The organism is Proteiniphilum sp. X52 (genome assembly GCF_003712195.1).
Taxonomy (GTDB): domain Bacteria; phylum Bacteroidota; class Bacteroidia; order Bacteroidales; family Dysgonomonadaceae; genus Proteiniphilum.
Genome location: NZ_RDSD01000001.1, coordinates 518,458 through 576,128 on the forward strand (window position 1 = coordinate 518,458; position 57,671 = coordinate 576,128).

Genomic DNA, 57,671 nt, shown 5'->3' on the forward strand with positions numbered 1-57,671 from the left:
ATTTCTCCATTTCTCCATTTCTCCATTTCTTCATTTCTTCATTTCTCCATTTCTATTCTTCACTTTTCACTCTTCATTTTTCACTCTTCACTCTTCATTCTTCACTCTTCATTCTTCACTTTTCACTTTTCACTTTTCACTTTTCATTTTTCACTTTACAAAAGGTTGCTCGCCAGTTCGGAAAGTTCGCTCCGTTCACCTTTTACCAGGTTTACATGCCCGAAGAGGTTTTGTCCCCGCATCTTGTCGATCATATAAGCCAACCCGTTAGACTGCGTGTCGAGATATGGCGAGTCGATCTGCTGAAGGTCGCCCGTGAACACCATCTTGGTACTTTCGCCGGCGCGGGTGATGATCGTCTTTACTTCATGCGGAGTGAGATTCTGCGCTTCATCAATGATGCAGAAGGTGCCGGTAAGGCTTCGTCCGCGAATAAATGCCAGCGCCTCTATTTCCAGTTGTCCTGATTTCTGCATTTCATCGAGCAGCCTGAGATCGGAACTGTTCTGTCCGAGGGCCGCTTTGATCACGTTCAGGTTATCAAAAAGCGGCTGCATATAAGGTGCGATCTTCTGCTTCTCGTCGCCCGGCAGGTAGCCGAGGTCTTTGTTCGACAGGGAAACGATCGGGCGGGCCAGTAATATCTGATGATAGATTTTATTCTGCCTCAGGGCGGATGCCAGCGCCAGCAGGGTTTTTCCCGTACCCGCTTTTCCGGTAATTCCTACCAGCTTTATTTCCGGATCGTTCAATATCTCGAAAGCAAATGCCTGTTCCGCATTTCGTGGCTGGATGCCGAAATTGGATTCTTTCTCGATCTTTTTTATTTTTTGCGCGAACGGGTTGTAGCGTGCCAACACGCTGTTTCTTTCGCTTTTCAGGATGAAACATTGATTGGGATCAAGCTGGATCTCGAAATTAAACTCATCGACATCCACGCCGCCTGCCTGAGCATATACCTTATCGATCAGGTCGGGATTGACCCCTTCTATCACCTCTTCGCCTTGGGAGAAAATATCGACATTCGTCACCTTGTCGTTGATATAATCTTCGGCCAGCATGCCGAGCGAGCGCGCCTTCATCCGCAAATTGATATCTTTCGACACCAGGATGGTTCTCATCTCCGGATGTTTTTCAGCCACTTCCGATACCACGGTAAGGATACGGTTGTCCGGTGTTTTTTCGGGGAAAGCGTCGATGATCTTTCTGTTATCTTTTGATCCGTTTACGATATAGAGTTTACCTCTGCCGACTCCCATATCGGCACCATGGGTGAACAGGTCGTCATCGGTGATAAGATCCAGCTCACGCACAAAAGCGCGGGCATTGAAATTGATCTGGTCGCTCCCTTTCTTGAACTTGTCCAGCTCTTCCAGTACCACGAAAGGGATAAAGATGTCGTTCTCCTCAAAATTGTCGAGGCAGTTGAAATCATGCAGGATCACATTCGTGTCGAGGATGAAGTTTTTCTTGGCGCTGGCTGCTGTGGGTCTTGTATTGATCTTACTCTTGTTTTTTGTTTTGGCGGTTTTTGTTTTCTCGCTGGTTTTACTCTCAGTTGTTGCCATATCTTTCTAAGTTTAATATGTGTGATTCAGATCCTATTCTTTGTTTGTCCCTACCCATGTATTAAAAAACACAATTCAGAAAAGAATGTTTTGGGCGGCATGATTTTTTGCTCTGCTGGAACAAAAAAACTATCTTTGCCGGGTTTCTTATTTCCTGCGAATGGAATGAAAGTTGAGGGGTAAGTCAAGCTTGCTTGAACTTTCCCGAGACGCATCTTGCATTCCGTAAGTATAGTGGAAGCCGAGAGATAAGTCTAACTTGTTGAGCTTATCCGAGACGCACCCTTTTATTCTGCAAATGTAACGAATTTTATGAAGAAAGTATTATTAACAATCAGCTGTGTGATGATAATGATGACTACCCCGGCAAAAGAGAACCCTTTTCTTAAACCCTTTGCAACCCCTTATGGAACGGCTCCGTTCGATTTGATCAAAATAGGGCATTATGAACCTGCTTTCGAAAAAGCGATGGGAGAGCATCAGTCGGAGATTGATGCGATTGTCGCTAATCCCCGAACCCCTACTTTTAGCAACACCATCGAAGCGATAGAATATTCCGGGGAGATGTTAACCCGGGTGAGCGGTGTCTTCTTCAACCTGCTGAGCGCCGAGAGTAATGATGAGATGATGGAGATATCGCAACGGTTAACGCCGAAGTTATCACAACATTCCAACAATATCAACCTGAATGAAGAACTCTTTAAACGGGTGAAAGCGGTGTACGACGCGCGCCATACTTCCGGACTTACTCCGGAGCAAATCCGGTTGACCGAGAAATACTACGAGAATTTTGAAAACAGTGGAGCCACGCTGTCTTCCGAAGCAAAAGAGAGATACCGCGAGTTGTCAATGGAACTAAGCAAGGCGAGCCTTGCATTCGGGCAGAACAACCTCCGGGAAACCAATGCTTTTGAGATGGTACTTACCGACAAGGCCGATCTGGCGGGATTGCCGGAGAGCCTGATAGATGCCGCCGCCACAAAGGCAAAGTCGAAAGGAAAAGAAGGGTGGCTGATCGATCTGTCGGCCCCCAGCTATATGGGATTTATGAAATATTCCTCGCGCCGCGATCTTCGTGAGAGACTTTATATGGCTTACAGCACCAAAGGTGTGGCCGGTGGAGAATTCGACAACCAGGAAAATGTGCGGAAGATCGTGAATCTCCGTCTCGAGATCGCCCGTCTGATGGGGTATGACACCTATTCTGAATACGTGTTGAAGAACAGGATGGCCAAGAATGAGGCGGCAGTTTTGGAATTGCTCGACGGGCTGGCAGAGGCATTTACGCCCACAGCCCGACAGGAACTGGAAGATGTGAAGTCGTTTGCCTCAGAGAGGGAAGGAAAACCGTTCGACCTGCAACCTTGGGACTGGAGCTATTATGCCGATAAACTGAAAGACAATCGTTTCGATTTGAACGACGAGATGACACGTCCCTATTTCGAATTGGAAAATGTGAAAAAGGGCATTTTCGGACTGGCAGCCGATCTCTACGGTTTGCGATTTGTGGCAAACAGGGATATTCAGGTCTATCATCCCGAAGTGGAGGCTTATGAGGTGTTTGATGAAAACGGCGATTTCCTTTCGGTTTTATATACTGACTTCCATCCCCGCGAAGGCAAGCGTGCCGGCGCATGGATGACCTCTTTTAAAGAGCAATATATGAGGGAGGGTAAAGACAGCCGTCCCCATGTTTCCATTGTGATGAATTTCACCCGTCCAACCGAGACCAAACCGGCGTTGCTTACTTTCGACGAGGTGAAGACATTCCTGCATGAGTTCGGTCATGCGCTGCATGGGATGTTGTCGAAATGCACTTACGAAACACTTTCAGGTACCAGTGTTTACCGCGATTTCGTGGAACTACCCTCCCATATCATGGAAAACTGGTTGGTGCAGAAGGAATATCTCGACAAGTTCGCTTTCCACCACCAAACAGGTGAAAAGATGCCTGAAGAGCTGTTGCGGAAAATAGTGGATGCGTCCAACTATAACGCCGGTTATGCCACCTTGCGTCAACTCTCATTCGGATACCTCGATATGTCGTGGCATTCTTTGCAAGCACCGTTCGCAGGAGATGTCCGGGCATTTGAACAGGATGCCATGGAGCGTGTGCAACTCCTGCCGGTAGTTCCCGAAACATGTGTGTCTGCTTCATTCGGTCATATATTCTCAGGAGGTTACGCGGCCGGGTATTATAGTTATAAATGGTCGGAAGTGATGGATGCGGATGCTTTCTCCGTTTTCAAGAAGAATGGTATTTTTGACAAGGAAACCGCCCGTTCATTCAGAACCAATATTTTGGAAAAAGGAAACACTGAAGATCCGATGACGCTTTTTATTCGTTTCCGTGGTCAGGAACCCAATGTGGAAGCCCTGCTCAGAAGAAGTGGTATTGATAACTAAAAAAGTGTTTGATAATTATTTTGCAAATTTATTGCCGATTTGTTTTGTTAGAATTATTTTATCCCTATCTTTGTGGCGCATAAGTATTTTTAGCGGGCCGTTATTTAGTTTCTTCACTCATTGTTAAGTTATTTCCTAACTCCTCTTTAATTGAAAGGACTTCTGCGCAATTTATTTATTTTTTATTTTTATTTTTTTTACATGAACATTTTTGTAGCTGGCTTAAGTTATCAGATTACTGATGCCGATTTAAAAGAACTGTTTGAAGAATACGGAGAGGTATCTTCTGCCAAAATTATTACTGATCGTGAAACCCGCCGTTCAAAAGGCTATGGTTTCGTGGAAATGTCAAACGAAGGTGATGGACAACGCGCCATTGAAGAACTCAACGATGCTGAATACGACGGACGTACATTGTCCGTTTCTGAAGCTCGCCCTCGTGCCGAGGGAGACCGTCCGAAGTATAATAACAACCGTGGAGGTGGTTACGGAAACCGCGACAGGAACAGGTATTGATCTTTCATTAGATTTGGAGAAACTGCATCACAACCGATGCAGTTTTTTTATGTCCCTTCGCTTCTGCCGGGAGAAAATTGGTTACCTTTACGCCGTCAAACTATTTTGCCATTATTCCTCTTATGTGTACGCTGCTTACAATTGAAACATCCACTCCCGTATGTTCCTGTGCGCTTTCGCGTGATGGGGAGATCCTGGTGAACAAAGAGAATTATGAAGGCCGGTCGCATGCAAGCCTGGTAGGTCTTTTTGTCCATGAAATAATGGAATATGCCAGAGAACGGGATATCCACCTGGACGCTATCGCTGTGAGCAGCGGCCCCGGCTCTTATACCGGATTGCGTATCGGTGTGTCGGAGGCCAAGGGATTGAGTTACGGCCTGGATATTCCAATGATCGCCATTCCCACGGCCTGTATCATGGCTTCGATGATGAGGGGGAAAGCAGATGAAGATACGCTGCTTTGCCCGATGATTGATGCCCGGCGCATGGAGGTCTATGCCACCTTCTTCGACCGGTCGCTCAATATGATCCGTGAAACATCGGCCGACATAGTGAAAGAGGAGAGTTACAGCGATCTTCTTGAGAAACAGAAGGTCCTCTTTTTCGGAAACGGTGCGGAGAAATGCCGTACTCTCATCACCCATCCCAATGCGCTGTTCTTTGATGATATTCACCCGCTGGCTTCGGCAATGGTGCCTCTGGCTGAAAAAGCCTTTACCGATAAAACATTTGTGGATGTAGCCTATTTCGAACCTTTTTACCTGAAAGAATTTGTGGCTACCACCCCAAAGAATAAGGTGATTGACGTTAAAAGCTAATCATTCCTCTTTTGGTATTCTTGTGGTCAAGCTTTGGTGAGTGAAATATAATTCTTTTATAAAACAGGATTTCAGGGAGCTAATCGTTGCATGTTCCAGCCTTTGTCTCCTTTATAATACGCCATGCGGTCGTGCATTCGGTTGGGACGCCCCTGCCAGAATTCAATCATGGTCGGTCGAATCAGAAAACCGCCCCAATGAGGAGGTCGTGGTATTTCACTGCCGGAGAATTGATTTGCATACCTCTTCTCCAACTCTTCCAGTTCTTCGCGCCCCCTTACCATCCTGCTTTGGGGGGATGCCCATGCCCCTATCTTGGCATCATTGGGCCGTACGTTGAAATAAGCATCCGACTCTTCCTCGTCCACCTTCTCGGCAATACCTTCAATCCTTACCTGCCGTTCGATCTCATGCCAGTCGAAAACGGCTGCAATAAAAGGATTAGCAAGCAATTCCTCTCCTTTCCGGCTCATATAGTTGGTATAAAATACAAATCCCTTCTCATTCAACTCTTTTAAAAGTACCACACGCGCTGAAGGCCTTCCCTCGGGAGTGGCTGAAGCTACGGTCATGGCGTTGGGTTCCGACAAGCCGGAGGCAATGGCTGTCTCCAGCCATACCTTGAATTCATCGAAAGGATTCAATGCCATCTCTGTTTCGTTAAGGCTTCCCCCCAGGTATTCATGCCTCATTCTACTTAATTCGTCCATCCTCTGTGAAAATCTACATTTGCTCCTCACAAAAGTACATGATTTTCTGTTCAAAACCACCCTGATTCTTTTAAATAGTTATGCATTTTTCTTATCTTCGCAAATTGATTATGTTGTGGTAAACGAATCAGATGATAAAAGCAGAGAAAATTCATAAGAGCTTCGGCCCGCTTCAGGTACTGAAAGGGATCGATCTGGAGGTGCGGAAAGGAGAGATAGTTTCTATCGTGGGGCCGAGTGGCGCGGGTAAGACTACCCTGCTGATGATCATGGGGACTTTGGAGAAAGCCGATTCCGGTAGGATTTACATCGATAATCACGAATTAAGCTCGCTGGGTGAAAAAAAATTGTCTGATTTCCGGAACAGGAATATCGGATTTGTTTTTCAGTTTCACCAGTTGTTGCCTGAGTTTACCGCCCTCGAAAATGTGATGATCCCGGCGCTGATAGGACATGCGAAACATGTCGAGGCGGAAGCGAGGGCAAAGGATCTGCTGTGTATGATGGGACTTTCAGAACGCATCACCCATAAGCCGGCGGAATTGTCCGGCGGTGAAAAACAACGTGTCGCTGTAGCCCGCGCATTGATAAACGACCCCCTTGTAGTCTTTGCCGATGAGCCTTCCGGTAGCCTCGACTCCGATAATAAGGAGGAGCTTCACCAGCTTTTTTTCGAACTGCGGGACAAGCTTGACCAGACCTTTATCATTGTGACGCATGATCAACAACTGGCATCGATCACCGACAGAACCATCCACATGATAGACGGACAGATAGTCGACCAATAAAAATCATAAGTGTAACCAAGTATATCGATCCAAACCGTATGAAGAGTAAATCACTATTTATGGCAATTATTATTACCGGGAGCATGCTGGCTTGCAACGAAGCTTCCCTGACGCCGGCTTCCAAGGAGGCGGCTAAAAAAGCGAATAAAGAGCTGACCGAGACGATAGGCAAGGCAAAACTCACTATAAATGAAGGTGTCATGACGCCTGAAATCCTTTACAGTTTTGGCCGGGTAGGGAGTGTGGAGGTCTCGCCCGACAAATCGCATATCCTCTATCAGGTGACTTATGTGAGTGTTCCGCAGAATAAAACCAACTCGGAGTTGTTTATCATGAAAAGCGACGGCTCGGAGAAGAAACAACTCACCATCACCCATACCCAGGAAAATAACCCGCAATGGATCGCAGAGGGTAAAAAGATAGCCTTCCTTAGCAATGAGACCGGTTCTTCGCAGATATGGACCATTAATCCTGATGGGGGAGGGATGAAGCAGATATCCAATGTGGAAGGGGGAATCGATGGATTTAAATATTCTCCTGACGGGAAGAAAGTGCTGTTCATCAAAAGTGTGAAAACGGTGGAGACGGCTGCCGAAAAATATCCCGACCTGCCGGATGCGTCGGGTAGGATAGTAGACGATCTGATGTACAAGCATTGGGACAAGTGGGTGGAAAGCGTGCCCCATCCCTTTGTGGCTGATCTTTCAGGTAATAAGTTGTCAAATATAAAAGATCTTTTGGAGGGAGAGCCCTATGAAGCGCCGATGGCACCCTTGGGAGGCATAGAGCAACTTGCCTGGAGCCCCGACGGCAAAACGATTGCCTACACATCCCGCAAAAAGACAGGAAAAGAGTACGCTCTTTCTACTAATTCCGATATTTATTTTTACGATGTGCAAAGCCGTCAGACTCGAAATATGACTGAGGGGATGATGGGGTACGACGTGAATCCTCGGTTCTCGCCCGATGGGAAATATCTTGCCTGGCAGAGTATGGAACGCGACGGATATGAAGCCGACAAGAACCGGTTGTTCGTCATGGATCTGGCCACAGGCGAAAAGACCTATGTGACGGAACAGTTCGATTACAATACTGATGATTTTGTCTGGAGCAGTGACAACCGTACTATTTATATGGTGTCGTCCGTAAAAGGAACCACTCAGTTGCATGCGGCAGATATCGTCACCAAAGAGATCACTCCCGTTACTCAGGGAAAATACGACTATACCTCTGTTGCCCTGGGAAATGGCAAACTCATCGCGAAACGGCACTCCATGTCACAACCCGCGGAGATCTACAGTGTGGATATTGCCTCGGGCCAGGCTACCGAAATATCGTTTGAAAATAAAGAGATACTCGACCGGCTGCGAATGGGAGAGGTGGAAGAGCGCTGGATCACCACTACCGATGGCAAGGAGATGCTCACATGGGTGGTCTATCCACCCGATTTCGATCCTAAAAAGAGCTATTCGGCTCTCTTGTATTGTCAGGGAGGCCCACAGAATATGGTAAGCCAGTTCTGGTCTTACCGGTGGAATCTCCAGATGATGGCAGCCAATGGTTATATCGTGGTGGCGCCCAACCGCCGCGGCTTGCCCGGATTCGGACAGGAATGGCTCGAACAGATCAGCGGTGATTACGGCGGACAGGATATGCGGGATTATCTCACAGCCATCGATGCTCTTGCCCAGGAACCCTATGTCGATGAAACCCGCTTGGGCTGTACCGGGGCAAGTTATGGCGGTTTTTCCGTTTATTGGCTTGCCGGAAATCACGACGGGCGATTTAAAGCGTTTTTGTCGCATGCGGGGATCTTCAATCTGGAAGCGCAATATCTGGAGACGGAAGAGATGTTCTTTGCCAACTGGGATATGGGGGGCCCATTCTGGGATAAGTCAAATGCCATTGCACAACGCACCTATGCCAATTCTCCCCATAGGTTCATAGACAGATGGGACACACCGATCATGATTACCCATGGTGAATACGACTATCGTATTCTGGCTTCGCAAGGAATGATGGCGTTCAATGCCGCCCAATTGAGAGGTATTCCGTCGCGGATGCTTATCTTCCCCGACGAGAATCATTGGATCACCAAGCCTCAGAACGGAGTCCTTTTTCAGCGCGAGTTCTTCCGCTGGTTTGATGAGTGGTTGAAGTAAACCGCGACCTCCCCGTGGGATTGTTTTGGTATGAAACCGACATGTTTACAATAATCATTACACACCCGAAGGGAATGAATATTTTGAACATCAAAGGTTCCATATACCGAAATAAAATAATCATATGAAATAGATGGTTTTTGTGAAAGAGGGCTCTATTTTGAATGGCGAGTGTGAAAAAGTGAATTTTGGCAGAAAAAATCCCCTCAAAAGTTTTGTAATTCTGAAATTATCCTTACCTTTGCACTCGCTATCGAAAACTGTTCACGGAGGTGAAGGTCTTCCATAGCGACCAAAAACGGTGTGGTAGTTCAGTTGGTTAGAATACCTGCCTGTCACGCAGGGGGTCGCGGGTTCGAGTCCCGTCCATACCGCTAAAAACATAAAAGAGAGTACTATTTTAGTATTCTCTTTTTTTATGTCTATCCCAGAATACTACTGATAATCAATGTGTTATAAAGTGAAAAAGTGCAATCTATCAAACCAGTTGAATACCATTTGGTAAGACTTGTATCCAAGTTTGGTTCACTTTAATGCTACATTTTCTGCTACACTGCTTTTTCTGAAATAAAAAATGTAGCAATGAGTACCGGTTGAACATTATTTGACTACTCATATCTAATTCATAATTAAATTATTATGTCGAACTTTGTGGCAAAATGCTACAGAAAAATTAAATTATGAAAGCGGTATTTAAAATTTCGTACTACTTACAAGGGCAAGTTTCCAAAAGTCAATGTTGAGAGTACGGAAGATGATGATATTGATGATTTACATTTCTGAAAATCGACTAAAAAACTGTACATTTGCAGTATGTTATATTACAGGAGAAAAATAGTATTGGCTTTACTGGAAGTGTTTGACGAACAACTGACGGCAAAGAGTTTGCAGAAGTTTCTGTTTCTGTTTACCCGTGTGCAGTCGGTTAAAGCGTTCGATTTTATACCTTGTCGTTACGGTTGCTTCTCGTTTCAAGCTGATCAGGATTTGTCTACCATGGCGAAATATGGTTATCTTGAAATATCCGAGCATCAGAGTGGTAGATTTATAAAACTTAAACAAAGAGGAAAATATCTGGAAATGTTTGATAAATCCGATCGTCAGGCGTTACTCGATGTAAAAGCCGAATTTGGTTCGATGTCTCAGACCGATTTAATACGCTATACTTATCAAAAATATCCTTATTTTGCCATCAATAGCTCAATTGCCAATGAGTTGCTGACGAAAGATGAATTAGCCCGAGTAGAAGAACAAAAACGCGTGTTCACAGAACCCCAGTTGTTTAGTATCGGTTACGAGGGTATCTCGCTTGAGACATATATAAATAAACTGATAATAAATGATGTGCACGTCTTATGTGATGTGCGCAAAAATGCTTTCAGTCAGAAATTCGGATTCTCAAAAAGCCAGTTGCAAAAAGCCTGTACGGGTGTTGGTATTCGCTATAAGCATATACCGGAATTGGGAATAGAATCAGAAAAGCGCCAGGAATTGTATTCGCAAGCCGATTATGATTGTCTGTTTGAGAACTACGAAAAAACAACGCTGAAAAAAAATAAAGAGGCGCTATTGAAAATAAGAGCGCTGATTGAAACCTATGGCCGGGTGGCTGTTACCTGTTTCGAAAAAAATCCGCATCAATGCCATCGTACGCATGTTGCCAATGCATTGATGCAGTTACCTGATATTGACTATTCGTTTAAACTATTGTAGACATGGCATTGACTAAAGTCCTCATTACCGTCAAAACATATCCAACCTTTCCGAGAAATACGATGAGTTGGTCTGTACTGCCGGTTTTAGGGAAGATGGTTCATGGATTCGTATTTTCCCGGTACCATTCCGTAAACTCGATTATCAGAATCAATTCGAGAAATGGCAATGGATAGAAATCGATTTGGTGAAAAATACGTCCGACTTTCGACCTGAAAGTTATCGTCCAACGGATTTGGATAGAGAAATCCGTATGCTCGATAAGATTGATACCAAAGGTGATTGGGCCAAAAGAAAACTACATATCGGCGATACGATTTGGGATAATATGACTGAGTTGATAGCCGCTGCGAAAGACCCGAATCGCCGAATCCCATATAGAGGAGTTTGCCATAGAATTGCTCGAAAGAACGGGCTATGAATATATCTATGCTCCGAATATTGCTCCCGATGGTGAAACGCCCGAGCGAGAGAGTTACGAACAGGTAGTATTGATTGACCGTCTTCGTCGTGTAGTCAAACGCATTATTCCGACTATCCCTACAGAGCAGCAGGAAGAGGTCATCCGGGAAATTCAGCGTATTGCATCACCCGAATTGATCTCGAATAACGAGACTTTCCATCGCTATTTGACGGACGGTATTCCGGTAAATTACTAACAAGACAGTAGCGAACGTGGTGAGCTGGTCTGGTTGGTTGATTTTCAGGATCCATTGAACAATAAATTCGTGGTTAGTAACCAGTTTACCGTCATTGAGAATCACCACAAGAAGCGTCCTGACGTTTTACTGTTTGTAAATGGTCTGCCTTTGGTCTTGGTTGAGTTGAAAAATGCCACGGATGAAAATGCTACCGTGAATGCTGCCTTTCGACAAATGGAGACTTACAAGTCGCAGATTCCTTCACTATTTACGTACAATGCCTTGCTGATTATCTCGGATGGATTAGAGGCAAAGGCCGGATCTCTTTCGGCAGGATTAAGCCGTTTTCTGGCATGGAAGTCTGCCGATGGTGAGACGGAGGCATCTCATCTGTTCAGCCAACTCGAAACGATGGTTACCGGGATGCTGAATAAAGAAACGCTACTCGATTTGATTCGCCATTTCATCGTTTTAGCGCTTGTCGGTAGCGAGAACCGGATCAAGAAAATAACCAATGATATTGTCAGTCATTTCGAAGTTGTTGTGTTTTCATTCAACTGTCAATCATATTAATAGGTGGAGCGGGTTTGATTTGTATTTGGTTAATATCTGTTATCTAACTCAAAGGTTGACTGAATGATGCCCACCCAAGTGCGAATTGAAACTAGTTTATATTATTTATTCCTTAATAGTGATTGATATTCAGTGTTCTGAGGTTTAAAATAATGAAGCTGTTTAGTGTTTTGTACCTGTCGAAAATTGTTTTCAAAAATACATCATGACGTTTTTTGAGGATATGTTTTCGTTTTTTTTTGTTTTTTTTTAGAAAGAATCATTGTTATTTTGTTTCTGTAATTTAATTTTTGTACATATGAAATTCAATCATTTATTTTTAGCTAATCTGTTGCTGTTCTTGCTTTTTTTCTTGGATGTCAATTTGTATGCTCAAAATCAGGGAATTCATGGAAGAGTGACGGATGAAGGTGGCGAACCTATTATTGGAGCCTCGGTTAAAGTAAAATCTTCGAGTATTTTGGGGACTGTTACCGATATGGATGGTAATTTCGACCTTAGCGCAATCCCATTAAATTCGGTATTGGTCATATCGTTCATAGGATATGAAACGGTTGAGGTTCCGGTCCAGAACCGATCCGACATCCGCGTTGTCCTCAAAGAGACCTCTTCTCAATTAGATGAAGTTGTGGTGATCGGGTATAGTTCGGTCCGACGAAAAGATTTGACAGGCTCTGTGGGGACGGCCAATGTGAACGATATGGCGAAAGCTCCCACAACGTCGTTTGCCGAGGCGTTGGCCGGGCGAATTGCCGGTGTCAATGTGTCGAGTTCGGACGGTCAACCGGGAGCAACTCCGAATATTGTGGTGAGAGGTCCCGGCTCCCTTACCCAAAGCGTATCGCCTTTGTTCGTAATAGACGGATTTCCTATTGAGGACTTTGACCCTACCACGTTAAATTCCGATGATATCGAATCCATTTCGGTATTGAAGGACGCCTCTTCCACGTCGATTTACGGCTCCCGGGCTGCGAATGGGGTCATTCTGGTGCAGACCAAGAGAGGCAGGGTTGGTGCGCCGGTGATTACTTTCGGTTTATCGATGGGCACACAATTGGAGGCCAAAAAGATGGATTTGATGTCTCCTTATGAATTTCTGCTATACCAGCAGGAACGTTTTGGTGACGACGCCATCTCCCAATACGTTTCGGACGATATGACGATAGAGGATTACAGGAATGTGAAAGGATTGGATTTTCAGGATTACGTGTTCAACAAAGGACGGGTGGACAACTATTCGCTTTCGATTCGGGGAGGAACGCAACAGACACGCTACTCCGTATCCGGTTCATTCCTAGATCAGAAAGGTATCATTGTAAATACAGGGTTGAAAAAATATATTGGACAAGTGTCTATAGATCAGGCAATCAGTGAAAAACTGAATGCGGGATTTACGGTCGGTTATACGGGAATGAAATCATGGGGGCAGGTAATCAGCGCCTCCTCTTCCAATAACACATCGAGTAAAGTCATGTTCCGGACCTGGGCTTATCGGCCAATCAACTATTTGGGCTCGGATGTCAGTCTGTTGGATGCCGATGCCGACGAGAGTTCCATCACCGGTTCCGACTACAGGGTCAATCCGTTCATAGACCTTGAAAACCAATACACACCTAATTATACGAATATTTTCAATGGGCAGACGTCTCTCGTTTATCATATCACCGACGATTTGACCTTGAAACTGACCGGCGGTACGAGAAGGAACAACTACCGTAACGAGCGGTTCTACAATTCGAAAACCATTCAAGGCAGTCCGCTCAATCCGAACAATAGGAACGGAATATACGGGTCCATCTCGAATATTTACAGGAATGACCTGATGACCGACAATACGCTCACTTACAGGAAAAAATTTGCAAATGCGCATGATTTGACGGCATTGGTTCTGATGAGCATGCAAGAGAGCGAAACCAAGACGAATGGTTACAGTAGCCGTTTCCTGCCTAACGAGAGCATGGGGATTGCCGGTCTTGACCAAGGCACTCCTTACGATGCGGTGAGCAAAGAAACGAGTAATACCAGGGCTTCCTATGGGGGACGATTGGATTATGGTTATCTGTCGAAATATCTACTAACCTTGACTTTTAGGGCCGACGGCTCCTCAAAATTTCCCAAAAACAACAAATGGGGGTATTTTCCCGGTGTCGCGGCCGCTTGGAACGCCAAGAACGAATCTTTCTTGAAAGAGGTTAAACCGATTTCTAACTTGAAACTAAGAGGCAGTTATGGCGTTGTGGGGAATGATCGTGTTTCCGATTTCGCATCGTTGGCCGAGTTGACTTACGCGCTGAGCGGATACTCTTTCAACAACCAGACACCCGAACCGATGGTTTACCAGAAAACGATGGAGAATATAAACCTCTCATGGGAGCGAACGAAATCGACCGATATCGGACTTGAATTGGGTTTGTTTGACAACCGGATTGAGATAATGACAGACATATACCGGCGTAAAACGAATAATTTGCTGCTGAATGCAACACTCCCTACCAGTTCCGGATTCAGTTCGGCGTACAAAAATATCGGCGAGTTAGAGAACAAGGGCCTTGAGATAACTCTCAACACGGTCAATATCAAAAATAAGGACTTCAAATGGGAAAGCTCGTTTAACATCAGCTTCAATAGAAACAAGATATTGGCATTGAACGACGGTCAGTCTTCTCTGAAAAATGCCATAACGACGGACGCTAACTATACCGACTATCTTTATATTTCGGAGATAGGCAGGCCCTCGGGGATGATGATCGGATATATTTGGGAAGGAAATTACCAGTATGACGATTTTGACAATCCGGCACCAGGTGTCTATATCTTGAAAGACAACGTGCCGACAAACGGCAATTCGCGTACCGCCATACAGCCGGGCGATATCAAATATCGGGACTTGAACGGTGACGGCATCGTCAATGCATCGGACAAGACGATTATCGGGCGCGGACAGCCGATTCATACCGGAGGATTCAGCAACAATTTGAAATATCGGAATTTCACGTTGAATGTGTTTTTCCAATGGTCGTACGGTGCAGATATCTATAACGCGAACAGAATCACTTTTGAGGGTAACTCGAACGGCCGCTCCAATATGAACCAGTTTGCAAGCTATGTGAACAGATGGTCGCCGGAAAATCAGACGAATGAAAATTTCAGAGCGGGCGGACAAGGTCCTATCGGCTATCATTCCTCGAAATATGTGGAGGACGGTTCCTACCTGCGTCTGAAAACCGTTTCACTCGACTATACCGTACCAAGCCGATTATTAACCCGCTTCTACATTAAGGGGCTTTCGCTGAATGTGGCTATGCAGAACCTCTATACATGGACCAATTATTCGGGATTAGATCCGGAAGTATCTACTCAGAGCAGTAGCTTAACGTCCACTTCTGCCCAGAACGGTATCTTAACGCCCAATTATGACTATTCGGCCTATCCGCGGGCGATTACCATTGTAGGGGGGATCAAATTGACATTTTAAATTAAAAAAATGAAACCAATGAAAAAGAATTCTTATATCGTGATATGCCTCTCGGCATTTGTCTCGTTTTTTTCGTGCAGTGATTTTCTCGACCCGAAGCCGACGGATTTCCTGTTCCCGGGCAACTATTACCAGACCGAAGATGAGTTGAATACGGCATTGACCGGCGTGTACGATGCCTTGGGGAATGGCTCCCTATATGGCAATAATGCCTTATACCTGTTCGGTTGGGAAGCGGACGAGGGATATATGAACAGATCCTCCATCTCTACGGGTGCGTTCAGGAGCAACCATTCCTCTGGCGACAGTTATCTTACAAATCTATGGAATATCTTGTTCAGCGGAATCAACAGGGCTAACCTGCTGTTGGCCAGTGTGGACAACAATCCGGATATCGATTTGAAAATCAGAGACAATGTCAGAGGACAAGCCTTATTCCTGAGGGGTTATTTCTATTTCATTCTCGTTCAGAATTTCGGAGGAGTGCCGATAAAGACCACGCCGAGCAATTCGGTAAAAGATGTCCATATTCCGCGTAATACAGTGAAGGAAGTCTATGACCAGATTTTAAGTGATATGACGGCAGCCGAGCCGTTGGTGCAGGATATTTCGGACATCGGGTTTGGGGGCCGTGTGAGCAAATCGGCAGTGCGGGGGATTTTGGCCCGTGTGTGTCTCACCATGGCCGGATATCCCTTGCAGGAAACGGCTCGTTATGCCGATGCCGCAAATTGGGCGAAAAAAGTGATTGACGATGGTACGCACAGTTTGAATCCGAGTTTTCCCAACATATTCATCACTTTGGCGCAGGACAAATACGACATCAAGGAGAGTATTTTCGAGGTGGAGTTTTGGGGAAACGGCACGGACAGTTACAATGAATACGGTCGCAACGGATGGATCAACGGAGTGTACAGCCATTCGAGCAATAATGCGACAGTCGGGCGTTCGGATGCGTATATGAGTTACAGCCATAAGCTTTACAGCGCTTATGAAGTGGGCGACAACCGCAAGTATTGGTGTATTCCGCATTTCAGATATGTGAACAACACCGGAGCTAAAACTCTGATATCCGCTCCTTCTTTCACGGCTTCATATTTGTACCGCTCTCCCGGGAAATTCCGGCGTGAATATGAAACTTTATCGCCGAGGATGGCTACTTACACGCCACAGAATGTGCAATTGCTCCGCTATGCCGACGTGCTGCTGATGTATGCCGAAGCGTTGAACGAGGCAAACGGAGGCCCCACTCCAGAGGCGATTGACGCGGTTAATCAAGTGCGCAGACGGGCTTGGTCAACCGGTATCAGGGAGATCACCGTGACAGACGGGGGAAGCGGATACACCTCTGCCCCGACGGTGACTATATCCGGTGGCGGCGGCTCCGGTGCGAAAGCGGTGGCCACGGTGAGGGATGGTGTCGTCACGCGGATTTCGCTTGTCCGTGACTCGACAGGTGTCCAGTTTTATCAGAACGGCAGTTATACCTCGGAACCAACAGTCACCATCTCAGGAGGGGAGGGTTCAGGCGCCACGGCTACCGCTTCCATATTCACCCCGTCCGATGCCGATGTCACGGCTGAATATACCGCTTCGCGGGAAAAATTCAGGGAGTTTATTCAGAACGAACGGCTTCGGGAGCTTTGTTTCGAAAACCAGCGCAAAGCCGACTTAATCCGTTGGGGCATATATTATGAGGCGATGCAGGCGGAAGCCGCTATCATGCAACTCATCATGCCCGGTTCGGTATATATTTCGTACTATACGAATGTGGAGGTGCCCAAGCATTTGTTATATCCGATACCCGATGTCGAAATGATCAACAATACGGCCATGACCCAAAATCCCGGTTGGTGAAAAGTATCATTATAAATCATAACAACAATGAAAGCAAAATATTTATTGATAGGAATAGGATTCGTGGGAGTATTATTATCCTGTTCCGAAAGGTTGGGCGATGTGGAACAACCTGAGTTCACTGTCTCTGTCGACAAAACCACTTTTGAAGTGGGAGAGGAAGTCGTATTCAAATTTACCGGAGCACCTTCAATCATCAGTTTTTATTCCGGCGAGCCGGGAAATAACTATTTATATAAAGACGAAGGGCGTTTGATACAAGTTGCCGATGCGGGCGCAACCATGAGCTTTTCCACCCAAATGGTCAGCGCTCCGGCTAATTGTCAGACCAATCAGTTGGCGGTGCTCTATTCCACCGATTATAATGGGAACGACAATTATGCGGATATCGTTTCGGCCCATTGGACGGATGTATCTGATCAATTCACATTGGCAACAGGAACCTCTTCCGTTGCGTCGGGAGAGAGGGACATCACTTCTTATTTTTCCGGTAAAGGGCCGGTCTATATCGGCTTCAGATATACGACCAAACCGCAAAATGCGAACAAAGTCGCGAATCCGTGGTATGTTACGAACTTTACCGTCAAAAGTCTGGTTGATCCCGTTGATGGGGCGGATATTGTGATAACCGATTATATTCATGCCGGCTTCAGGATTATTGACCAGTATCCCGAGGAAGCCCCGTCGCGGTCTTATGTCAATTCCACGAGAATCACTTTTTCCGCCAATCTCTACAGATTGCCCACAGATTCGCTTTACGACGAAAATGACCCATGGAACGATCCTGAGACGGTAACATGGGCGATATCGAAACCGATTTACAAGGATACGGTCAGGTTGGCGAAAGATTGGGCTTCGGCGATCAAGGGTATCAATGCGGACGAAATGGAATCATATAGCTATCAATACAACACACCGGGAACATATAAGGCATATTTTGTCGCGGTGAACAGCACAATCGACAATGTCAAATATACGGTTCGTGAAGTGGAAATAACGATTGTGGAGCCCTGATATTTAAGAATCCCCTTCGCCGAGTGCCCACCTTACCTGTCCGGCAGGAGATCATCTGGCGTGGTTCGGGCAAATCAAGATGATCGGGTCCGGCATCGACCGGGATGACATTTGGGTCATCCCGTCTGCCCTCGTTGATGGTACGCTTGCCCGAAGGGGTTGGTTTTGCGTTGGTCGATAAAGAGTTGTTTGTTGTGAATAAACGCTGATATGACCATGTTTATGCAAGAAAAACTTAACTTGAAATGTCGCAAGAAAAGATCTTGATTACAGACGCTCAAGAGCACGCGAAATTCTTAGGTTAACGTGAGTTCGACCTAAGCCGCTGGAATAGGTTATGTCATTCATTCAACGAAAAACGCAATCCCAGCCGAATGTTGAAATTCAGCGGCTTTTCCTTGTAAATCGTTTCCACGTTGTTTTTGTTCTTAAAATAATACGCGACACCCGGTTCGGCATATATCCCGATATTTTTATAGAATTGGTATTGAATGCCCACTGCCGAATTGACAGACCATTGCGGGGGCTTAACAGAAATTTTTTGACTGTTCTGTGTCTTGAGTTTGTTGTCGATCACAACATCTGTTGACAGCGTGCCCGAGACATTTTTTTCTACCAGCCCGCCTGCCGACACATACGTTAATACTTTGTCGTTTCCCCATACGGTATAATTCACGTTTAAGGGAATGCCCGCATAGTGCAGCGTTTGGCGGCTGTTGTAATAATGATTGTCTGCCCCCGAGCGTAACCGGGATGATAGAATGGTATATGTAAGCCCGCTTGTCAGGCTCCATCGCGCGTCGAGATTGTATTTCAGCGAAACACCCAGGGTTATCGGCTGATGGTGTTCGATATCACTGTACACGTGTTCATATTCGTTCAATATAGAGTTACCCTCGGGTAAATCCGATCGAATGGCTGCCGCCACGTACTCTTCCTCTTCCGATGTAAAATCATAAGACTTGAAACTGCCGTATCCTTCGTGTTTTCTTAACGCCGATGAAATGTTTGATGCATAAATGCCTGTTTGCCATTTCGCTGGTTTGCGGTGGCGTATGTGTGCGGGCAATTGGAATACTGACGTAGTGTTTCTCTCCGCCCCAAGCCAATTCCGGTTTTCATTAGCCGGATCTGGGTTTTGTGCCTCGTCCGGGGTGTCGGGTTCCTTTTTTTGTTGTTGCTGCTGTTCTTTTTCCAGAGGCCGATTCTCTACTACTATTATTGCAAGAGTGCTGTCTTTTTCGGGGTGCGATGCTTTCACCCTTTCCCGATTCTTTTTTTCGGTTCTATATGCTAAAAGCTCTTTTTCTGTTTTTTTAGCAGGTCCCTGTTTGAATGGAGACCTGTCGGGAATAGGATATGCATTCTGTCCCTGCTCTGCCATCGGGATCTCTTTGCGGTTTTCCTTTAAATTCAACGTGTGCAGGCCGATAAAAAACAAAACTAAGGCTGCTGCCACTGCCGCTCCGACACGCAGGCTCCACAACGGGAAAACCTTCCGCCTCGCGGGCACAGTCTTGGCGGCGCTCTCGACGCTCATAATCTGCTCGATGCGCTCCCACAAACCCTCTGGAACGGGTTCTTCATGATGCAGCATCCTATCGCGCAGTTTATCTTGCCATGGAGTGTTCATAGCACCATTTTTTTTGTTCGATATAATTCTATTTCTTTTACCAAAATGCTTTTTGCTCTGTGTAATTGCGATGCGGAAGAGTTTTCCGCTATGCCTAATATGGAAGCAATCTCTTTATGACTTTTTTGCTCGAAAACATACAGGTTGAACACGGTGCGGTAACCTGTCGGAAGGGTGCGGATCATTTCCAAAATCACCGAAGTGGGAATTTCCTCGAAATCCGGCTCCTGCTCATCGGCCATATCGGGCAAATCCCGGTCGGGCATATTCGTAACCTTCAGTTTTTGATTTTTCTTGAGGTGCTTCAATGCTTCATTTATCACGATGCGGGTCGTCCACGCCTTTAACGACCCCTCTCCCTTGTATTCAAACTGCTTCACGGCTTTGAAAGCCTTGATGAAACTCTCTTGTAAAACGTCCTTAACATCTTCCCTATTGGATATGTATCGAGAACATACGGTGGTAAGATATCCCGAGTAAGTGTTGTAAAATTCCTTCATGGCAACTGTATTACCGCGTAGAATTTGCTGAAGAATGTCCTGCTCTTCTTTTTCTTTTCTTACCATTTACCAATAGTTATAGTTTCGAGTCATGCCGCAGTGGCGGCAAAATCCACGTTTCAAGTCCGCGCAACTGTCTCGCGGGCGTTTTCCGATACAAGAATACGCGTTTCCAGTACTTACAACAAGGTTGTACCTTATCGTTACAAAAGGTACAACCTCGCATTGTCTTTTCGGTAAAAATAATTTATTTTACGGTTACGCTTACGGTTCCGATGTTTTTCTTGTCTTTATCGGTCACCGTGATCGTTGTTTTACCCGCTTTCAATCCTTTCACTGTTATCTTATTGCCGTCAATTGTTGCGGAAGCAATGGTTGCGTCTTTGGTTTCGGCCGCATAAGGTGCTGTGCCGCCCGTAATGTTCACGACCGTTTCTTTGTTCGCTTCCACTTCAACCGAGGTTTTATCGAAACTCAGCCCTTCTTTCACCGTTACGGTAATTTTACCGCTGTTTTTATCTTTGTCGGTAACAACAACGGTTGCCGTTCCTTTTGCCACGCCCTTGATGGTAATGGTGGACTTGTCAACCGTTGTGGTGGCGATCTTCGTATCGCTCGGTGCGGCGGCGTAGGGAGAGGTTCCGCCGCTCACGGTTACGGTTGCCGTACTTCCCACAACTACTCCCACCTTGTCAGACGGGCTGAACTTCAGGTTTTTTTTATCGTTGTCGTCTTTGTCGCACGAGGCGAGCGTGAAGGTCAATGCTGCCAACAAAAGGCACGCCAAACTCGAGATCCTTGTAAATTTTTTCATTTTTCTTTTTTTTAATTAGGGATTATAAAAAGCGCTCTTTATCGCGAGCGTTACTTATTAAATCCTCTTTCCGGAAAATCTTGCATCCTAAATTAGAAAAAACAGTTGATTTTTGTTATTTTAACATTATTACGCTGGAATGACGATTGAGAGATCGTAGTGCCAAATTTTGACATCACATCGAGAAACAATCACAAAAGTCGACATACGACCCATTTTACATATAGCATTTTCAGCCACGTACGACGACCTGGGGAGCGGAAACTGTTGAAGATAAGGAGAAAATTACCTGTTGTGCTCCAGGGACACTTGTCTTTGGACAATAAAAGTAAAGGCTTGCCTCAAAACGTGGATTTTTATCCCAACCCCTGCCTAAACTCGCTGGGAGAAACGCCCAACACACCGCGCACGTACCTGCTGAAGAACGACTGGCTCGAAAAATGCAGGGCATCGGCAATTTCCGCAAAGCTCAAATTCGGGTTTCGGAGCAAGATGACCATTCGTTGCGTGGTGTAATTCTGTATCCATTCCCCGGCGGTTTTTCCGCTGTTTTTCTTGCAGAGCTCCGTAAGGTATTTCGTTGTGATACAGAGCTTTTCGCTGTAAAAGCCGAGGTCTCTGCGTTCCATGCAATGCGTTTGGGCAAGATTCAGGAAACGCTCGAAAAGGGAAATCCGCTGTCCGTGAAAATTCAACTGCTCTTCTATTTTATGGGCAAAAATATTCCACATATCCATAATGAAAACCCGAACGTGGAGGTTGAGCATCTCCTTCCTGAAACGGTGTTCCGTGTCAACGATGATTGACTTTAACACCTGCAGATTCTGCCGGCATTTCTCCTTGTCTTGCTTCGAGAGCGAAACTACCGGATGTTCTTTGGAGAACAGATACCCCTTGATGCCCCACGCTACGTCGGGATTGTTTTTCGTGGCAATTTCGTAAGACATGAAAAAGAAATCCGCCTGAAAATCAATACTGAAAAGCAAATTCTCCACTTCTGCCGAAGGAAGCAGGATGACAATATCGTCCGGCTTTATTTGATAAATCGCACCGTTCATCCGGAACTGTCCCGTTCCGCTATGGCAAAGAATATGGGTAAAGTAATGGGCAAGATAGTCTTGAGGCAGTTTATCCGCCTCATACCTGTCGAGTATGATAACATCCTCCTTTTCTGTCATTTTCAGGTTGTTTTCCGGCGAAGTTACGAAAAAAACGGCAAAAACCGACTTTTGTGAAAATCTTGCAGTGAAAAATGGCACAATCGGGCGAAAAACCGCCATTATCTTTGCATTATCAAATTCATCATTAAAAAATCAACAGAAATGGACAAGAAAAGCAACAACATCAATCGCCGCGACTTTATCCAAGGGACGGCTATGGCAGTCGCCGGAATGGCATTGGGAGGCTCGGCTGTTACAAAGGCATTTGCTTCTCCTGCGGGGAAATACACAGATGGTGAAAAATTCGATTTTGAAAAACGCAAGCTCGGGAACCTCGAAGTTACCGCACTCGGCTACGGCTGTATGAACATCGCTTGGGCTTACGGTCCCGCAACCGAGCGCAAAAAAGCCATTGAACTCATCCGCACCGCTTACGAGCAGGGCATTCGATTTTTCGACACGGCGGAAATTTACGGACCGTTTTACAGCGAAGAGATGGTTGGGGGGGCACTCAAAGGCGTGCGTGACAACGCCGTGATTGCCACCAAATTTGGCTTTGATATAGATCCCGATACTCGGCAGCTAAACGGCAACAACAGCCGTCCCGAGCATATCAAAAAAGTAGTCGGCAGAATGCTGAAGCGCCTACAGACAGACCGTATCGACCTGCTTTACCAACACCGTATCGACTCCAGTGTTCCGATAGAAGATGTGGCGGGGGCAGTGGGCGACTTGGTACGCGAAGGTAAGGTATTGCACTTTGGGCTGTCGGAAGTGGGGGAAGCCACTATTCGCCGTGCACACAGCGAGTTTCCTGTAACAGCCGTTCAGAACGAATACTCGTTTTGGGTGCGCAACGCCGAGCAGGAAGTATTGCCCGTTTGTGAGGAATTGGGTATCGGTTTTGTGCCTTGGTCTCCGCTCGGAATGGGCTATCTGACAGGCAAAGTAACCCCCGGCTTCCAGTTCAAAGAGGGCGATATCCGTAAAACCTTAGGTTTCCCACGTTTTACGGATGAGGCTATCGAGAAAAACCGCCCCGTGGTGGATATTTTGCAAGAAATGGCACGGAAAAAAGGGGCTACTCCGGCACAAATCGCCTTGGCGTGGCTGCTTGCCCGCAAACCGTTTATTGTTCCCATTCCCGGGACGACCAACTTCGACCACCTCACAGAGAACAACGGCACGAGCAACGTAGTTCTATCGGCAAGCGATATGAACGAGATGGAAGCCGAATACGCCAAAATTACCGTCTTTGGCGACCGTGCTCCTTCAACGCTTAAATCGGCTCACGACATTGGTGTCAATTATGGTTCATCGTCGAAAGGCACACACGGCGGGACACCTTTGAGAAAATAACAACATTGCATGACAATAAAAACTTTTAGAAAAATGAACACCAAATTATTTATTACGGCACTCATGGCAATCGTATTTGCCTCGTGCCAAAACCCCAAAACAGACGTTAGCAACAGTAAAAACACCACAGCAATGCAGGAAATTCAAGACAAAATGGCTCTCAGGGAGCTGGTGGATCATTTCTCGAACCTATCGGACGAGAAAAAGGTAGCGGAACAAATGGAACTTTTTACCGACGATGCCGAGGTTGTATCCATATCGGGCGAGCAAGTTTTTACATCGAAAGGCAAAAAAGAGATTGGCGACGCGTTCAGAAACTTTTTGGCTCTTTTCCACACCGTTTACCATATCAACGGACAGCATACGGCTACTATTAACGGCGACACCGCCACAGGCATTTACTATTGCCAAGTGGTACTTATCGGCAATCAGGACGGCAAAAACATCGGCAATTTCAGCGGCGTTCGTTATAATGATGAGTATGTGAAAACAGACGGAAAATGGTTTATCAAAAAACGCACTTCCCACTTTATGTACACCGACATACGAGAAGTAAAGTAATAAATCCTCCCCTTTCAACCTTAGCGTTCTGAGGGGATTTTTTTTATCACAATGTAAAGCCTGTTGCCTTAATAGCCAATCGGAGTTGTTTGATTTTTATAGGTAATTATTTGTTTTTTATAGGAGGAATTGAAAAAATAAGGATACTTTTGTTTTTTGATGATAAACACCTATAAAATGAACAAAACAGACAGTTTGACAGACTTTTACCAACAAAAATGGGGCTGGTTGCCCGATAATTTACAAAAAGAGTTGGGACATTTCAATGTGTTTTTATTGGATAATTACGTGGGGGAAAACGCCCAAGAGGTGCCTTACAAAAGGCGTGATTTCTTCAAAATCACCTTCTTTAAAGGCTCGGCACAGATACATTATGCCGATAAAGCCATTGATGTGAAACGCCAAGCCTTAGTCTTTTCTAATCCTCAGATTCCCTACAAATGGGAAGGTTTGGAAGGCGTGGAGAGTGGTTATTTTTGTATCTTCAATCACAATTTTTTTCATCAGTTTGGGGCTGTTGCCGAGTATCCGGTATTCAAGGCAGGAGGCAATCATCTGTTTGAATTGACCGATGAACAAGCCAAAAATGTAATCATTTCTTTCCGAAAAATGCAGGCAGAGATGCAATCTGCCTATCTCTACAAATACGACATTTTGCGCACGCAAGTGATGGAATTGATACACTTTGCAATGAAACTGCAACCCTCGTTGGAAATCGAAACGGCACAGGGTAACGCCTCCCACCGTATTTCCACGCTTTTTGTCGAACTCTTAGACCGTCAGTTTCCTATCGAAAGCAAAGGACAGACCATATTACGTTCGCCCTCCGAGTATGCCAAGCAACTCAATGTGCACACGAATCACTTGAACCGAGCCGTAAAGGAAATAACAGGCAAAACCACTTCCGAAATCATCAACGAACGCCTGATACAAGAGGCTAAAATCCTGCTCAAACATACCGACCTGTCCGTGTCCGAAATCGGGTATCTGTTAGGTTTCAACGAAGCAACCTATTTTACCAATTTTTTTAAGAAACAGACCACCCAAAGCCCGATGAGCTTCCGAAAAGGATGATTTGTTTGATTTTTATAATTGACTGTTTGAAAAGTGTAAGTTTGAAGAAGATATAAACAGTAATTTTGCAATGTAGAATTAAATAAACATCAATTATCAACTAAAAAAAGAAGAAAAAATGAAACTAATTATTATAGCGCTTTTATTATCAACAAGTTTATCGGGCTGTGCCCAAAACAGCCTTTCAACCCAAGACACAACAGTTATGGAACAACAGATGACCAACGACGAGGCTCAAATCCTCGCCCTTACCCGAAAGTTTACCCAATTGATGATTGACCGCAACACGGCGGAGCTGGACAAAATGGTGGATAAAGATTTCAGCCTTACCCACATCACAGGCTATGTGCAACCTAAAGCCGAATGGTTCAAAGAGATAGAGCAGGAGAGTATGAAGTACTATTCTGCCGAAGAGGTAAGCCGTAGTATCACGGTCAATGGCGACACCGCCGAATTTGTGCAACGCAACCTGCTCGATGCCCGCATTTGGGGCAGTCGTAACAAGTGGCGACTGCAACAGACTATGACCCTCGAAAAACGCAACGGCACGTGGATAATCCTAAAATCGGTGGCGAGAACTTTTTAATCCATTTGATAACGACATAATTAACAATTAGAAAGATGAAAAAAACTCAAACGCAATCAAGCCGCAGAGATTTTTTAAAAATGTCTGCTTTGGGAGGGGCAGGGCTTGTTTTAGGAGGTTCAATGTTAGCAAATATAGCATCAAATGTTGAAACTTCTTCAATAATGGAAAATAAACATAAAAATAAACCCGGAACACGAAAACTCGGCTCCTTGGAAGTCTCCGAAATAGGTTTCGGATGTATGAATGTGGCTTGGGCTTACAATATGCCCCCATCCGATTTACTCAACAGGCATACAAATCAAAAAATGACAAGAATAATCATCATAGGAGCAACAGGCGGACTTGCTCAAAACGTAATCGAAACCGCCAAAAAAGCTGATAATATTCAACTTACGCTTTTTGCCCGTACTCCGGGCAACCTTTCGGCAAGAATTTCCGGAGGAACAACCGTTGTACAGGGCGATGCAATGAATATTGACGACCTGAAAAGAGCCATCGCAGGACAAGATCTCGTATATGTAAATCTGTCGGGCGACTTGGACAAAATGAGCCAAAACATCATCACAGCGATGAAAGAAACAGGTGTAAGACGCATTGTTGCCATCAGTTCCATAGGCATTTATGAAGAACCTTTGCAGGCTATTTTGAAACCTTACCGCAAGTTGGCAGACAATATCGAAGCGTCGGGATTGGATTACACCGTTATCCGCCCCAATTGGTTTACGTCGGACAATGAGATTGATTACCACATTACCCGCAAACCCGAACCCGAAGTGGGTGGAGCGGTTTCCCGGAAATCCATTGCCGACCTTGTTACCAAAATATTTGCCAACCCGGGACTTCATAAAAACGAAAATATAGGGATAAGCAAGCTGAGGTAAGCGTCAAAATGCCAACCTTTTGCCAATGTTTAAAAAATTATATCATAAAACAAATCAGAAGTGTGGATTTCCAATGCCGGCTACGAAAAGGCAATGCCTTCCATTGCGGAATCGTTGAAAAAACTGCAAACCGATTATATCGACTTGCTGCTCATTCACCAGCCCTTTGGCGACTATTACGGCACTTACCGGGCAATGGAGGAAGCCTACAAAGCGGATAAAGTGCGGGCGATTGGCGTGAGCAATTTCTATGCCGACAGATTTTTGGACTTGGCTCATTTCGTGGAAATTAAGCCGATGGTCAACCAAATGGAGACGCATGTATTCCACCAACAGGGCGACTTGCAGGAACTGATGAAAGAGTACGATTCCAAGTTGATGTCGTGGGGACCTTTCGCCGAGGGGAAAAACGACTATTTCAACAACCCGACCCTCAAAAAAGTGGGCGAACGATACGGGAAATCCGCCGCACAAGTGGCATTACGCTACCTTCTGCAACGTGATATTATTCTTATTCCCAAATCGGTGCGAAAAGAACGGATGGAGCAGAATATGAACATTTTCGACTTTGAACTTACGGCGGACGATATGACAGAAATCGCCCGACTCGACACCAAAGGGACGCTGTTTTTCTCGCACAACGACCCCGGTTTGGTAAAAATGCTCTTGGAAGTTAAAATATAACGAACAAAAATAGGAGATATTGAAAATGAGTCTGCTCCGAAAACCTCAAAAAACGATTTCACGGGCTTGCTACTCATTGAAGATCAATAGTTGTTTTGAGGGAAATTTGGGTAAAAAAGACTTTTCGGAGGGGACTCAAAAATGAAAATCAAGATTTTATTGGTCAGGCTGCCGCCCGAGACTGAAAACAGCCGTTCCCCATATCGACCAATGCCTCGTCATCTGGCTCGGTTCGCCCAACTGGTGGGGCCGTTGCTTTAACGGGTAGAATAAAAAATGAGCCTCACGGACAATTTTTTTACCCGAAACAGCCTTACCTTTGCATCAGGTAACAATAAAGAATGTGTGGGATGAACAAAACAATTTTTGAACGACTCTTGCAGGGCGAAACCATTCCCTTTTCCGACCCCGATTACATGGAAATTCGCAAGGCTTGTGCCGAAAACAAACCGCTTTTGCTTAAAGCCAACCAAAGCGCGGATGCGAAGGAGGTTATCCTTCTCCTCAACCAAATGGCAAACGGAAAAATAGCCGAATCGGCAACCGTTTACACGCCTTTTCACACCAATTACGGCGGAAATATCTCCATTGGCGAGAATGTGTTCGTCAACCACGACTGCTCGTTTTTGGATTTGGGCGGTATCACCATTGACGACGGGGTGATGATTGGCCCCAAGGTGGTCATCTCCTCCGAAGGACACCCCATAGCCCCCGCCCAACGCAACAGCCTTTCGGCGGGCAAAGTCCACATCAAACGCAATGCGTGGATTGGGGCGAATGTTACCATTTTACCCAATGTTATCATTGGCGAAAACTCCGTTGTGGCAGCGGGTGCCGTTGTTTCGCGAGATGTGCCCGATAATGTGATCGCCGGCGGCGTTCCTGCCAAAATCATCAGGCAACTTTAATTGTAAAAACGATGCAAACCATTGAACATTCGGGTATATTTTTATCGCACTTTTCGGACGAAACCACAAGCTGCGTTCCCGCTGCCAAAGAGCATTACCTGACCTTCGTGCATGGCGGCGAATTGGAATTTGAGCTTGACGGCCAACGGATTTTCGCTCACGGGGGGGAGTGCGTTTTTCTAAGGCGAAATCACAAGGTGATATACCACAAAAAACCTTTTGAAAACAAGCCCTACAAAGGTGTTTCCATAGAGTTAAGCCGCGAAGTCTTACGCAAATATTTTTCAAGACTCAACAAAAAAACGCTCCCCAAAACCGTTTCCGCATCGGAGATTGATGTGCTGAAAATTGACGTCCGCCCCGAAATTTCGGCTCTCTTCGAGCGGATAGGACCCTATTACCAATCTACGCCGAACGAAACGTTTTGCAAAGCGATTATACACGATGCCATCGAGTTGTTGTTGCAAGAAAATCCAAACTTTTACCCGACACTCTTCGACTTTTCCGACCCTTGGAAAATCGACCTCATCGACTTTATGGAGAAGAATTTTACCGAAAACCTCTCGATGAACGATTTTGCCCGATACACAGGACGCAGCTTGGCAACCTTCAAGCGCGATTTCGCCAAAGTCAGCTCGCTCACGCCCCAAAAGTGGCTTATCCAAAGGCGACTTAAAGAAGCCTACTACCTCATTTTCAGTCAGAAAAAGCGCGCCAGCCAAGTTTATTTGGAGGTGGGTTTCAAGGATATTTCCCACTTTTACCGCACATTCAAAAAGCAGTACGGCGTGCTGCCGTCGGTTTGATATCGTAAACTTGAGCCTCTCAGACAATTTCATCCTCCGGGATTCACCTTACCTTTGCATGGCAGAATTAATGAGTAATTTAAAAGATAGAGAGTTATGAGGGAAATAGCAATTCTATTAACCGCAATCGCAATGATTGCCTGTACAAACACCCAAAAAAAAGGAGAAGATATGAATAGTACACTAAAACTGACACAGGAGTGGGACAAAATTTTCCCGAAATCCGACAAGGTGGAACACCAAAAGGTGACGTTCAAAAACCGTTACGGCATCACGCTTGCAGGCGACTTGTACACACCGAAAAACATTGACGGAAAAGCTTCCGCCATTGCGGTTTCGGGACCATTTGGGGCGGTAAAGGAGCAATCTTCGGGATTGTACGCACAGACGTTGGCCGAGCGCGGCTTTGTAACCTTGGCGTTCGACCCCTCTTACACGGGCGAAAGCGGCGGGGAGCCTCGCAATATGGCATCGCCGGACATTAATACGGAAGACTTTTCGGCGGCAGTCGATTTCCTTGGCTCGTTGGATAACGTTGACCGTGAGAAAACCGGTATTCTCGGTATCTGCGGATGGGGCGGGTTTGCCCTCAACGCTGCCATTGCCGATACCCGCATCAAAGCGGTGGCAACCAGCACCATGTACGACATGACACGTGTCTCGGCAAAAGGCTATGACGATGCAATGGATGCCGAAGCCCGTTACCAAATGAAGAAGAGCATCAACGAGGCCCGTTGGGAAGCCTCTGCGAACAACTATGCCACCCTGCTCCCGGCCAACAATCTGCGTAAAGAGCAATTTACCGGTGAAACGCCGCAATTTGTGAAAGAGTATTCCGATTTTTACACCACCGACAGGGGATTTCATCCACGCGCCGTAAATTCCAATCCCGACGGCTCGTGGGCAACTACCGCCACATTGAGTTTGATAAATATGCCGATTTTGCAATACGCTTCGGAAAACCGCACGCCGGCATTGCTTATCCACGGCGAAAAGGCTCACTCACGTTATTTCAGCGAGGATGCTTTTAAGGCGTTGGGCAATGAGAACAAGGAGTTGTACATCGTGCCCGATGCTACCCACGTCGATTTGTACGACAACAAGGCAGGCGTGATTCCTTACGACAAACTCGAGTCGTTCTTTAAAGAGAATTTGAAGTAAAGGACAATCCGTAAAATCTCCCTTTCAACCTAAGTGTTGAGGGGGATTTTTTTATCAGGGAGTTATCCTTTTCGAAAAACGTGCTTGTCATGTCTACCCATTGGCTTACTGCAACAAGGGCCAAGATAGGACAAAATGTGGGAAAAAACTTTTAGGCCGCAGTCTTGCGAAGGTTTTGAACCAAAAAGAACAAATGTTTGAGCCAAAAAGAACAGCGCGTCTGTTGGATAAACTCTAATTTCGCGTTGTATTTAAAAAAATGCAATAATATGAAGTCAAAAAAAGGAATGACAAGACTATTGGCAGTATCGGTTTTGGGAATAATAACCACTGCCTGCGGAAATACCGCTAAAAGAAGCGGTGCTGAAGAAACAGCAACCGACAACACGAGTAAGGGAACGGTGCTGTTGGTGGCCTCGAGCGAGAGTTCTTTGAAGTTGACTACCAAAGAAATACCAACAGGTTATTATCTCGACGAACTCGCCGTGCCCGCACAAGCGTTGATAGCCGCCGGATACGATATTGTGGTGGCTACGCCCAAAGGCGATACGCCCGTTATGGACGAAAAATCCAATACGGCGGAATTGTTTCAGAACGACGAAAACAAGCTCAACGAGGCGCTGAATTTTGTGAAAACTTTCCCTCCGATGTTGAACCCCATTTCCTTGTCGGATGCTGTCAAGGGCGGACTTGACCGGTTTGCGGCGGTCTATGTGCCCGGCGGTCACGCTCCTATGATTGATTTGATGCAGGATAAAAACTTGGGTGAAATCCTACACCATTTCCATGGCAAGGGCAAACCTACGGCGCTGTTGTGCCACGGACCTGTTGCCACACTTGCGGCGTTGCCCGAAGCCAACGCATATCGTCAGGCGTTGGCCGAAGGCAACAAGACGGCTATCGAAAACTTCGGAAAGGATTGGATTTACAGCGGATACCGTATGACTATCTATTCCAACGAGGAGGAGTACGATGTGGAGGATTATTTGGGCGGAAAAATAGAATTTTATGTGGCAGACGCGTTGCGTAATGCGGGAGGAAAGGTAGAGAAATCGGCTGCGAAAAATATGCCGTTGGTAGTTCGAGATAGAGAGCTGATCACGGGGCAAAATCCCGCTTCCGACCACGCAATTGCCGATGAGCTAATCAAGGCGTTGGAAGAAATGAAGAAATAAGATGAAAGCAGTAAGAGTGCCGGGGGAACTTGTGCTTCCTCCTTACCTTCACAGGTCGTTGCAGATGGAAGGTTTTTCGGTTGTGGAGAGTTGCACCTACACCCAACGCTCACGAGGCTCGATGTTTCTGGACGAACATCTGTTGCTCCATGTGCTGAAGGGACAAAACACCGTTAGCCTCGGCAAACAGGAATATCCCGTCAAGAGCGGACAGATGTTGCTCATTAGCAAGGCTTCGCTGATAGGATACGACAAGCAGGGCGACGCCGAAGCCGGCGATGCCTACGAAAGCCTGCTGTTTTTCTTCACAGATAGTTTCATTCGCGGATTTTTACAGATGAGCCAAACCCGTGTAGAACCCGTTACGGAAGCTGCCGCGATGGAGGTGAAAACGGCAAACGAGAGAATGCGGACATTCTTTGCCTCTGTAATGCCTTATTTTGCCCACCCCGAAAGGGTAGATAAAGTATTGCTGCAACTGAAAATGCAGGAATTGCTGTTCAACCTTGTGGATACCGACAAAAACCTGTTGCACCAACTCCTGGAACTTCGCAAACCGATACATAAAAACATTGTCGAGGTGATGGAAGAGAACTATGCCAAGCCCGTTAATATCGAGCAATTGGCTTACCTCTCGGGAAGAAGTCTTTCGACTTTCAAGCGGGAATTTGCGGAATTGTATGACACCACACCGGCAGAGTGGATACGCAACAAACGGCTCGAAAAGGCAAAACAGCTGTTGGAAAACAGCAATTACCCCGTTGCGGACATATGCTATACGGTGGGGTTTGAAAACCCGTCGCATTTCTCCCGAATCTTCAAGCGACATTTTGGGCATCAGCCTACGGAGTATCGCAATTAAAGGGGGAAAATGATTTGTAGTACGAAAACATTGCCGAGAATCATTTCTGAGTCCACTTTAAAAACTCCTTTCGAAGAAAATCACATTTTGATTATCAGGAAGTTGAGATATTAAAAACTCCACATTTTGACTTTTTCAAGTGGACTCATTTCTTGAGATTGAAAAATGGCAAATAATAAAAAACCTTGCAACCCTGGAGTTTAGAAAAAGGGTTGTCGAAGACCCATAATCAAAACAACAAAAAGGAGAAGAAAAATGAAAAAAATCAGTATCTTGTTAGCACTTGTTTTGTGCAGTCTGTCTCTCTTTACGACAGCGTGTGAGACTAACCCCAAAGATTTGGAAACCTCCAACACAGAAAACCCCAATACAGAAACCCCCAATTCCGTATCGGGCAAGACACTTATTCTCTACTACTCCAAGAGCGGTAATACGCTTAGTGTAGCCCAAACCATCGAGAGGCTAATCGCCAACACGGAAATGTTGCGAGTAAATCCGGCCAATCCTTATCCCGAAGGTTATAGCGAAACACTTCCTGTGGCAACCGCCGAAATAGAAGCGATTGACAATCAGGGAGTATATCCGCCCATCAATACCACCATCGATAATTTTAACGATTACGAAATGGTGATAATATGCAGTCCCCTTTGGTGGAGCAGATTGGCGACGCCTATGCAGTCTTTCCTGCACGCCAACGGTTCCAAGCTTGCGGGGAAAAAGATTGCAGTGGCGGCCACAAGTGGTGCGACGGGCATCGCTCAATTGGTGGGAGATGTAAGGCGTTTGGCTCCCGATGCCGTATTCACAGGCGAGGGCCTGCGAATCGCAGCCTCGCAGGCATCTTCCTCGCAAACAACCATTGCCACGTGGCTCAGAAGTCTCGGCTATACGATAGGGTGATTTTTTTCTTGCGTCTTATTGAGGCTCATCTGGCGGAACACCGTTGAGAAAATAACAACTTCATCAACCCATTTACTTCATCAACCCATTTATTCGTAATATTCAAAAAGATATTTATTCAGATATATCTTTGTTCCCTTCATTGTCTACAAAAATACATCTTTAATTTTTGTACGTCCACATACTGAAAATAACAAAACAATGTATGGTTCAGTTCAAAACCATAATCCACCCCCTGCTCATACCCGTAAATTGGTTGAAGGAATGACCTCCTTCGGGGCCGGGTAGCATTATAATTCCATTAAGAAATCATATACGATAGAAGAATTGATTGATAATCAAAAAGAGTGAACAATATCGGAAAAACAGTTGTTAATCTTGTAATTGGTATTTGTTTGATTGTAGAGAGAAAGGTAAATGGATTTGATAATTTCAATTGTATGATTATTTTCAAACCCATAAAAGTTATGTCGTTATGAAGAGAATCATTTTAAACGCGTTTTGTATGTTGAGCATTGTATTGTTTGCAGCCGGATGTGGTGGAGGAGGGAGTAGTGGGGAGAGACGACCGGAAGTGATCGTGCCGGACGCGCAAGCAATGAATCGCCCCCAGGTGGCAGTATTGCTTACCGAGGGATTTCAGGATGCCGAGGCTTTTATGCCGATCGGTTATCTGGAAAACAAAGATATGGATGTTACGGTGATAGGCCCTGAAACGGGACGGGTGAAAGCCTATAACAGCGATTTTGAAATAGTGGTGCAAAAAACAGTGGGAGAGGTGACCATCGATGAATTTGACGCGCTGGTACTGCCCGGGGGAAAAGCACCTGCTGCGCTGAGGGAAGAGCCGGAAGTGGTGGAGTTTGCCAAGAACTTCTTCCTCTCAGGGAAGCCGGTGGCGGCTATCTGTCACGGCCCACAGGTATTGGCTACAGCAGGAGTGCTTCAGGATGTAACCGCCACGGCTGTGGGATCTATCCGCGGTGAATTGGAGGAAGCCGGCGCGAAATATGTGGACGAAGCACTGGTAATAGATGGCAACCTGATCACATCGAGGGTGCCGGGCGATCTGCCGGTATTCAGTAAAGCTATTGAGGAAGCGGTCAAGAAGGCTCGCTGACTTGTTCCTATCTTAGTTTAGCGTTAAAAACAGCTTTATGCCGGTCACGGCAAACCGTGATTTAGGGGTAGGGCTGTTTTTCAATACATGAAAAAATGCCATATATTGATTATTATAAAATACTGGGTGTCGATAAGAATGCATCGGCCGAAGATATCAAGAAAGCTTACCGCAAATTGGCGCGCAAGTTGCATCCCGACCTGAACCCAAACGACAAGGAAGCCCAAAAGAAGTTTCAGGAGCTCAATGAAGCCAATGAAGTGCTGAGTGATCCGGAGAAACGCGCCAAGTATGATAAGTACGGTGAGAACTGGAAGCACGGCGAAGAGTATGAGAAAGCACAACAGCAGCACCGGCAGCAAAGTAGCCGGCAACAACAGTGGAGCAGCCAGGGGGGACAGACTTTCTATACCGAAGGAGATTTTTCGGACGACGATTTTTCCGACTTTTTCCACTCTATGTTCGGCAGCGGGTTTAGCAGAAGGCAAAGCGGTGGCGGCAGAAGTAACAGGTTCAAAGGTGCGGACTATCAGGCGGAATTGCGCCTGACACTTCGTCAAGCCATGCGCACACATCAGCAGACATTGTCGATCAATGGGAAAAATGTACGTATCACGATTCCTGCGGGAGTGGCTGACGGGCAGAAGATCAAACTGGCCGGATACGGTCAACCCGGCGTCAACGGTGGCCCGAACGGTGACCTCTACATCACTTTTATCATTGAGGATGACCCTGCTTTTAAACGGCTTGGGGACGACTTGTATGCCGATGCCGTGATCGACCTCTACACAGCGGTGCTTGGGGGCGAAACAATGATCGATACGCTCGAAGGGCAGGTGAAAATGACCATTAAGCCCGGAACCCAGCCCAATGCCAAACTACGGCTGAGAGGCAAAGGGTTTCCCCTGTATAAGAAAGAGGGGCGGTCTGGCGATTTATACGTGACGTTGAAGGTGCGTCTGCCTGAACATCTCTCGGATAAAGAGAAAGAACTATTCACCCAATTATCAAAAATCAGGAAACAATGAGTGGAAACAGATTACTTTACAGCGAATGTCTGAGAATCTACGAGATAGAAGAATCATTCATTGAATCGCTGCGGGATGTGGGGTTGATTCATGTGACCGGTCAGGAGGACGACCGGTTCATAGAATACGACGACCTCTCCGATCTGGAGCAATTTATCCGGTGGCATTACGAGATGGATATCAATGTGCCAGGTATTGACGCGCTTCGCCATATGCTGGATAGGGTACGCTTGTTGCAATCAGAGATAGAACAGCTTCAAAACGAATTGCATTTTTACAAGGCTTTGCAGCCATGACGGTTGAGGCCATCCACCCCTACGGTGAGGGCATGCTCCCAGTACCGTAACGGATTACCCTTGCCTGCGCGTAGTGAGACGCGGGATAGTCATGCGTCTCTTTGTTTATTTTAGGAGAACCTGTTAGCGGCTCAATAGGTGTATGCATCTAAAGAGAATGCTCGTTTTCTTCTATTTTTTCGGGCTGTTTGTCATGTAAAACACCAATGTGCCGCCGTTGATGATATCATCGTATGTGATGAATTTCTTATCGTAAGGCTGACCGTTGAGTTCTATCTTTTCGACATATAGATTCTCCTTCGAAAGATTTTTCGCCTCCATGACGAAGTATTTCCCGTTGCCCACATTGATGGTCGCTTTGGGAATCTGCGGCGCGCCGATGACCAGTTCGCCGCTCACCGGATTCATGGGATAGAATCCCATCGCGGAGAACATATACCATGCCGACATCTGTCCGCAGTCGTCGTTCCCGATCAGCCCGTCCGGTTTGTTCCGGTAGAAATCGGTGGTGATCCGGCGTATCAGCCGCTGGGTTTCTTCCGGCCTGTCGAGATAAGAGTAGATATAAGCCACGTGGTGGCTCGGTTCGTTGCCATGGGCGTATTGACCGATAAGGCCAGTCACGTCGGAAAGTTGACCGGTGGTTTCCTGGGTGGTGTTGAAGAGGTAATCGAGCACTTTTCCCGCAGCCTCTTTGCCGCCCATCAGTTTAATGAGTCCCGCGATATCCTGTAACACATGCCATGTATATTGCAGGGCGTTGCCTTCCGTGTAATGGCCCCCGATGTGGGAATCGGCGTGCGCCAGCGCATAAGGGTCGAAAGGAGAGAGCCATTCGCCTTTGGAGTCTTTGGGGCGCATGGCGTTGGTTTCTTTGTCGAACAGGTTCCTGTAATATCCGGCCCGTTTCATAAAGAATTCATAATCTTCCGTTTTTCCTAACTTTTTTGCCATCTGTGCGGCGGCATAGTCGCTGAATCCGCATTCGAGCGTGCGGGAAACCGATTCTACTTTGACAAGGTCGTAGGGATAGTAACCGTATTGGTCGTAGATTTCCCAGTCCGATTTGTAGTGCTTGCTTTCGGTGATCGATCTTTTGATCTCCCGGTAGGCTTTCTCCGCGTCGAACCCGTCAAAACCTTTGAGATAAGCATCCACGATCATGGAGATGGAGTGGTTGCTGATCATAGTGTAGGTCTCCTGTCCCATCAGCGCCCAGATGGGGAGATGCCCTTTTTGTCCGCTGTAGTCGACCATGGAATTTACCAAGTCAGAGACAATCTCCGGGCTAAGGATGGTGTACATGGGGAAAGCCGCGCGGAAGGTGTCCCACTGTGAGAGGGTGGAGTGGAATTTCCCGGTGGGCGAGAGTGTGATCTCGCGGCTGGGCCCTACATAACGTCCATCCACATCGGCAATGTTGTTGGGTTGGATATAGAGGTGGTAGAGCGAGGTGTAGAAATTGACCTTGTCGTCCTCCGTACCCTCTATCTCCACCCTTGAAAGATAGCTGTTCCAGGCCTTTTTGGCCTCCCGGCGCACTGCGTCGAAATCCCATCCGCTTGCTTCTGCCGCGAGGTTTTTCTTTGCACCCTCGACGCTTGTGGTGGACATGGCGATCTTCATTTGCAGGGTAGTGCCGTCCTGCATGTCGAAGGTAAGGATATAGCGGGGCGCCTTTTCCCGTGGATCCCGCGGCTCGAGTTGTTCAGAGAAGATGATCGGCTTGTCGAATTCGATGGCGAAATAGTAAGTGCGTTCCACCCATTCGGTGCGGCGGGTATAGCCGGTAATGAGCCGGTCGTTTTCGATGGTGACCCCATTATCGAGCACGTGGGTGAAGAGTTTATCTTTCGTCCATACCAGGCCGCTTTGAAAGTCGGCCAACAGATTCGCCGGTTTGTCTTCGGCAAAAGTATAGCGGTGGAATGCCACATGCGGGGCGGTGGTGATTTCCACAGCTACTTCGTTATCGGCCAGCTCCACCGCATAGTAACCGGGGGAAGCTTTTTCCGTAGCCTTGTCGAAACTGCTGCTCAGGTCGCCGCGTTTCTCGCCGGAGAAAGGCTGCATCAGCAGGTCGCCCAGGTCGACGCATCCCGTGCCGTTCAGCCTGTTCTGCGAAAAGCCGTTGATGCGCTCATCGTCGTAGAAATAGCCGGAGCAGTATTCCCAGGAGAAATTGCCCGTCTCCGGCCCCGGCTGCATCATGCCCAACGGGTAGGTCGCGCCGGGGAAAGTATGTCCCGTGAAGGCTGTCCCTATAAAGGGATTTACATATTGAGTGAAATCTTTTTCAGTATCGCTTTGCTGTTTAGGTATACAGGAAATCGCCGGAATTACAATTACAGCAAGCAGGATGGGTTTTACTTCTCGTAAAAATCTTGTCATTTGTCTATCAATTATAAATTACAATTTTTAATTACCAATTACCAATTACTAATTACTAATTACCAATTACCAATTACCAATTACCAATTACCAATTACCAATTGTGGAATCATTAACTTACAATTTCTCAATTAATCACGATAGTCACTCCTTGTCCCGATTCATCGGAGATTGGCACATTGAGAAATCATCATGTCCTATCACCACACCTTCACATCACCGCATCAATCAGTCCTCCCTCTTTGCCCGTCTGGTTTCCCAGATAAAGTAGGCAATCAGTCCGAGGAAAGCGAAGAGCGCCACAATCTGGGCACCTGTTCCCTGAGGGTCGCTCCACAGGTTGAAGTTGAGTGCATTGCCGTCGCCGGTGATAAATATGATCAGGGCGCCCAAAACGCCGAAGAGTGCCGCGCCCGCTATGAATCCGGAAGAGATCAGGATAGCGCGCTGGTGGCGGGCATTTGTCAACTGCTTGTCAGCACCTTTTTTGTTGATCCAGTGGTTGAGTAATCCACCCACGACAAGGGGGGTATTCAGTTGGAGGGGGATGAACATGCCGAGTGCGAATGCCAGGGGTGACACACCGAGCCAGTTCACGAGTATGGCGATCACCGCGCCGATCCCCAGGAGCATCCAGCTGACGCCACTTCCTGCCATCAGCGGTTCTATGATGGCGGCCATGGCGTTGGCCTGCGGGGCCACCATCGGGTTGGTATGTTCAGGCGTGGCCACAAAGCCGTATGCCTCGTTCAGGATAAAAATCACTGCTCCCACGGTCGCCGCCGAAACCAATGTCCCGAGGAACTTGTATGATTCCTGTTTTGCGGGGGTAGTGCCAATCCAGTAGCCGATCTTCAGGTCGGTGACAAAACCGCCTGCCATGGAGAGTGCGGTACAGACGATACCTCCGATGATCAGTCCGCTCACCATTCCCTGCCAGCCTTCCAATCCCACGGCAACAAGGATCACCGATGAGAGGATCAAGGTCATCAGCGTCATTCCCGATACGGGGTTTGTACCCACAATGGCAATGGCATTGGCAGCCACGGTGGTGAACAGGAATGAGATAACGGTGATGGTGATCAGTGCCACGATAGCTTGTGCGAGTGTGATCTTCACGCCGATGAGCAGAAAGATGAATACGGCGACAAGCGTGAAGAACAGGAATACCATCACGAAGGACATTTTCAGATCCCGGCCCGAACGCTTTGCTTCACTGGCCCCTGTGCCGGTAGCCACTTTCTTGCCGACTGCCAGCTTAAACGCGCCGCCGATCACGCCGGCCGATTTGATGATCCCGATGATACCCGCCATCGCGATGGCGCCGATACCTATCGGACGCACATATTCGGCAAAGATCGCTTCGGCCGACATCGTCGCGAACGGATTGACACCCCCGCCCATGGCAGCCGTCAACGCTCCGATCTCGTTTACCAGTGGAATCAGTACCAGCCAGGAGAGTAGCGAACCCACGGTGATGATCAGGGCATATCGTAGTCCAACTAGGTAGCCGAAGCTGAAGATCAGGGCGCTTACGTTGAATTTGAGTACCATCTTGAACCGTTCGGCCATCATGGCGCCGGCAGGAATAACGCGTGTGGTGATCTCCTCGCTCCAGAGACGGAAGGCGGAGAAACAGAAATCGAATAATCCTCCGATGAGCCCACTGGTGATCAGCAATTTCGCCTTGTTGCCACCCTTCTCCCCGGTCATCAGGATCTCGGTAGTTGCCGTGGCTTCGGGGAAAGGCAATTTCCCATGCATATCCTTCACGAAATATTTACGGAAGGGGATAAGGAAAAGAATTCCCAGGAAGCCTCCTAACAGCGATGAAAAAAAGATTTGCCAGAAGTTGATCTGAATTTCGGGATATTTGGCTTGCAGGATATAAAGCCCCGGGATAGTAAAGACTGCTCCGGCCACAATCACGCCTGACGATGCGCCGATTGACTGGATAATGACATTTTGCCCCAGTGCATTCTTTCTGCGGAATGCCGCCGATGCGCCCACGGCAATGATGGAGATGGGGATGGCTGCCTCGAAAACCTGGCCGATCTTCAGGCCCGAATAGGCTGCCGCGGCCGAAAAGATGATCGCCATTAATAATCCCATACCTATTGACCAAGGTGTTACTTCCGTTACCGGCCTGTCTGGTGGAAGTACAGATTTGTACTCTTCTCCCGGTTTTAGCTCACGATACGCGTTCTCGGGCAATTCCGTAATTTTCTTTTCTTCTAATTCCATATATTTATTCAGTCTATTAATATGCCAATGCCGATAAGTCGGGATAACTTGTCCCGATCTTCAGGAACTTGTCCCGATTTTTCGGGAAGTAGTGACTCATGATCATGAGACAAACAACTGTCGGTTACGCCCATTTTGACCATGTCGATTGTTAATTCAACACAGTGGGGCGTGGTTAAACGCGCCAATATGAATAATATTCGCCAAAATTTTTGCCGAAAATACAAAAAAATATGTAAAAGAAGCTCCTATTTTCGTAACTTTGTCGAGATTGAGAAGGATTTAAACTATAATCATTCAAGTTTCGCGTGTGAGTTTGAAATGTATCCAGCTAAAGCTGAGGCCTTTGGATGTTTCGTGGGGAGCCCATGGCTCGAGATGAGCGTTAGTGAATGAGAGCGGTCATGGGGCACAAAACATCGTCAGGCGAGGGTTTTAGTTGTAATCATGCCACTTGCGAAAGTTGACTAATAATAACACAAATCGATGGGAAAATTTCTTTTTAAGGTTATAGTGACAATAACTATTGCGATGGCGAGTGTTGTGACGGCATCGGCGCAGCGCTACACGCTGGAAAGCCTGTTGGGTGGTGAATTTACACCCCGCGGTATAAGGGAGATGGTGTCGTCGCAAGACGGGACGCATTTTTACCAGGCCGATCCGCAACACACGGCGGTGATTAAATATGCATACGCTACCGGCGAAGCGGTCGACACCCTGTTTAATACACGTAGGGCGCGGAACTGCGCTTTTGACAGCTTTCAGGGTTTTTTGGTAAGTCCCGATGAAACCCGGGTGCTGGTGTATCGGGATCGGGAACAGGTATATCGCCACTCTTTCCGTGCCGACTATTACTATCATGACGTACGCCGCAACATGGTCAGGAGGCTCTCGGAGCATCCCTCCAAACAAATGATCCCCACTTTCTCTCCCGACGGCAAAATGGTGGCATATGTGATAGAGAATGATATCTGGCTCACAAAGTTCGACTTCGATACCGAATCGCGGGTGACAAGAGACGGAGAGACGAACAAAGTGATGAATGGAGCGACCGACTGGGTGTATGAGGAGGAGTTCGGCACAACCCGGCTGATGGAGTTTTCGCCAGATAATCGTCTGTTGGCCTTTGTGCGTACTGACGAGTCGGCGGTGAAGGAATTCTCTTTCCAGACTTTTAATAAACAGTTGTATCCCGATTTTTATCGATTTAAATATCCCAAGGCGGGAGAAACCAATTCCACAGTAGAGTGCCGGGTATTCGACATAGAGGCGCGTACCACTCGCACTTTGGATGTGCCCCTGGAGGAAAGCGGTTATATACCCAGGATAAAGTTCACTCACGATCCCGGTCAACTGGCGGTGATGACACTCAACAGGGATCAAAACCGATTCGACATGTATTTTACAAGTCCCCGCTCCACCGTCTCTAAACTGGTGTTGAGGGAAGAAAGCAACTATTATGTCGATTCGGAGTGGCTCAATTCGATCCATTTCTTAAAAGACCGTTTTACTTACGTGTCTGAGAAAGATGGTTATAGTCATATTTATATTTACGGCCTCTCGGGTACGTTGCAAAAACAACTGACGGTTGGTAACTACGACGTGACGGCACTTCTGGCTGTGGATGAGCAAACCGAAACGGTTTTCTATGAGGCAGCCGATGAGTCGCCTATAAGACGCAACATATATAAGGTGAATATCAATAAGGGACAACCACAGAAATTGTCACAGCAGCCGGGATATAACAGCGCCTCCTTCAGCGGGCAGGGTAAGTATTTTGTGAACCGCTGGTCGGATGCCGAAACGCCTACGGTGATTGCCTTATACGATGGAAACGGAAAGCAATTGCGGGTATTGGAAGACAACCAGTCAGTCCGTGCCAAGGTGGCTTCCGCCCAATTCCCCCGGAGAGAATATATTACCGTGACTGCAGCCGACGGTATAACCCGCCTGAACGGATGGATATTGAAACCCTATAATTTTGATCCCACCCGGAAATACCCGGTAGTGATGATCCAGTATAGTGGTCCCAATTCACAACAAGTCCTGGACCGGTATAATGCCGACTGGTATTACGCGTTGCTCAACGAAGGCGTTGTGGTGGCTTGTGTCGACGGGCGTGGGACAGGCGCGCGGGGTGAAGCATTCCGTAAGAGTACCTATATGAACTTGGGTGTGAAGGAGTCGGACGATCAGATTGCCGCGGCCCGTCACCTCGCCTCATTGCCTTATATTGATGGAAAGGGTGTCGGTATCTGGGGATGGAGCTATGGAGGATATAACGTCCTGATGAGTATGAGCCGTGGAAACGGTATCTTCAAAGCTGGGGTGGCCATAGCACCGGTAACCGACTATCGCTTTTATGATTCCATCTATACCGAGCGGTTTATGCGTACACCACAGCAGAACAACCAGGGATACGATAATGGATCGCCCATTGCCCTTGCGGGCCGATTGGAAGGCAACTTGTTACTGATACACGGTACGGCCGACGATAATGTGCATTTCCAGAACTCCGTTGAATATGCGCGTGTGTTGATCGAAGCGGGCAAACATTTCGACATGTTCTTCTTTCCTGATAAGGACCATTTTATCAGAGGCGAAAATACAAGGAAATATCTTTATGAAAAGGTGATCGATCATTTCAAACGGAATCTGCGATAAATTCCACCTCCTTTTCTAAGAAACTGTTTTGAATTTTACGAGTAATTATTTCACGCTTATTTTTCCACTCTTTCATCTTGGTTTTTTGCCCTTTTTCGCGCCTTTGAACTTTCATTTCTTTTAAGTGGCCCGCCACATTTCAATCAATGAAAACCAAATCCATCAAAAAATGGCTGAAAAACGATGGATGAAAAAAATCAAAACAGCTTCTTAATTTTCAGCGATTTGTTGCCGGATGGTTCATCACTATCTCAATAATGACGATGAAACAATCGTCAATGCTATGATTTGTTGCCGGATGGTTCATCACTATCCGGTAACGTTTTTAAGTCTAAACAAAAAAGCCGTTTTATTGTTATTAAAAGGAGTATTGCGAGAAAGGGTGTGTGAGATAGGCGTTATTTATCAAGGAATTTTGCGGGTTGATTTTATCTTTTGTAGCGTGCCAAAACCTGCAAAAGATGGTTCGGTTTATGGTTCATTATGCAGAGAATATTAAAGAATCCGGCATTCGGACTTATGTCGATGTTCATTTTTTCAATCCTCGTGTTGTATGCGGACTCCCGTATTGCGACAGGAGTCGCGTTGGCATTGTCTGTGGCGGGATACATCGCGGTGAAGAAGTATAGCCGGCTTATCTATGATATTTCCATTATTACATTTGCCATTGCGCTGTTGTTTTCTTTTACCGTTTTCCCGAAATTACCGGTATTTAACCGGTTTGCGATTGTGGAAATCATTTTTGTGATATCCCTTATCGTTATGCGACTTTCCAGAGGGAAAATCCTTACCCGGGTAGCCAAAGGTCGTAACCCGATGTTGAAGAATTACCTGAAAGAGTCACTGAGAGTGGCTTTCCAGGCGCAATACGGATTATCGATCCATCTTCTCCTGGTGCTGGCATTTTACCTGTTTGATGCCGCGGAGATCCGCTTCGTGAGTAGTGTGGCTATGGTGGTGGTGTGCCAGGTTATAATGCTGATGATTATGATCATGGAGACTGCCAGGTTGTATATCTTAGATAAAAAATTGTTTCAGGAAGAGTGGTTGCCTGTGGTGACGGAAAAGGGAGATGTGACCGGAAAAGTGGCGAAATCGATCACCAAAGGCCTGAAGAATAAATTCATGCATCCGGTGGTTCGCGTGGCGTTGATCTACAAAGGAAGAATTTACCTCCAGGCGCGGGATCAGGATCGGCTGTTGAATCCCGGAAAGCTCGATTATCCCTTTGAGAAATATATGCAGTTCAACCACGAAGTGGATGAAACTTTGCGGAACAGTATCAGAAGAGAATGCGGCGGTAATGATATCCCTCTGCGTTTTTTGTTGAAATACACATTTGAAAATGAAGTAACCAAACGCCTTGTATTTCTCTATGTGTCCGTTATTGAAGATGAAGCGGTTTTCAACAGCCTGCGCCTGCAAGGAGGAAAATTATGGACAACTTCGCAGATTGAAGATAATATGGGTACCGAAATTTTCTCCGAGTGTTTCGAATTGGAATATGAATACCTGAAAAACACGGTGCTGCTGGCACACCAATTCTTGAATAACAGTAAGCAAGAGTAGTCGTGGTGATAACTCACTTATGAACAGTGTGATATGGCTTCAAGCGGTGAGGATTGTCATTGCGCCTGTAAAATATTTCACCCTGGAGTGTAACTTTTTGGTTCCTCACCCGTCATTATACAATGAACATTGATTCTTTCCATACCGTCATCCTTCCCCTGAAGGACAAACTCTTCAGGCTTGCATATGGCATTGTAAGAGAACAGGCCGAAGCCGAAGATATTTTGCAGGATGTGCTCCTGAAACTATGGAGTAAACGGGCCGAATGGAGTTATATAGAGAATCTTGAAGCTTACTGTTTCAGGGTCACCAAGAATACGGCGCTCGACAGGTTGGCCTCCATGGCTGTCCGAAAAACCGGGGTGATCGATCCCGAAAAGGAGAATCTGGTTTTCGTTGATAACCGTTCTCCCCACAACGAAATGGTGAGAAAAGAGCAGCGCTCGGCCATAGATCACTGCATCGAGACGCTTTCGGAAAATCAACGGTTGGTTTTCACACTTAGGGAAATCGAAGGGATGAGTTACCGGGAGATAGCTGAAGCGCTCGCTATCAGTGAGGATCTGGTGAAAATAAGCCTTCACAGGGCAAGACAAAAAATGAAAGAAATGTTATCGGCATATCACAAAGATGGATACTGAAAAGTTACATAAGCTATTGGAAAAATACTGGAGTTGCGAAACATCGGTGCGGGAAGAGAAAGAGTTACAATTTTTTTTCTCCGAGGGCAATGTGCCTGAAGAACTTCGGCAGTACATTCCGCTTTTCTCCTATATAAGAGACGAGCAATCGATCACATTGAGCGACGACTTCAGTGAAAGATTGCAGAATGCCATCGAGGCGGAAGCAAAGCAGCGGTATGTCACTATTCGTATTTTTAAACCCCTGTTGCGTATCGCGGTCTCAGTTTTACTTGTGGTGGGGATGGGAATAAGTTTCTACTTTATTTCGAAGCAGGATAACCGGCCGCACTTTGTGGAAACATTCGAAGATCCCAATGCGGCGATGCGGCAGGCCACTTATGCCCTGGAAAAATTATCGCACGCGTTGCGCAAAAGCGAAACAGTATCGATGGAAACGATTCATTTCATCGATGATCTGGATATTGATTGGACTGCCATCGACTCGTTAAACAATAACAATCCCGTTGAAACGGATAGTGTAAAATCAGAAAGGTAAATAATGTATGAGAATAGCCATGGTGATGTTGTTTTCCCTCCTTCTCCCGACTGCCCTCCTGGCCGATAATTTCGTGTCGGTATTCATGGAGAGATGCGCTGAGGAGGAGAGACTGTTAAACAATGTGAACATCGGTAAGGCGATGCTTGACAGAATGGCGGCCAACACCGATGATGAGGAGTTAAAGAATACGTTCAAAGAGTTGAACAGCATTCGTATAATAAGCTCCGACAATGTAGAGGATTCTAAATACTACTTTAAGAAAGCAAATGAACTGATCAAAGAATCATTCAGGGATTATGAGGAAGTTGTCTCGCTCAGCGAAATTGGATCGAAAATCTCTGTTTGGGTGAAGAGGCAGGGTGAGGAAAAACAGGATCTTATCCTCATTTTACTCGACAGTGACAGAAAACTCTCTATCATTACGGTTTCAGGAAAGATCAATTTCGATTCCATATCCAAACTGTCAGGATCGCTCCGGGACGGACAGCAATTGCCCTGACGGTCAGACCATTGGTGGAATGGGCGAAGAATCACTCAAAAAATGTTCCTGTTTTTAAACATACATTAGTGGTCTTTTTAAAATAACTTTTTTCTTTTTTATATTTAAACGATGAGCAGGCAGCCGAGCGTGAGTTTAGCTGCCTGTTGCTATATACCCCTTTGCCGGTAAAAAGGGAGGCCGAAAAAATGATCCGATTTTTTCAAAAACATAGAGAAACACTTGCACATCTGATTGATTATTTGTAATTTTGTGCCGTTTTTCATGTGAAGGAAATGGTTATTGAATGATAATCAGGGTGTTAATATTTTATCCATAGCGTGAAAGATAAGTGAGACAGTTAATTATTAAAAAACTGAAAAAGATAAAAGAAAGCAGAAGATGCCTACAATTCAACAATTAGTAAGAAAAGGACGTGCCACCCTTACGGAGAAAAGCAAATCGCCCGCTTTGGACTCATGTCCGCAACGTCGCGGCGTTTGTGTGAGAGTGTATACCACCACTCCGAAGAAGCCGAATTCAGCAATGAGAAAGGTGGCTCGCGTGCGTTTGACCAACTCGAAGGAAGTGAACGCGTACATCCCGGGAGAAGGACACAACCTGCAGGAGCACTCTATCGTGCTGGTGCGTGGAGGACGTGTGAAGGACCTTCCGGGGGTGCGTTATCACATTGTGCGTGGCACTTTGGATACTGCCGGGGTAAGCGGCCGTACCCAGAGGAGATCGAAATACGGGGCAAAACGGCCTAAACCCGGCGCCAAACCCGCGGTAGCAGGTAAGAAAAAATAATTAAAAATGTGGAATCGCTGTTGAATTTTTGGAATACGCTATTTTATGAAGGGTTGAGTAAATAAATTCGGAGGAATTTGTTGAAGACTTTGCAAAGGCAACCAAACAACACAAATTTTTTAAGCAATGAGAAAAACTAAACCTAAAAAAAGACAGGTCCTTCCTGATCCTGTGTATGGTGATATAAGGGTGACAAAGTTTGTTAACCACCTTATGTATGACGGTAAGAAAAGTATCTCTTATGATATTTTCTATTCCGCATTGGATACAGTAAAGGCTAAATTGCCTAACGAGGAAAAACCGGCTCTCGAGATTTGGAAAGCCGCGCTCGATAATATAACCCCCCAAGTGGAAGTAAAGTCACGCCGTGTGGGCGGAGCTACATTCCAGGTTCCCACTGAAATCAGGCCGGATAGAAAAGAATCCGTGTCAATGAAAAACCTCATTCTTTATGCTCGCAAAAGAGGAGGAAAGACAATGGCTGACAAGTTGGCTGCCGAAATTGTGGATGCTTACAACAGCCAGGGCGGTGCTTACAAACGCAAAGAAGATATGCACAGAATGGCAGAGGCGAACCGTGCTTTTGCCCATTTCAGATTTTAATTTAGATAGAAGGTAAAAAAGATGGCTAAGGGTTCAAAAGAAGCATTACAATTCACTCGTAACATTGGTATCATGGCTCACATCGATGCCGGCAAGACTACCACCTCCGAGCGTATCCTGTTTTATACGGGATTGACGCATAAGATCGGGGAGGTGCATGACGGTGCCGCGACCATGGACTGGATGGAGCAGGAGCAGGAGCGCGGCATCACCATTACTTCTGCTGCTACCACCACGAGCTGGAAATATGACGACAAAACATATAAAATCAATCTGATTGACACCCCGGGACACGTCGACTTCACCGTAGAGGTGGAACGTTCGTTGCGCGTGCTCGACGGGGCGGTTGCTGCCTTTTGCGCCGTAGGCGGCGTGGAACCGCAGTCGGAGACAGTGTGGCGTCAGGCAGACAAATATAAGGTGCCCCGTGTGGGTTACGTCAACAAGATGGACCGTTCGGGCGCTAATTTCTTCGACGTGGTACGTCAGGTAAAAGAGATGTTGGGTGCCACGGCGTGTCCCATCCAGATACCTATCGGAGCCGAAGAGACTTTCAAGGGAGTGGTTGACCTGGTCACCATGAAAGCGCTCTACTGGCACGATGAAACTATGGGAGCCGACTACGATGTGGTGGATATTCCCGCCGATTTGCTGGATGAAGCCAACGAATGGCGCGAGAAGATGCTTGAAACCATTGCAGAGTGCGACGACCAGTTGATGGAGAAATACTTCGACGATCCTTCCACCATTACAGAAGATGAGATCAGGGCGGCCATCCGTAAAGGCACGCTGGCAATGCAGATCAATCCCATGATTTGCGGATCATCCTTCAAGAACAAGGGGGTACAGACACTGCTCGATGCTGTTTGTGCTTACCTGCCCAGCCCCATCGATACAGAAGCTATCACCGGTTCCGATCCGAGAGATCCGGACAAAGAACTGGTACGCCATCCCGACCCGTCGGAACCGATGTGTGCTTTGGCATTCAAGATTGCCACAGACCCCTATGTGGGCCGTCTCTGCTTCTTCCGCGTTTATTCGGGGGAACTCGATGCCGGTTCATATGTCTATAACACCCGTTCCGGCAAGAAAGAGCGTATCTCACGTCTCTTCCAGATGCATTCCAACAAACAGAATCCCAAGGACTTTATCGGAACCGGAGATATCGGAGCTGGTGTGGGGTTCAAAGATATCCGCACCGGAGATACCCTTTGCGACGAAAATCACCCCATTATCCTGGAAGCGATCGATTTTCCGGATCCGGTGATCGGTATCGCGGTGGAACCCAAAACCCAAAAGGATTTGGATAAACTCTCCACCGGGCTGGCTAAGCTGGCGGAAGAAGATCCCACCTTCACTGTGAAAACCGATGAAGATACGGGACAGACCGTGATCTCAGGGATGGGTGAGCTCCACTTGGAGATCATCATCGACCGTTTGAAACGTGAGTTCAAGGTAGAAGCCAACCAGGGGCGTCCGCAGGTCTCTTACAAGGAAGCCATCACCAAACCGGTCGAATTGCGTGAAACCTACAAGAAACAGACCGGTGGCCGGGGTAAATACGCCGATATGATCGTGCGTGTGGAACCGGTCGACAAGGATTTCGAAGGCGAGTTACAGTTTGTCGATGAGGTGAAGGGTGGTAACATCCCGAAAGAATATATCCCCTCTATCCAGAAAGGGTTCCAGCGTGCAATGAAAAACGGTGTGCTCGCCGGTTACGCGTTGGATAAACTGAAAGTGACGGTGATCGACGGTTCGTACCACCCGGTGGACTCCGACCAGCTCTCGTTCGAGATCTGTGCTATGCAGGCTTTCAAGTCAGCAGCGGAAAAAGCGGGTCCGGTATTGCTCGAGCCGATCATGAAAGTGGAGGTGGTGACTCCCGAAGAAAGCATGGGAGATGTGATCTCCGACCTGAACAAGCGTCGCGGACAAGTGGAAGGAATGGAATCGAACCGTTCCGGAGCACGTGTGGTGAAAGCCAAAACGCCGCTCTCTGAAATGTTCGGTTACGTAACCTCTTTACGTACCATCACCTCGGGACGTGCCACGTCTACCATGTCGTTCTCCCATTTCGAAGAAGTCTCTTCTTCCATCGCAAGACAGGTGTTGACGGAAGTGAAAGGCCGTGTGGATTTGATTAAGTAATTTATTGAACGGTTTCGTGAAGCTAAATGGGCAGAGGACAAACTTGTTTCGACTATGCCATGGCGAGAAAACGACTAATGTAATTGAAAATATTTTATGAGCCAAAAAATCAGAATTAAACTGAAATCTTACGATTACAGCCTGGTGGACAAATCCGCCGAAAAGATCGTAAAAACCGTAAAAGCTACGGGTGCAGTGGTGAGTGGTCCAATTCCGTTGCCGACGCACAAGCGTATTTTTACTGTGAACCGCTCCACGTTCGTAAACAAGAAATCGCGTGAGCAGTTCGAACTGGCCTCTTTCAAGAGACTCATCGATATTTACAGCTCCACGGCTAAAACCGTGGATGCCCTGATGAAGCTTGAGTTACCCAGTGGTGTGGAAGTAGAGATTAAAGTATGATAAAATAGACACAAGACAAAAGAACTAAGAGCCAAGACGAAAGAAGGAAGATATAAATCTTGCATCTAGCTTGAATCTTGCATCTTGGTTCTTGAATCTAAAATTAAAAAAACGAGAGAAATGCCAGGATTATTAGGAAGAAAAATCGGAATGACATCCGTTTTCAGTGCCGAGGGGAAAAATATCCCATGCACTGTTATCGAAGCAGGTCCTTGCGTGGTGACTCAGGTGAAGACCGTTGAAAAAGACGGTTATGATGCTATTCAGCTGGGGTTTGAAGACAAGAAAGACAAGCATACCCCCAACGCTGAGAAAGGGCATTTCAAGAAAGCCGGAGTAAGCCCCAAGAGACACTTGGCCGAGTTCAAAGGTTTTGGAAACGAGTACAAAGCCGGATCCGAGATCAAAGTAGATCTTTTCAATGATACCGTTTATGTAGACGTGATCGGGAAATCGAAAGGCAAAGGATTCCAGGGAGTCGTCAAACGCCACGGTTTCGGTGGTGTGGGCCAGTCGACTCACGGCCAGCACAACAGGTTACGCGCCCCCGGGTCAATCGGGGCATGTTCTTATCCCGCGAAAGTATTCAAGGGAACCCGTATGGCCGGACAGATGGGTAACGAACGGGTGACCGTTCAGAACCTGCAGGTAATCAAAGTAATTCCCGAACACAATCTTTTGCTCATAAAAGGTTCTATCCCGGGAAGTAAAGGTTCAATCGTAGCAATAGAGAAATAAGATGGAATTAAGCGTATATAATATCAAAGGAGAGGTAACGGACAAGAAGGTGACACTCGACGATTCCATTTTCGGGATTGAACCCAATGATCATGTTATCTGGTTGGATGTAAAGCAATACATGGCCAACCGGCGTCAGGGTACGCATAAGTCGAAAGAGAGAAGCGAAATTACAGGAAGCACACGTAAACTAATCCGTCAGAAGGGGAGCGGCGGGGCACGCCGCGGTGATGTCAAATCGCCCCTGCTGGTGGGTGGAGGCCGCGTGTTTGGTCCCAAACCACGCGATTACAGCTTCAAGGTAAACAAAAAAGTGAAGGCATTGGCGCGTAAATCGGCCCTTTCACTGAAAGCGAAAAACAACGCCATTGTGGTGGTGGAGGATTTTGCTTTCGATACCCCTAAGACCAAGCAGTTTGTAGAGTTGACAAAAAATCTGCAACTCGCTGATAAAAAGCTACTTTTCGTTTTGCCGAATCAAAATAAAAATGTATATTTGTCGGCTCGAAATTTGAGCGGTATCAATGTGATAACAGCCTCTGACATAAATACATATAAAATTATGGATTGCGCCAGTCTGGTGATGATGGAGTCATCGGTAGCTGTAATTGATAACCTGTTTAAAGCATAAGGAGAATAGAGATGAGTGTAATAGTAAAACCCATATTCACAGAGAAACAAACCGCATTGACGGATAAATTCGAAAACCGTTACGGTTTTATTGTGGAGCCTTCTGCTAATAAGGTTGAAATTAAAAATGCCGTTGAAGCGCTTTACAACGTACACGTGGAAAGCGTGAATACGATGAGGTATGATGGTAAGTTGAGGAGCCGCTATACAAAGTCAGGCGTTGTGCAGGGACGTACTCCGTCGTACAAAAAAGCAATCGTCACCTTGAAGAAAGGTGAAACAATCGATTTATTCAGCAATATATAAAAGGAATGGCAATACGTAAATTAAAGCCCACAACACCGGGGCAAAGACACAAGATTATCGGTTCATTTGAAAAGATCACTGCAAGTGTGCCGGAGAAATCTCTTGTGGTTGGTAAGAGAGCGTCGGGCGGCCGCAATAACCAGGGTAAGATGACCGTGGGGTATATTGGTGGCGGACACAAGAGGCGTTTCAGGATTATCGACTTCAAGAGAACAAAAGATGGTATCCCCGCCGTAGTAAAAAGCATAGAGTACGATCCCAACCGTTCGGCACGCATCGCGTTGCTCTATTATGCCGACGGAGTGAAAACGTATATCCTCGCGCCCAACGGCCTTGAAGTAGGGACCTCAGTGATGTCGGGGCCGTCAGCGGCTCCTGAAGTGGGAAATGCGCTTCCCTTGTCGGTGATTCCCATCGGTACGGTAATTCATAACATTGAATTGCGTCCGGGACAAGGGGCAAAGATGGCACGCTCTGCCGGGACATTTGCTCAATTGGTATCTCGTGAAGAGAATTACGCCATTATCAAAATGCCTTCCGGCGAAGTTCGCAAAATTTTGTCGGCATGCAAAGCTACTATTGGAAGTGTTGGTAATTCGGACCATGCTCTGGAACAATCAGGTAAAGCCGGTCGTTCTCGTTGGCTCGGACGTCGTCCCCGCACCCGCGGTGTGGTGAAAAACCCGGTCGACCACCCGATGGGTGGTGGCGAAGGTCGCGCGTCGGGAGGCCATCCCAGATCAGCCAAAGGCTTATATTCAAAGGGCTTGAAAACAAGAGCGCCTAAAAAACATTCTTCGAAATACATCGTAGAGAGAAGAAAAAAGAAGTAATCTGATTAATTAATAAACAACTATGAGCAGATCATTAAAGAAGGGCCCGTATATCAATCTGAAATTAGAGAAAAAAGTGAACGCCATGAATGAGAGCGGTAAGAAAACCGTCATCAAGACCTGGGCGCGCGCTTCGATGATATCACCTGATTTTGTGGGACACACCATTGCCGTACACAACGGGAACAAATTCATTCCTGTGTATATCACGGAAAATATGGTGGGACATAAGCTTGGCGAATTTGCTGTGACCCGCACGTTCCGCGGCCATGCAGGCAACCGCAAGAAATAAGATCGGGGCGCTTAACGAAATAAAAAACAGAAAAAGAGATGAGTGCTAGAAAAAGAATATCAGCCGAACAAAGAAAACAAGAGCGTAAAGAGGTTTCTTTCGCGGTGTTGAGGAACGTTCCCAGCTCGCCCCGTAAAATGCGTTATGTGGCAGATATGGTGCGCGGAATGGAAGTGTTTAAGGCACTGGGCGTTTTGAAATTCTCCAACAAAGAGGCATCGGCCAAGGTTGAGAAACTGTTGCTCTCGGCCATCGCTAACTGGGAACAGAAGAACGAACGTAAAGCCGAAACCGGCGAACTTTATATTAAGACCATATCCGTGGATGAAGGCGCCACGCTGAAGAGACTTCGTCCTGCACCGCAGGGACGCGGATACAGGATTCGCAAACGCTCCAATCACGTGACGATTGTGGTAGATACATTCAAGAAAGAAGAACAAGAACAAAACTAAGAAGATGGGACAAAAAGTAAATCCGATAGCAAATCGTTTGGGGATCATCAAGGGATGGGACTCTAACTGGTACGGCGGAAATAATTATGGCGATATTTTGCTGGAAGATAGCAAGATCCGTCAATATTTGAACACCCGTCTCGCCAAAGCAAGTGTATCCCGCATCGTGATTGAGAGGACGTTGAAACTGGTCACGATCACAATTTGCACGGCCCGCCCCGGTATCATTATCGGTAAAGGAGGCCAGGAAGTCGACAAATTGAAGGAGGAATTGATGAAGATCACCGATAAAGATATCCAGATCAATATATTTGAGATCAAGAAACCTGAACTCGACGCGGTAATCGTTGCCAACAACGTGGCGCGCCAGATCGAAGGCAAGATCGCTTACCGCCGTGCCGTGAAGATGGCCATCGCTTCCACCATGCGTATGGGAGCCGAAGGGATCAAAATTCAGGTGTCGGGCCGGTTGAATGGAGCTGAAATGGCCCGTTCGGAAATGTACAAGGAAGGAAGAACTCCTCTCCACACTTTCCGCGCCGACATCGATTATGCACAGGCCGAAGCGCTCACCAAGGTGGGACTGATCGGGATTAAAGTATGGATCTGCCGTGGTGAAATATATGGCAAGAAAGACCTCGCGCCTTCATTCGCCACTTCCAAGGAGAACCGCCCCAATGGCGGTGGTAACCGTGGCGGCAACCGTCCCGAGGGAGGCGGCAGGGGCGGCAGGCGCAGAAGAAATAAAAACAATGCTTAATTGAAGAAAATATGTTACAGCCAAAGAAAACAAAATTCAGAAGACAGCAGAAAGGCCGCATGAAAGGCAATGCCGGACGGGGCAACCAGCTGGCGTTTGGCTCTTTCGGGATAAAATCACTGCAATCGAAATGGATTACCGGACGCCAGATTGAAGCCGCGCGTATCGCTGTGACGCGTTATATGCAGCGTCAGGGACAGGTTTGGGTACGTATTTTCCCCGATAAGCCTATCACCAAAAAGCCTGCCGAAGTGCGTATGGGTAAAGGTAAAGGTAATCCTGAAGGATACGTGGCGCCTGTTACTCCCGGAAGAATCCTCTTTGAAATAGAAGGTGTTCCTTTCGAAGTGGCAAAGGAGGCTTTGCGTTTAGCGGCTCAGAAATTGCCGGTTACCACTAAATTTGTGGTGAGAAGAGATTATAATTATGAGCAAAAATCGTAAGCCGAGATGAAGAAACTAGAAGAATTAAAAGAATTATCCGATAAAGACCTGAAGGAAAGGTTGGATGCTGAAGTGATCGCGCTCACGCAGTTGCGGGTCAGCCACGCCATTACTCCTCTCGACAATTCAGGCTCGTTAAAGGAGAAGCGCAGGAACATTGCCCGTATCCATACCGAGTTGCGTGCAAGAGAGTTGAAAAATGATCAATAAATGAGAGAATGGAAACGAGAAATTTAAGGAAAGAAAGAATCGGGGTCGTTTTCAGCAACAAGATGGATAAAACCGTCACTGTTGCTGTAAAATGGAAAGAGAAACACCCTATATATGGGAAGTTCGTTAATAAAACGAAGAAATTTCACGCCCATGACGAGAAGAACGACTGTAACATCGGTGATACGGTCCGTATAATGGAAACCCGTCCTTTGAGCAAAACAAAGAGATGGAGAGTGGTTGAAGTAATGGAAAGGGCTAAGTAAGATGATACAACAAGAATCAAGATTAACAGTAACCGACAACAGCGGAGCCAAAGAAGCGCTCTGTATCCGTGTGCTGGGTGGTACCCGAAGACGTTATGCATCGGTGGGGGATGTGATTGTTGTAGCTATCAAGAGCACAATCCCTTCGAGTGATATTAAGAAAGGCGCTGTATCAAAAGCGATCATCGTTCGTACGAAGAAAGAGATACGTCGTGCCGACGGCTCATATATCCGCTTCGACGACAATGCCTGCGTTCTTTTGAACAATGCCGGTGAGTTGAGGGCCAGCCGTATTTTCGGCCCGGTTGCCCGCGAGTTGCGCGCGACGAACATGAAGATCGTTTCCTTGGCTCCCGAAGTATTATAATCTATTAATCAATCACAGGCAATGAGTAAATTACATATAAAGAAAGGCGATACGGTTTACGTCAACTCCGGCGATGACAAAGGAAAGACCGGCCGCGTGCTTGAGGTCCTGGTCAAAAAGAACCGCGCCGTGGTGGAGGGAGTAAACATGGTGTCGAAACATACCAAACCCAACGCCCAGAATCCGAACGGAGGGATTGAGAAGAAAGAGGCATCGGTGCACATCTCAAACCTGAACCCGCTAGATCCTAAAACCGGTAAACCTACCCGCGTTGGACGGAAAGAAAACAGTAAAGGCAAATTGGTTCGTTACGCTAAAAAATCTGGGGAGGAGATTAAATGAGTACTACAACATACGAAGTAAGCTTAAAGAAAGATTATAAAGAGCGTATTGTCCCCGCGCTGGTGAAAGAATTCAACTACACCTCCGTGATGCAGGCTCCCAGACTGGAGAAGATAGTAATCAACCAAGGATTGGGAATCGCAGTGGCCGACAAGAAGATCATCGAAACGGCTATCAACGAACTGACCGCCATTACCGGACAGAAAGCGGTAGCCACTGTGTCCCGTAAAGACATCTCGAATTTCAAGCTGCGTAAAAAAATGCCTATCGGCGTGCGGGTAACCCTGCGTCACGATAAGATGTACGAATTCCTCGAAAGACTGGTGCGTGTGGCATTGCCCCGTATCCGTGACTTCAAAGGGATCGACGCCAAACTCGACGGAAGAGGTAATTACACGTTGGGTATCCAGGAGCAAATCATCTTCCCGGAAATCAACATCGACAATATTACCCGTTTACTGGGCATGAATATTACATTCGTCACCAGTGCTGCTACCGACGAGGAGGGATATGCCCTTCTCAGAGAATTCGGATTACCGTTTAAAAATGCACAAAAATCGCAATAAGCCATGTGAACATAGGGCAAGTTTACTTGAACGCTTTCGATAAGCGGGCAGACAGCCAAAACAAGTTTTGGCTATGCCGAGCGCGGAAGACAACTCAATTTACTTGAACTGTACCATAGCCGAGCGATTCACTAAATGAATTTGAAAAAAATCAATAGATAATGGCAAAAGAATCAATGAAAGCCCGAGAGGTGAAGAGAGCCAAAATGGTTGCCCGTTATGCCGAGAAAAGAGAGAAATATCTGGCAGAGGGTAACTACGAAGCGCTTCAATCCATACCAAAGAATGCCTCACCGGTACGTTTGCACAACCGATGCAAGATCACCGGACGCCCCAAAGGATATATGCGCCAGTTTGGCATCTCACGTATCCAGTTCCGCGAAATGGCATCCAAAGGATTAATACCAGGGGTGAAGAAAGCGAGTTGGTAGACTAATGTGCCAATGTGACTAATGTGACTAATGTGCCAATGGGAGTAATGTGGATAATTAAAACAATGAAGTTTAAATTTCACGATATCACGACTTTAAATTGGTAATTAGTAATTGGTGATGAAGCGAAGCGAGTAACTAAATATTGTCCCGGCGGTCGGGATCAATTTAAATTTTTATATATGACAGATCCAATAGCAGATTATTTGACGCGGCTAAGAAATGCCATCATGGCAAAGCACAGAGTGGTGGAAATACCCGCGTCAAATTTAAAGAAAGATATCACTAAGATACTTTTCGAAAAGGGGTACATACTGAACTATAAGTTCGTGGAGGACGGCCCCCAGGGCAGCATCATGATTGCTTTGAAATACGATCCGGTAAACAAGGTGAATGCAATCAAGAAACTTGAACGCGTTTCAACTCCCGGTTTGCGTAAATACGTGGGATATAAGGATATGCCGCGCGTGCTCAACGGTTTGGGTATCGCCATACTGTCAACTTCAAATGGAGTGATGACCGATAAAGAAGCCCGCGAACAGAAAGTGGGCGGAGAAGTTCTATGTTTCGTTTATTAATTTGAGGGAGAGAGAGTATGTCTAGAATAGGAAAATTACCCATCACGCTTCCCGCGGGAGTTGCGGTGACCATTGGAGATGATAATGTGATTACGCTGAAAGGCCCCAAAGGGGAACTGAGTCAGCCTGTGAGTGGGAACATGAAGATCGAATTGAATGATGGCGTGCTGACCATTGAACGTCCTGACGACGAGAAAGAAAGCCGCTC

At 46.5% G+C, this 57,671-nt stretch carries 58 protein-coding genes, 1 tRNA gene and 3 pseudogenes (1 of these 62 running past the window's edge); 53 read left to right on the forward strand and 9 right to left on the reverse strand.

What is annotated here, in order from left to right:
- Positions 1-155: 155 nt before the first annotated feature.
- Positions 156-1,568 carry a PhoH family protein gene (locus D7D25_RS01975; RefSeq protein WP_255417137.1) on the reverse strand — a complete coding sequence of 471 codons (1,413 nt, stop codon included), beginning with the start codon at positions 1,566-1,568 and terminating at the stop codon, positions 156-158.
- A 312-nt stretch (positions 1,569-1,880) separates the two neighbouring features.
- Between D7D25_RS01975 and D7D25_RS01980 the strand changes: the two genes are divergently transcribed.
- From D7D25_RS01980 to tsaB, 3 genes are all read left to right on the forward strand, one after another.
- Positions 1,881-3,974 (forward strand): M3 family metallopeptidase, encoded by a 2,094-nt coding sequence (locus D7D25_RS01980; RefSeq protein WP_185140198.1) that lies wholly within the window; start codon positions 1,881-1,883, stop codon positions 3,972-3,974.
- Between the two features lie 201 nt (positions 3,975-4,175).
- Complete coding sequence (locus tag D7D25_RS01985) at positions 4,176-4,490, forward strand: RNA-binding protein (RefSeq protein ID WP_122967370.1); 315 nt, start codon at positions 4,176-4,178, stop codon at positions 4,488-4,490.
- Positions 4,491-4,612: 122 nt separating this feature from the next.
- A complete protein-coding gene (tsaB, locus tag D7D25_RS01990; RefSeq protein ID WP_122967260.1) occupies positions 4,613-5,311 on the forward strand; it encodes a tRNA (adenosine(37)-N6)-threonylcarbamoyltransferase complex dimerization subunit type 1 TsaB in 699 nt (232 codons plus the stop codon).
- Between the two features lie 71 nt (positions 5,312-5,382).
- On the opposite strand, the gene pdxH is transcribed toward tsaB, so the two are convergent.
- Positions 5,383-6,021 (reverse strand): pyridoxamine 5'-phosphate oxidase, encoded by a 639-nt coding sequence (gene pdxH, locus D7D25_RS01995; protein WP_122967261.1) that lies wholly within the window; start codon positions 6,019-6,021, stop codon positions 5,383-5,385.
- 131 nt (positions 6,022-6,152) lie between these two features.
- On the opposite strand from pdxH, the gene D7D25_RS02000 reads away from it, so the two are divergent.
- The 9 genes and pseudogenes from D7D25_RS02000 to D7D25_RS02040 all read left to right on the forward strand — a co-directional run bounded on the left by D7D25_RS02000 (position 6,153) and on the right by D7D25_RS02040 (position 18,244).
- Positions 6,153-6,809, forward strand: a complete 657-nt coding sequence (locus D7D25_RS02000) for an ABC transporter ATP-binding protein (protein WP_122967262.1) — start codon at positions 6,153-6,155, stop codon at positions 6,807-6,809.
- A 59-nt stretch (positions 6,810-6,868) separates the two neighbouring features.
- Entirely contained in the window at positions 6,869-8,971 is a 2,103-nt protein-coding gene (locus D7D25_RS02005; RefSeq protein ID WP_370453817.1) for a prolyl oligopeptidase family serine peptidase, read from the forward strand.
- Positions 8,972-9,271: 300 nt separating this feature from the next.
- Positions 9,272-9,345: transfer RNA gene (locus D7D25_RS02010), tRNA-Asp, on the forward strand.
- 466 nt (positions 9,346-9,811) lie between these two features.
- Entirely contained in the window at positions 9,812-10,684 is an 873-nt protein-coding gene (locus D7D25_RS02015; RefSeq protein WP_255417138.1) for a DUF488 family protein, read from the forward strand.
- A gap of 67 nt (positions 10,685-10,751) precedes the next feature.
- Positions 10,752-11,105 carry a hypothetical protein gene (locus D7D25_RS02020; RefSeq protein WP_122967265.1) on the forward strand — a complete coding sequence of 118 codons (354 nt, stop codon included), beginning with the start codon at positions 10,752-10,754 and terminating at the stop codon, positions 11,103-11,105.
- Positions 11,083-11,898 (forward strand): annotated as a pseudogene (locus D7D25_RS18415) (type I restriction endonuclease). Before D7D25_RS02020 ends, D7D25_RS18415 begins: the two are co-directional and overlap by 23 nt.
- A 298-nt stretch (positions 11,899-12,196) precedes the next feature.
- Positions 12,197-15,373, forward strand: a complete 3,177-nt coding sequence (locus D7D25_RS02030; protein ID WP_122967266.1) for a TonB-dependent receptor — start codon at positions 12,197-12,199, stop codon at positions 15,371-15,373.
- Positions 15,374-15,391: 18 nt separating this feature from the next.
- Positions 15,392-17,230: a RagB/SusD family nutrient uptake outer membrane protein gene (locus D7D25_RS02035; protein ID WP_122967267.1), complete on the forward strand. Its 1,839-nt coding sequence runs from the start codon at positions 15,392-15,394 to the stop codon at positions 17,228-17,230.
- Positions 17,231-17,257: 27 nt separating this feature from the next.
- Entirely contained in the window at positions 17,258-18,244 is a 987-nt protein-coding gene (locus D7D25_RS02040; protein ID WP_122967268.1) for a DUF5017 domain-containing protein, read from the forward strand.
- Between the two features lie 340 nt (positions 18,245-18,584).
- On the opposite strand, the gene D7D25_RS02045 is transcribed toward D7D25_RS02040, so the two are convergent.
- The 4 genes from D7D25_RS02045 to D7D25_RS02060 form a co-directional block, all read right to left on the reverse strand.
- Complete coding sequence (locus tag D7D25_RS02045; protein ID WP_122967269.1) at positions 18,585-19,877, reverse strand: outer membrane beta-barrel protein; 1,293 nt, start codon at positions 19,875-19,877, stop codon at positions 18,585-18,587.
- A complete protein-coding gene (locus D7D25_RS02050; protein WP_122967270.1) occupies positions 19,874-20,443 on the reverse strand; it encodes an RNA polymerase sigma factor in 570 nt (189 codons plus the stop codon). Before D7D25_RS02050 ends, D7D25_RS02045 begins: the two co-directional genes overlap by 4 nt.
- Positions 20,444-20,624: 181 nt before the next feature.
- Entirely contained in the window at positions 20,625-21,191 is a 567-nt protein-coding gene (locus D7D25_RS02055) for a pilus assembly protein N-terminal domain-containing protein (RefSeq protein WP_122967271.1), read from the reverse strand.
- Positions 21,192-21,547: 356 nt separating this feature from the next.
- The gene (locus tag D7D25_RS02060; RefSeq protein ID WP_158602514.1) at positions 21,548-22,369 is read right to left on the reverse strand and encodes a helix-turn-helix transcriptional regulator; all 822 of its coding nucleotides are present in this window, start codon (positions 22,367-22,369) and stop codon (positions 21,548-21,550) included.
- 144 nt (positions 22,370-22,513) lie between these two features.
- Here D7D25_RS02060 and D7D25_RS02065 point away from each other — a divergent pair, with 144 nt between their 5' ends.
- From D7D25_RS02065 to D7D25_RS02135, 16 genes and pseudogenes are all read left to right on the forward strand, one after another.
- Positions 22,514-23,710, forward strand: coding sequence for an aldo/keto reductase (locus tag D7D25_RS02065; protein WP_122967273.1), 1,197 nt, complete (start codon positions 22,514-22,516; stop codon positions 23,708-23,710).
- Between the two features lie 33 nt (positions 23,711-23,743).
- On the forward strand, positions 23,744-24,271 hold the full coding sequence (locus D7D25_RS02070; protein ID WP_255417139.1) for a nuclear transport factor 2 family protein: 528 nt from the start codon (positions 23,744-23,746) through the stop codon (positions 24,269-24,271).
- Between the two features lie 177 nt (positions 24,272-24,448).
- The gene (locus D7D25_RS02075) at positions 24,449-25,345 is read left to right on the forward strand and encodes an AraC family transcriptional regulator (protein WP_122967372.1); all 897 of its coding nucleotides are present in this window, start codon (positions 24,449-24,451) and stop codon (positions 25,343-25,345) included.
- A gap of 118 nt (positions 25,346-25,463) precedes the next feature.
- Positions 25,464-25,931 (forward strand): nuclear transport factor 2 family protein, encoded by a 468-nt coding sequence (locus D7D25_RS02080; RefSeq protein WP_221407943.1) that lies wholly within the window; start codon positions 25,464-25,466, stop codon positions 25,929-25,931.
- Between the two features lie 35 nt (positions 25,932-25,966).
- Positions 25,967-26,059 (forward strand): annotated as a pseudogene (locus D7D25_RS18725) (twin-arginine translocation signal domain-containing protein); the annotation flags it as partial.
- Positions 26,060-26,095: 36 nt separating this feature from the next.
- Positions 26,096-26,815: an NAD(P)H-binding protein gene (locus D7D25_RS02085; RefSeq protein WP_255417140.1), complete on the forward strand. Its 720-nt coding sequence runs from the start codon at positions 26,096-26,098 to the stop codon at positions 26,813-26,815.
- A gap of 54 nt (positions 26,816-26,869) precedes the next feature.
- Positions 26,870-27,499 (forward strand): annotated as a pseudogene (locus D7D25_RS02090) (aldo/keto reductase); the annotation flags it as partial.
- A gap of 350 nt (positions 27,500-27,849) precedes the next feature.
- A complete protein-coding gene (locus D7D25_RS02095) occupies positions 27,850-28,407 on the forward strand; it encodes a sugar O-acetyltransferase (protein ID WP_122967275.1) in 558 nt (185 codons plus the stop codon).
- 11 nt (positions 28,408-28,418) lie between these two features.
- Complete coding sequence (locus D7D25_RS02100) at positions 28,419-29,213, forward strand: AraC family transcriptional regulator (protein ID WP_122967276.1); 795 nt, start codon at positions 28,419-28,421, stop codon at positions 29,211-29,213.
- Positions 29,214-29,309: 96 nt separating this feature from the next.
- Positions 29,310-30,374, forward strand: coding sequence for an alpha/beta hydrolase (locus D7D25_RS02105; RefSeq protein ID WP_122967277.1), 1,065 nt, complete (start codon positions 29,310-29,312; stop codon positions 30,372-30,374).
- A gap of 269 nt (positions 30,375-30,643) precedes the next feature.
- On the forward strand, positions 30,644-31,549 hold the full coding sequence (locus D7D25_RS02110; protein ID WP_221407944.1) for a type 1 glutamine amidotransferase domain-containing protein: 906 nt from the start codon (positions 30,644-30,646) through the stop codon (positions 31,547-31,549).
- A 1-nt stretch (position 31,550) separates the two neighbouring features.
- The gene (locus tag D7D25_RS02115) at positions 31,551-32,411 is read left to right on the forward strand and encodes an AraC family transcriptional regulator (RefSeq protein ID WP_122967278.1); all 861 of its coding nucleotides are present in this window, start codon (positions 31,551-31,553) and stop codon (positions 32,409-32,411) included.
- Between the two features lie 255 nt (positions 32,412-32,666).
- The gene (locus D7D25_RS02120) at positions 32,667-33,311 is read left to right on the forward strand and encodes a flavodoxin (RefSeq protein WP_122967279.1); all 645 of its coding nucleotides are present in this window, start codon (positions 32,667-32,669) and stop codon (positions 33,309-33,311) included.
- A 475-nt stretch (positions 33,312-33,786) separates the two neighbouring features.
- The gene (locus tag D7D25_RS02125) at positions 33,787-34,431 is read left to right on the forward strand and encodes a type 1 glutamine amidotransferase domain-containing protein (protein ID WP_221407945.1); all 645 of its coding nucleotides are present in this window, start codon (positions 33,787-33,789) and stop codon (positions 34,429-34,431) included.
- A gap of 95 nt (positions 34,432-34,526) precedes the next feature.
- A complete protein-coding gene (locus D7D25_RS02130) occupies positions 34,527-35,459 on the forward strand; it encodes a DnaJ C-terminal domain-containing protein (RefSeq protein ID WP_122967280.1) in 933 nt (310 codons plus the stop codon).
- Positions 35,456-35,755: a chaperone modulator CbpM gene (locus D7D25_RS02135; protein ID WP_122967281.1), complete on the forward strand. Its 300-nt coding sequence runs from the start codon at positions 35,456-35,458 to the stop codon at positions 35,753-35,755. Before D7D25_RS02130 ends, D7D25_RS02135 begins: the two co-directional genes overlap by 4 nt.
- 19 nt (positions 35,756-35,774) lie before the next feature.
- Here the strand turns inward: D7D25_RS02135 and D7D25_RS18420 are convergent, their stop codons facing one another.
- The 3 genes from D7D25_RS18420 to D7D25_RS02150 all read right to left on the reverse strand — a co-directional run bounded on the left by D7D25_RS18420 (position 35,775) and on the right by D7D25_RS02150 (position 40,390).
- Positions 35,775-35,903, reverse strand: a complete 129-nt coding sequence (locus D7D25_RS18420; RefSeq protein ID WP_255417141.1) for a hypothetical protein — start codon at positions 35,901-35,903, stop codon at positions 35,775-35,777.
- A gap of 23 nt (positions 35,904-35,926) precedes the next feature.
- A complete protein-coding gene (locus D7D25_RS02140) occupies positions 35,927-38,146 on the reverse strand; it encodes a GH92 family glycosyl hydrolase (protein WP_122967282.1) in 2,220 nt (739 codons plus the stop codon).
- Positions 38,147-38,374: 228 nt separating this feature from the next.
- Complete coding sequence (locus tag D7D25_RS02150) at positions 38,375-40,390, reverse strand: OPT family oligopeptide transporter (RefSeq protein WP_122967283.1); 2,016 nt, start codon at positions 40,388-40,390, stop codon at positions 38,375-38,377.
- A gap of 486 nt (positions 40,391-40,876) precedes the next feature.
- Here D7D25_RS02150 and D7D25_RS02160 point away from each other — a divergent pair, with 486 nt between their 5' ends.
- The 25 genes from D7D25_RS02160 to rplF all read left to right on the forward strand — a co-directional run.
- A complete protein-coding gene (locus D7D25_RS02160; RefSeq protein ID WP_255417142.1) occupies positions 40,877-43,054 on the forward strand; it encodes a S9 family peptidase in 2,178 nt (725 codons plus the stop codon).
- A gap of 483 nt (positions 43,055-43,537) precedes the next feature.
- Positions 43,538-44,623 (forward strand): hypothetical protein, encoded by a 1,086-nt coding sequence (locus tag D7D25_RS02165; RefSeq protein ID WP_122967285.1) that lies wholly within the window; start codon positions 43,538-43,540, stop codon positions 44,621-44,623.
- A gap of 122 nt (positions 44,624-44,745) precedes the next feature.
- Positions 44,746-45,264: an RNA polymerase sigma factor gene (locus tag D7D25_RS02170; protein ID WP_122967286.1), complete on the forward strand. Its 519-nt coding sequence runs from the start codon at positions 44,746-44,748 to the stop codon at positions 45,262-45,264.
- Complete coding sequence (locus tag D7D25_RS02175; RefSeq protein WP_122967287.1) at positions 45,254-45,802, forward strand: hypothetical protein; 549 nt, start codon at positions 45,254-45,256, stop codon at positions 45,800-45,802. The genes D7D25_RS02170 and D7D25_RS02175 overlap by 11 nt, the downstream gene beginning before the upstream one ends.
- 7 nt (positions 45,803-45,809) lie before the next feature.
- Complete coding sequence (locus D7D25_RS02180; RefSeq protein WP_122967288.1) at positions 45,810-46,304, forward strand: DUF4252 domain-containing protein; 495 nt, start codon at positions 45,810-45,812, stop codon at positions 46,302-46,304.
- Positions 46,305-46,685: 381 nt separating this feature from the next.
- On the forward strand, positions 46,686-47,093 hold the full coding sequence (gene rpsL, locus D7D25_RS02185; protein ID WP_122967289.1) for a 30S ribosomal protein S12: 408 nt from the start codon (positions 46,686-46,688) through the stop codon (positions 47,091-47,093).
- A gap of 126 nt (positions 47,094-47,219) precedes the next feature.
- Positions 47,220-47,696: a 30S ribosomal protein S7 gene (rpsG, locus tag D7D25_RS02190; protein ID WP_122967290.1), complete on the forward strand. Its 477-nt coding sequence runs from the start codon at positions 47,220-47,222 to the stop codon at positions 47,694-47,696.
- Between the two features lie 21 nt (positions 47,697-47,717).
- Positions 47,718-49,847, forward strand: coding sequence for an elongation factor G (gene fusA, locus D7D25_RS02195; protein ID WP_122967291.1), 2,130 nt, complete (start codon positions 47,718-47,720; stop codon positions 49,845-49,847).
- A 96-nt stretch (positions 49,848-49,943) separates the two neighbouring features.
- Entirely contained in the window at positions 49,944-50,249 is a 306-nt protein-coding gene (gene rpsJ / locus D7D25_RS02200) for a 30S ribosomal protein S10 (protein ID WP_019541341.1), read from the forward strand.
- 120 nt (positions 50,250-50,369) lie between these two features.
- Positions 50,370-50,987 carry a 50S ribosomal protein L3 gene (rplC, locus tag D7D25_RS02205; protein WP_019541340.1) on the forward strand — a complete coding sequence of 206 codons (618 nt, stop codon included), beginning with the start codon at positions 50,370-50,372 and terminating at the stop codon, positions 50,985-50,987.
- A 1-nt stretch (position 50,988) separates the two neighbouring features.
- Positions 50,989-51,618 (forward strand): 50S ribosomal protein L4, encoded by a 630-nt coding sequence (gene rplD / locus D7D25_RS02210; RefSeq protein ID WP_122967292.1) that lies wholly within the window; start codon positions 50,989-50,991, stop codon positions 51,616-51,618.
- A gap of 11 nt (positions 51,619-51,629) precedes the next feature.
- A complete protein-coding gene (rplW, locus tag D7D25_RS02215) occupies positions 51,630-51,923 on the forward strand; it encodes a 50S ribosomal protein L23 (RefSeq protein WP_122967293.1) in 294 nt (97 codons plus the stop codon).
- 5 nt (positions 51,924-51,928) lie between these two features.
- On the forward strand, positions 51,929-52,756 hold the full coding sequence (rplB, locus tag D7D25_RS02220; RefSeq protein ID WP_122967294.1) for a 50S ribosomal protein L2: 828 nt from the start codon (positions 51,929-51,931) through the stop codon (positions 52,754-52,756).
- A gap of 22 nt (positions 52,757-52,778) precedes the next feature.
- The gene (rpsS, locus tag D7D25_RS02225) at positions 52,779-53,048 is read left to right on the forward strand and encodes a 30S ribosomal protein S19 (protein WP_019541336.1); all 270 of its coding nucleotides are present in this window, start codon (positions 52,779-52,781) and stop codon (positions 53,046-53,048) included.
- 38 nt (positions 53,049-53,086) lie between these two features.
- Positions 53,087-53,500 carry a 50S ribosomal protein L22 gene (gene rplV / locus D7D25_RS02230; RefSeq protein ID WP_122967295.1) on the forward strand — a complete coding sequence of 138 codons (414 nt, stop codon included), beginning with the start codon at positions 53,087-53,089 and terminating at the stop codon, positions 53,498-53,500.
- Between the two features lie 4 nt (positions 53,501-53,504).
- Positions 53,505-54,260: a 30S ribosomal protein S3 gene (rpsC, locus tag D7D25_RS02235; RefSeq protein ID WP_122967296.1), complete on the forward strand. Its 756-nt coding sequence runs from the start codon at positions 53,505-53,507 to the stop codon at positions 54,258-54,260.
- Between the two features lie 11 nt (positions 54,261-54,271).
- Positions 54,272-54,703, forward strand: coding sequence for a 50S ribosomal protein L16 (gene rplP, locus D7D25_RS02240; protein WP_019541333.1), 432 nt, complete (start codon positions 54,272-54,274; stop codon positions 54,701-54,703).
- 6 nt (positions 54,704-54,709) lie between these two features.
- Positions 54,710-54,913 (forward strand): 50S ribosomal protein L29, encoded by a 204-nt coding sequence (gene rpmC / locus D7D25_RS02245; protein WP_122967297.1) that lies wholly within the window; start codon positions 54,710-54,712, stop codon positions 54,911-54,913.
- A gap of 8 nt (positions 54,914-54,921) precedes the next feature.
- Positions 54,922-55,179 carry a 30S ribosomal protein S17 gene (gene rpsQ, locus D7D25_RS02250; protein WP_019541331.1) on the forward strand — a complete coding sequence of 86 codons (258 nt, stop codon included), beginning with the start codon at positions 54,922-54,924 and terminating at the stop codon, positions 55,177-55,179.
- A gap of 1 nt (position 55,180) precedes the next feature.
- Positions 55,181-55,546 (forward strand): 50S ribosomal protein L14, encoded by a 366-nt coding sequence (rplN, locus tag D7D25_RS02255; protein ID WP_122967298.1) that lies wholly within the window; start codon positions 55,181-55,183, stop codon positions 55,544-55,546.
- 21 nt (positions 55,547-55,567) lie between these two features.
- The gene (gene rplX / locus D7D25_RS02260) at positions 55,568-55,888 is read left to right on the forward strand and encodes a 50S ribosomal protein L24 (RefSeq protein ID WP_122967299.1); all 321 of its coding nucleotides are present in this window, start codon (positions 55,568-55,570) and stop codon (positions 55,886-55,888) included.
- A complete protein-coding gene (gene rplE, locus D7D25_RS02265) occupies positions 55,885-56,454 on the forward strand; it encodes a 50S ribosomal protein L5 (protein ID WP_122967300.1) in 570 nt (189 codons plus the stop codon). The genes rplX and rplE overlap by 4 nt, the downstream gene beginning before the upstream one ends.
- A gap of 161 nt (positions 56,455-56,615) precedes the next feature.
- On the forward strand, positions 56,616-56,885 hold the full coding sequence (gene rpsN / locus D7D25_RS02270) for a 30S ribosomal protein S14 (RefSeq protein WP_122967301.1): 270 nt from the start codon (positions 56,616-56,618) through the stop codon (positions 56,883-56,885).
- Between the two features lie 182 nt (positions 56,886-57,067).
- Entirely contained in the window at positions 57,068-57,463 is a 396-nt protein-coding gene (gene rpsH, locus D7D25_RS02275; protein ID WP_026327665.1) for a 30S ribosomal protein S8, read from the forward strand.
- 17 nt (positions 57,464-57,480) lie between these two features.
- Positions 57,481-57,671, forward strand: partial view of a 50S ribosomal protein L6 gene (gene rplF, locus D7D25_RS02280; protein WP_122967302.1) — the 5' end (the start) only. 364 nt of this gene lie beyond the right edge of the window; 191 of the gene's 555 nt are visible here — the first part of the coding sequence; the start codon lies at positions 57,481-57,483; its stop codon lies beyond the right edge, outside the window.

Excerpts from the sequence above, each read along its gene's own strand:
- D7D25_RS02035 (WP_122967267.1), top strand. The coding sequence starts at position 15,392 with ATGAAAAAGAATTCTTATATCGTGATATGCCTCTCGGCATTTGTCTCG.
- D7D25_RS02005 (WP_370453817.1), top strand. The coding sequence starts at position 6,869 with ATGGCAATTATTATTACCGGGAGCATGCTGGCTTGCAACGAAGCTTCC.
- rplD (WP_122967292.1), top strand. The coding sequence starts at position 50,989 with ATGGAATTAAGCGTATATAATATCAAAGGAGAGGTAACGGACAAGAAG.
- D7D25_RS02135 (WP_122967281.1), top strand. The coding sequence starts at position 35,456 with ATGAGTGGAAACAGATTACTTTACAGCGAATGTCTGAGAATCTACGAG.
- rplE (WP_122967300.1), top strand. The coding sequence starts at position 55,885 with ATGAGTACTACAACATACGAAGTAAGCTTAAAGAAAGATTATAAAGAG.
- D7D25_RS02065 (WP_122967273.1), top strand. The coding sequence starts at position 22,514 with ATGGACAAGAAAAGCAACAACATCAATCGCCGCGACTTTATCCAAGGG.
- D7D25_RS02060 (WP_158602514.1), bottom strand. The coding sequence starts at position 22,369 with ATGACAGAAAAGGAGGATGTTATCATACTCGACAGGTATGAGGCGGAT.
- rplX (WP_122967299.1), top strand. The coding sequence starts at position 55,568 with ATGAGTAAATTACATATAAAGAAAGGCGATACGGTTTACGTCAACTCC.
- rpmC (WP_122967297.1), top strand. The coding sequence starts at position 54,710 with ATGAAGAAACTAGAAGAATTAAAAGAATTATCCGATAAAGACCTGAAG.
- D7D25_RS02095 (WP_122967275.1), top strand. The coding sequence starts at position 27,850 with ATGAACAAAACAATTTTTGAACGACTCTTGCAGGGCGAAACCATTCCC.
- rpsC (WP_122967296.1), top strand. The coding sequence starts at position 53,505 with ATGGGACAAAAAGTAAATCCGATAGCAAATCGTTTGGGGATCATCAAG.
- D7D25_RS02125 (WP_221407945.1), top strand. The coding sequence starts at position 33,787 with ATGAAGAGAATCATTTTAAACGCGTTTTGTATGTTGAGCATTGTATTG.
- D7D25_RS02105 (WP_122967277.1), top strand. The coding sequence starts at position 29,310 with ATGAGGGAAATAGCAATTCTATTAACCGCAATCGCAATGATTGCCTGT.
- D7D25_RS02130 (WP_122967280.1), top strand. The coding sequence starts at position 34,527 with ATGCCATATATTGATTATTATAAAATACTGGGTGTCGATAAGAATGCA.
- D7D25_RS02080 (WP_221407943.1), top strand. The coding sequence starts at position 25,464 with ATGAAACTAATTATTATAGCGCTTTTATTATCAACAAGTTTATCGGGC.
- pdxH (WP_122967261.1), bottom strand. The coding sequence starts at position 6,021 with ATGGACGAATTAAGTAGAATGAGGCATGAATACCTGGGGGGAAGCCTT.
- D7D25_RS02055 (WP_122967271.1), bottom strand. The coding sequence starts at position 21,191 with ATGAAAAAATTTACAAGGATCTCGAGTTTGGCGTGCCTTTTGTTGGCA.
- D7D25_RS02070 (WP_255417139.1), top strand. The coding sequence starts at position 23,744 with ATGAACACCAAATTATTTATTACGGCACTCATGGCAATCGTATTTGCC.
- D7D25_RS02115 (WP_122967278.1), top strand. The coding sequence starts at position 31,551 with ATGAAAGCAGTAAGAGTGCCGGGGGAACTTGTGCTTCCTCCTTACCTT.
- tsaB (WP_122967260.1), top strand. The coding sequence starts at position 4,613 with ATGTGTACGCTGCTTACAATTGAAACATCCACTCCCGTATGTTCCTGT.
- rpsN (WP_122967301.1), top strand. The coding sequence starts at position 56,616 with ATGGCAAAAGAATCAATGAAAGCCCGAGAGGTGAAGAGAGCCAAAATG.
- D7D25_RS02140 (WP_122967282.1), bottom strand. The coding sequence starts at position 38,146 with ATGACAAGATTTTTACGAGAAGTAAAACCCATCCTGCTTGCTGTAATT.
- D7D25_RS02180 (WP_122967288.1), top strand. The coding sequence starts at position 45,810 with ATGAGAATAGCCATGGTGATGTTGTTTTCCCTCCTTCTCCCGACTGCC.
- rpsQ (WP_019541331.1), top strand. The coding sequence starts at position 54,922 with ATGGAAACGAGAAATTTAAGGAAAGAAAGAATCGGGGTCGTTTTCAGC.
- D7D25_RS02040 (WP_122967268.1), top strand. The coding sequence starts at position 17,258 with ATGAAAGCAAAATATTTATTGATAGGAATAGGATTCGTGGGAGTATTA.
- D7D25_RS02075 (WP_122967372.1), top strand. The coding sequence starts at position 24,449 with ATGAACAAAACAGACAGTTTGACAGACTTTTACCAACAAAAATGGGGC.
- D7D25_RS02000 (WP_122967262.1), top strand. The coding sequence starts at position 6,153 with ATGATAAAAGCAGAGAAAATTCATAAGAGCTTCGGCCCGCTTCAGGTA.
- rpsH (WP_026327665.1), top strand. The coding sequence starts at position 57,068 with ATGACAGATCCAATAGCAGATTATTTGACGCGGCTAAGAAATGCCATC.
- rplB (WP_122967294.1), top strand. The coding sequence starts at position 51,929 with ATGGCAATACGTAAATTAAAGCCCACAACACCGGGGCAAAGACACAAG.
- D7D25_RS02050 (WP_122967270.1), bottom strand. The coding sequence starts at position 20,443 with ATGGTAAGAAAAGAAAAAGAAGAGCAGGACATTCTTCAGCAAATTCTA.
- rplC (WP_019541340.1), top strand. The coding sequence starts at position 50,370 with ATGCCAGGATTATTAGGAAGAAAAATCGGAATGACATCCGTTTTCAGT.
- D7D25_RS01975 (WP_255417137.1), bottom strand. The coding sequence starts at position 1,568 with ATGGCAACAACTGAGAGTAAAACCAGCGAGAAAACAAAAACCGCCAAA.
- rplV (WP_122967295.1), top strand. The coding sequence starts at position 53,087 with ATGAGTGCTAGAAAAAGAATATCAGCCGAACAAAGAAAACAAGAGCGT.
- D7D25_RS02030 (WP_122967266.1), top strand. The coding sequence starts at position 12,197 with ATGAAATTCAATCATTTATTTTTAGCTAATCTGTTGCTGTTCTTGCTT.
- rplN (WP_122967298.1), top strand. The coding sequence starts at position 55,181 with ATGATACAACAAGAATCAAGATTAACAGTAACCGACAACAGCGGAGCC.
- D7D25_RS02100 (WP_122967276.1), top strand. The coding sequence starts at position 28,419 with ATGCAAACCATTGAACATTCGGGTATATTTTTATCGCACTTTTCGGAC.
- D7D25_RS02170 (WP_122967286.1), top strand. The coding sequence starts at position 44,746 with ATGAACATTGATTCTTTCCATACCGTCATCCTTCCCCTGAAGGACAAA.
- rplW (WP_122967293.1), top strand. The coding sequence starts at position 51,630 with ATGAGTGTAATAGTAAAACCCATATTCACAGAGAAACAAACCGCATTG.
- rpsS (WP_019541336.1), top strand. The coding sequence starts at position 52,779 with ATGAGCAGATCATTAAAGAAGGGCCCGTATATCAATCTGAAATTAGAG.
- D7D25_RS02110 (WP_221407944.1), top strand. The coding sequence starts at position 30,644 with ATGAAGTCAAAAAAAGGAATGACAAGACTATTGGCAGTATCGGTTTTG.
- D7D25_RS02165 (WP_122967285.1), top strand. The coding sequence starts at position 43,538 with ATGCAGAGAATATTAAAGAATCCGGCATTCGGACTTATGTCGATGTTC.
- D7D25_RS02120 (WP_122967279.1), top strand. The coding sequence starts at position 32,667 with ATGAAAAAAATCAGTATCTTGTTAGCACTTGTTTTGTGCAGTCTGTCT.
- rpsJ (WP_019541341.1), top strand. The coding sequence starts at position 49,944 with ATGAGCCAAAAAATCAGAATTAAACTGAAATCTTACGATTACAGCCTG.
- D7D25_RS02045 (WP_122967269.1), bottom strand. The coding sequence starts at position 19,877 with ATGAACACTCCATGGCAAGATAAACTGCGCGATAGGATGCTGCATCAT.
- rplP (WP_019541333.1), top strand. The coding sequence starts at position 54,272 with ATGTTACAGCCAAAGAAAACAAAATTCAGAAGACAGCAGAAAGGCCGC.
- D7D25_RS02160 (WP_255417142.1), top strand. The coding sequence starts at position 40,877 with ATGGGAAAATTTCTTTTTAAGGTTATAGTGACAATAACTATTGCGATG.
- D7D25_RS18420 (WP_255417141.1), bottom strand. The coding sequence starts at position 35,903 with ATGCATACACCTATTGAGCCGCTAACAGGTTCTCCTAAAATAAACAAA.
- D7D25_RS02175 (WP_122967287.1), top strand. The coding sequence starts at position 45,254 with ATGGATACTGAAAAGTTACATAAGCTATTGGAAAAATACTGGAGTTGC.
- D7D25_RS01985 (WP_122967370.1), top strand. The coding sequence starts at position 4,176 with ATGAACATTTTTGTAGCTGGCTTAAGTTATCAGATTACTGATGCCGAT.
- D7D25_RS02150 (WP_122967283.1), bottom strand. The coding sequence starts at position 40,390 with ATGGAATTAGAAGAAAAGAAAATTACGGAATTGCCCGAGAACGCGTAT.
- rpsG (WP_122967290.1), top strand. The coding sequence starts at position 47,220 with ATGAGAAAAACTAAACCTAAAAAAAGACAGGTCCTTCCTGATCCTGTG.
- D7D25_RS02085 (WP_255417140.1), top strand. The coding sequence starts at position 26,096 with ATGGAAAATAAACATAAAAATAAACCCGGAACACGAAAACTCGGCTCC.
- fusA (WP_122967291.1), top strand. The coding sequence starts at position 47,718 with ATGGCTAAGGGTTCAAAAGAAGCATTACAATTCACTCGTAACATTGGT.
- D7D25_RS01980 (WP_185140198.1), top strand. The coding sequence starts at position 1,881 with ATGAAGAAAGTATTATTAACAATCAGCTGTGTGATGATAATGATGACT.
- rpsL (WP_122967289.1), top strand. The coding sequence starts at position 46,686 with ATGCCTACAATTCAACAATTAGTAAGAAAAGGACGTGCCACCCTTACG.